Annotated in this window: 55 protein-coding genes and 1 pseudogene (1 of these 56 cut by a window edge); 26 read left to right on the plus strand and 30 right to left on the minus strand. The window is 59.2% G+C overall.

Annotation, left to right across the window (positions count from 1 at the left end):
• Window positions 1–163: 163 nt before the first annotated feature.
• From tauD to HB680_RS30120, 7 genes are all read right to left on the minus strand, one after another.
• Window positions 164–1,006 carry a taurine dioxygenase gene (tauD, locus tag HB680_RS30090; RefSeq protein ID WP_213941933.1) on the minus strand — a complete coding sequence of 281 codons (843 nt, stop codon included), beginning with the start codon at window positions 1,004–1,006 and terminating at the stop codon, window positions 164–166.
• Window positions 1,007–1,179: 173 nt separating this feature from the next.
• On the minus strand, window positions 1,180–2,013 hold the full coding sequence (gene tauC, locus HB680_RS30095) for a taurine ABC transporter permease TauC (protein WP_213941934.1): 834 nt from the start codon (window positions 2,011–2,013) through the stop codon (window positions 1,180–1,182).
• Window positions 2,010–2,804, minus strand: coding sequence for a taurine ABC transporter ATP-binding subunit (gene tauB / locus HB680_RS30100; RefSeq protein ID WP_213941935.1), 795 nt, complete (start codon window positions 2,802–2,804; stop codon window positions 2,010–2,012). Before tauB ends, tauC begins: the two co-directional genes overlap by 4 nt.
• A gap of 15 nt (window positions 2,805–2,819) precedes the next feature.
• Window positions 2,820–3,797 carry a taurine ABC transporter substrate-binding protein gene (gene tauA / locus HB680_RS30105; RefSeq protein ID WP_213941936.1) on the minus strand — a complete coding sequence of 326 codons (978 nt, stop codon included), beginning with the start codon at window positions 3,795–3,797 and terminating at the stop codon, window positions 2,820–2,822.
• Between the two features lie 341 nt (window positions 3,798–4,138).
• Window positions 4,139–5,722, minus strand: a complete 1,584-nt coding sequence (gshA, locus tag HB680_RS30110; RefSeq protein ID WP_213941937.1) for a glutamate--cysteine ligase — start codon at window positions 5,720–5,722, stop codon at window positions 4,139–4,141.
• A gap of 371 nt (window positions 5,723–6,093) precedes the next feature.
• Window positions 6,094–6,477 carry a PaaI family thioesterase gene (locus tag HB680_RS30115; RefSeq protein WP_007949206.1) on the minus strand — a complete coding sequence of 128 codons (384 nt, stop codon included), beginning with the start codon at window positions 6,475–6,477 and terminating at the stop codon, window positions 6,094–6,096.
• Window positions 6,477–8,801, minus strand: a complete 2,325-nt coding sequence (locus HB680_RS30120) for a Tex family protein (RefSeq protein ID WP_213941938.1) — start codon at window positions 8,799–8,801, stop codon at window positions 6,477–6,479. The genes HB680_RS30115 and HB680_RS30120 overlap by 1 nt, the downstream gene beginning before the upstream one ends.
• 361 nt (window positions 8,802–9,162) lie before the next feature.
• Here HB680_RS30120 and ompR point away from each other — a divergent pair, with 361 nt between their 5' ends.
• Window positions 9,163–9,903 carry a two-component system response regulator OmpR gene (ompR, locus tag HB680_RS30125; protein ID WP_054047784.1) on the plus strand — a complete coding sequence of 247 codons (741 nt, stop codon included), beginning with the start codon at window positions 9,163–9,165 and terminating at the stop codon, window positions 9,901–9,903.
• A gap of 102 nt (window positions 9,904–10,005) precedes the next feature.
• Window positions 10,006–11,319: an ATP-binding protein gene (locus HB680_RS30130; protein WP_123515858.1), complete on the plus strand. Its 1,314-nt coding sequence runs from the start codon at window positions 10,006–10,008 to the stop codon at window positions 11,317–11,319.
• A gap of 107 nt (window positions 11,320–11,426) precedes the next feature.
• Here the strand turns inward: HB680_RS30130 and rimK are convergent, their stop codons facing one another.
• The 3 genes from rimK to HB680_RS30145 are packed head-to-tail and all read right to left on the minus strand — an operon-like array spanning window position 11,427 to window position 13,604.
• On the minus strand, window positions 11,427–12,332 hold the full coding sequence (rimK, locus tag HB680_RS30135) for a 30S ribosomal protein S6--L-glutamate ligase (RefSeq protein WP_054047778.1): 906 nt from the start codon (window positions 12,330–12,332) through the stop codon (window positions 11,427–11,429).
• Window positions 12,329–12,790, minus strand: a complete 462-nt coding sequence (locus HB680_RS30140) for an ATP-dependent zinc protease (RefSeq protein ID WP_213941978.1) — start codon at window positions 12,788–12,790, stop codon at window positions 12,329–12,331. The genes rimK and HB680_RS30140 overlap by 4 nt, the downstream gene beginning before the upstream one ends.
• Window positions 12,791–12,824: 34 nt before the next feature.
• Window positions 12,825–13,604: an EAL domain-containing protein gene (locus HB680_RS30145; protein ID WP_213941979.1), complete on the minus strand. Its 780-nt coding sequence runs from the start codon at window positions 13,602–13,604 to the stop codon at window positions 12,825–12,827.
• A gap of 115 nt (window positions 13,605–13,719) precedes the next feature.
• Between HB680_RS30145 and HB680_RS30150 the strand changes: the two genes are divergently transcribed.
• Window positions 13,720–14,127, plus strand: coding sequence for a S4 domain-containing protein (locus HB680_RS30150; RefSeq protein ID WP_213941939.1), 408 nt, complete (start codon window positions 13,720–13,722; stop codon window positions 14,125–14,127).
• A 133-nt stretch (window positions 14,128–14,260) separates the two neighbouring features.
• Here the strand turns inward: HB680_RS30150 and HB680_RS30155 are convergent, their stop codons facing one another.
• Window positions 14,261–15,061 carry a phosphatase PAP2 family protein gene (locus tag HB680_RS30155; RefSeq protein WP_213941940.1) on the minus strand — a complete coding sequence of 267 codons (801 nt, stop codon included), beginning with the start codon at window positions 15,059–15,061 and terminating at the stop codon, window positions 14,261–14,263.
• Window positions 15,062–15,164: 103 nt separating this feature from the next.
• Here HB680_RS30155 and hslO point away from each other — a divergent pair, with 103 nt between their 5' ends.
• Both hslO and HB680_RS30165 read left to right on the plus strand, forming a co-directional pair.
• Complete coding sequence (hslO, locus tag HB680_RS30160; protein ID WP_213941941.1) at window positions 15,165–16,067, plus strand: Hsp33 family molecular chaperone HslO; 903 nt, start codon at window positions 15,165–15,167, stop codon at window positions 16,065–16,067.
• 182 nt (window positions 16,068–16,249) lie between these two features.
• A complete protein-coding gene (locus HB680_RS30165; protein WP_213941942.1) occupies window positions 16,250–17,791 on the plus strand; it encodes a phosphoenolpyruvate carboxykinase in 1,542 nt (513 codons plus the stop codon).
• 71 nt (window positions 17,792–17,862) lie between these two features.
• Here the strand turns inward: HB680_RS30165 and HB680_RS30170 are convergent, their stop codons facing one another.
• The 5 genes from HB680_RS30170 to HB680_RS30190 all read right to left on the minus strand — a co-directional run bounded on the left by HB680_RS30170 (window position 17,863) and on the right by HB680_RS30190 (window position 21,059).
• On the minus strand, window positions 17,863–19,134 hold the full coding sequence (locus HB680_RS30170) for a HipA domain-containing protein (protein ID WP_213941943.1): 1,272 nt from the start codon (window positions 19,132–19,134) through the stop codon (window positions 17,863–17,865).
• Between the two features lie 2 nt (window positions 19,135–19,136).
• Window positions 19,137–19,625 carry a helix-turn-helix domain-containing protein gene (locus tag HB680_RS30175; protein WP_213941944.1) on the minus strand — a complete coding sequence of 163 codons (489 nt, stop codon included), beginning with the start codon at window positions 19,623–19,625 and terminating at the stop codon, window positions 19,137–19,139.
• Window positions 19,626–19,817: 192 nt separating this feature from the next.
• Window positions 19,818–20,171, minus strand: a complete 354-nt coding sequence (locus HB680_RS30180) for a DUF1493 family protein (RefSeq protein WP_213941980.1) — start codon at window positions 20,169–20,171, stop codon at window positions 19,818–19,820.
• Window positions 20,172–20,371: 200 nt separating this feature from the next.
• A complete protein-coding gene (locus HB680_RS30185) occupies window positions 20,372–20,668 on the minus strand; it encodes a hypothetical protein (RefSeq protein WP_213941945.1) in 297 nt (98 codons plus the stop codon).
• Window positions 20,669–20,849: 181 nt separating this feature from the next.
• Window positions 20,850–21,059 (minus strand): hypothetical protein, encoded by a 210-nt coding sequence (locus tag HB680_RS30190; RefSeq protein ID WP_213941946.1) that lies wholly within the window; start codon window positions 21,057–21,059, stop codon window positions 20,850–20,852.
• A 366-nt stretch (window positions 21,060–21,425) separates the two neighbouring features.
• Here HB680_RS30190 and HB680_RS30195 point away from each other — a divergent pair, with 366 nt between their 5' ends.
• Window positions 21,426–21,929, plus strand: a complete 504-nt coding sequence (locus HB680_RS30195; protein WP_213941947.1) for a polysaccharide deacetylase — start codon at window positions 21,426–21,428, stop codon at window positions 21,927–21,929.
• 18 nt (window positions 21,930–21,947) lie between these two features.
• On the opposite strand, the gene HB680_RS30200 is transcribed toward HB680_RS30195, so the two are convergent.
• A complete protein-coding gene (locus tag HB680_RS30200; protein ID WP_213941948.1) occupies window positions 21,948–22,124 on the minus strand; it encodes a hypothetical protein in 177 nt (58 codons plus the stop codon).
• 222 nt (window positions 22,125–22,346) lie between these two features.
• Between HB680_RS30200 and HB680_RS30205 the strand changes: the two genes are divergently transcribed.
• The 3 genes from HB680_RS30205 (at window position 22,347) to HB680_RS30215 (ending at window position 26,317) form a co-directional block, all read left to right on the plus strand.
• On the plus strand, window positions 22,347–24,281 hold the full coding sequence (locus tag HB680_RS30205) for an ATP-dependent DNA helicase RecQ (protein WP_213941949.1): 1,935 nt from the start codon (window positions 22,347–22,349) through the stop codon (window positions 24,279–24,281).
• A gap of 230 nt (window positions 24,282–24,511) precedes the next feature.
• Entirely contained in the window at window positions 24,512–25,738 is a 1,227-nt protein-coding gene (locus tag HB680_RS30210; RefSeq protein WP_213941950.1) for a 3-hydroxyacyl-CoA dehydrogenase, read from the plus strand.
• Between the two features lie 147 nt (window positions 25,739–25,885).
• The gene (locus HB680_RS30215) at window positions 25,886–26,317 is read left to right on the plus strand and encodes a thioesterase family protein (RefSeq protein WP_213941951.1); all 432 of its coding nucleotides are present in this window, start codon (window positions 25,886–25,888) and stop codon (window positions 26,315–26,317) included.
• Window positions 26,318–26,422: 105 nt separating this feature from the next.
• Here the strand turns inward: HB680_RS30215 and HB680_RS30220 are convergent, their stop codons facing one another.
• The 4 genes from HB680_RS30220 to HB680_RS30235 all read right to left on the minus strand — a co-directional run bounded on the left by HB680_RS30220 (window position 26,423) and on the right by HB680_RS30235 (window position 31,402).
• Window positions 26,423–26,911, minus strand: coding sequence for a glycine zipper domain-containing protein (locus HB680_RS30220; RefSeq protein WP_213941952.1), 489 nt, complete (start codon window positions 26,909–26,911; stop codon window positions 26,423–26,425).
• Between the two features lie 326 nt (window positions 26,912–27,237).
• Window positions 27,238–29,586: an FdhF/YdeP family oxidoreductase gene (locus HB680_RS30225; protein ID WP_213941953.1), complete on the minus strand. Its 2,349-nt coding sequence runs from the start codon at window positions 29,584–29,586 to the stop codon at window positions 27,238–27,240.
• Window positions 29,583–30,422 carry a formate dehydrogenase accessory sulfurtransferase FdhD gene (gene fdhD / locus HB680_RS30230; RefSeq protein ID WP_213941954.1) on the minus strand — a complete coding sequence of 280 codons (840 nt, stop codon included), beginning with the start codon at window positions 30,420–30,422 and terminating at the stop codon, window positions 29,583–29,585. Before fdhD ends, HB680_RS30225 begins: the two co-directional genes overlap by 4 nt.
• A gap of 92 nt (window positions 30,423–30,514) precedes the next feature.
• Window positions 30,515–31,402, minus strand: coding sequence for a LysR family transcriptional regulator (locus HB680_RS30235; RefSeq protein WP_213941955.1), 888 nt, complete (start codon window positions 31,400–31,402; stop codon window positions 30,515–30,517).
• 136 nt (window positions 31,403–31,538) lie between these two features.
• Here HB680_RS30235 and lysM point away from each other — a divergent pair, with 136 nt between their 5' ends.
• Window positions 31,539–31,988 (plus strand): peptidoglycan-binding protein LysM, encoded by a 450-nt coding sequence (gene lysM, locus HB680_RS30240; protein WP_054047738.1) that lies wholly within the window; start codon window positions 31,539–31,541, stop codon window positions 31,986–31,988.
• A gap of 111 nt (window positions 31,989–32,099) precedes the next feature.
• On the opposite strand, the gene yrfG is transcribed toward lysM, so the two are convergent.
• Window positions 32,100–32,762 (minus strand): GMP/IMP nucleotidase, encoded by a 663-nt coding sequence (yrfG, locus tag HB680_RS30245; protein WP_213941956.1) that lies wholly within the window; start codon window positions 32,760–32,762, stop codon window positions 32,100–32,102.
• Between the two features lie 90 nt (window positions 32,763–32,852).
• On the opposite strand from yrfG, the gene nudE reads away from it, so the two are divergent.
• Together nudE and cysQ are read left to right on the plus strand one after the other, a co-directional pair.
• Complete coding sequence (nudE, locus tag HB680_RS30250) at window positions 32,853–33,419, plus strand: ADP compounds hydrolase NudE (protein WP_213941957.1); 567 nt, start codon at window positions 32,853–32,855, stop codon at window positions 33,417–33,419.
• A complete protein-coding gene (gene cysQ / locus HB680_RS30255; protein WP_213941958.1) occupies window positions 33,416–34,249 on the plus strand; it encodes a 3'(2'),5'-bisphosphate nucleotidase CysQ in 834 nt (277 codons plus the stop codon). Before nudE ends, cysQ begins: the two co-directional genes overlap by 4 nt.
• Before the next feature lie 100 nt (window positions 34,250–34,349).
• Here the strand turns inward: cysQ and HB680_RS30260 are convergent, their stop codons facing one another.
• The 4 genes from HB680_RS30260 to rfbC form a co-directional block, all read right to left on the minus strand.
• Window positions 34,350–34,805, minus strand: a complete 456-nt coding sequence (locus HB680_RS30260; protein WP_213941959.1) for a YiiD C-terminal domain-containing protein — start codon at window positions 34,803–34,805, stop codon at window positions 34,350–34,352.
• A 39-nt stretch (window positions 34,806–34,844) separates the two neighbouring features.
• Window positions 34,845–36,239, minus strand: coding sequence for a sigma-54 dependent transcriptional regulator (locus tag HB680_RS30265; protein WP_213941960.1), 1,395 nt, complete (start codon window positions 36,237–36,239; stop codon window positions 34,845–34,847).
• Complete coding sequence (locus HB680_RS30270) at window positions 36,236–38,044, minus strand: ATP-binding protein (protein WP_213941961.1); 1,809 nt, start codon at window positions 38,042–38,044, stop codon at window positions 36,236–36,238. Before HB680_RS30270 ends, HB680_RS30265 begins: the two co-directional genes overlap by 4 nt.
• A 106-nt stretch (window positions 38,045–38,150) precedes the next feature.
• Window positions 38,151–38,696, minus strand: a complete 546-nt coding sequence (gene rfbC / locus HB680_RS30275; protein ID WP_213941962.1) for a dTDP-4-dehydrorhamnose 3,5-epimerase — start codon at window positions 38,694–38,696, stop codon at window positions 38,151–38,153.
• Window positions 38,697–38,861: 165 nt separating this feature from the next.
• Here rfbC and HB680_RS30280 point away from each other — a divergent pair, with 165 nt between their 5' ends.
• A complete protein-coding gene (locus HB680_RS30280) occupies window positions 38,862–41,774 on the plus strand; it encodes an aminotransferase (RefSeq protein WP_213941963.1) in 2,913 nt (970 codons plus the stop codon).
• 11 nt (window positions 41,775–41,785) lie between these two features.
• Here the strand turns inward: HB680_RS30280 and HB680_RS33170 are convergent.
• A pseudogene (locus tag HB680_RS33170) lies at window positions 41,786–41,902 on the minus strand (metal ABC transporter ATP-binding protein); the annotation flags it as partial.
• Window positions 41,903–42,013: 111 nt separating this feature from the next.
• Between HB680_RS33170 and aguB the strand changes: the two are divergent.
• The 3 genes from aguB (at window position 42,014) to HB680_RS30295 (ending at window position 44,460) form a co-directional block, all read left to right on the plus strand.
• Complete coding sequence (gene aguB, locus HB680_RS30285) at window positions 42,014–42,892, plus strand: N-carbamoylputrescine amidase (protein ID WP_213941964.1); 879 nt, start codon at window positions 42,014–42,016, stop codon at window positions 42,890–42,892.
• A 4-nt stretch (window positions 42,893–42,896) separates the two neighbouring features.
• Entirely contained in the window at window positions 42,897–44,003 is a 1,107-nt protein-coding gene (aguA, locus tag HB680_RS30290) for an agmatine deiminase (RefSeq protein ID WP_213941965.1), read from the plus strand.
• 244 nt (window positions 44,004–44,247) lie between these two features.
• A complete protein-coding gene (locus HB680_RS30295) occupies window positions 44,248–44,460 on the plus strand; it encodes a hypothetical protein (RefSeq protein WP_213941966.1) in 213 nt (70 codons plus the stop codon).
• Between the two features lie 212 nt (window positions 44,461–44,672).
• Here HB680_RS30295 and HB680_RS30300 read toward each other — a convergent pair whose 3' ends face one another.
• Window positions 44,673–46,769 (minus strand): TonB-dependent siderophore receptor, encoded by a 2,097-nt coding sequence (locus HB680_RS30300; RefSeq protein ID WP_213941967.1) that lies wholly within the window; start codon window positions 46,767–46,769, stop codon window positions 44,673–44,675.
• A gap of 254 nt (window positions 46,770–47,023) precedes the next feature.
• Here HB680_RS30300 and HB680_RS30305 point away from each other — a divergent pair, with 254 nt between their 5' ends.
• The 6 genes from HB680_RS30305 (at window position 47,024) to HB680_RS30330 (ending at window position 51,700) form a co-directional block, all read left to right on the plus strand.
• Window positions 47,024–47,695: a DsbA family protein gene (locus tag HB680_RS30305; RefSeq protein ID WP_213941968.1), complete on the plus strand. Its 672-nt coding sequence runs from the start codon at window positions 47,024–47,026 to the stop codon at window positions 47,693–47,695.
• A gap of 280 nt (window positions 47,696–47,975) precedes the next feature.
• Entirely contained in the window at window positions 47,976–49,262 is a 1,287-nt protein-coding gene (locus tag HB680_RS30310; RefSeq protein ID WP_213941969.1) for an OprD family porin, read from the plus strand.
• A 231-nt stretch (window positions 49,263–49,493) separates the two neighbouring features.
• A complete protein-coding gene (locus HB680_RS30315) occupies window positions 49,494–50,240 on the plus strand; it encodes a 2OG-Fe dioxygenase family protein (protein WP_213941970.1) in 747 nt (248 codons plus the stop codon).
• 13 nt (window positions 50,241–50,253) lie between these two features.
• Window positions 50,254–50,691, plus strand: coding sequence for a GNAT family N-acetyltransferase (locus HB680_RS30320; protein WP_213941981.1), 438 nt, complete (start codon window positions 50,254–50,256; stop codon window positions 50,689–50,691).
• The gene (locus HB680_RS30325; protein WP_213941971.1) at window positions 50,688–51,404 is read left to right on the plus strand and encodes an AzlC family ABC transporter permease; all 717 of its coding nucleotides are present in this window, start codon (window positions 50,688–50,690) and stop codon (window positions 51,402–51,404) included. The genes HB680_RS30320 and HB680_RS30325 overlap by 4 nt, the downstream gene beginning before the upstream one ends.
• The gene (locus HB680_RS30330) at window positions 51,383–51,700 is read left to right on the plus strand and encodes an AzlD domain-containing protein (protein WP_010464672.1); all 318 of its coding nucleotides are present in this window, start codon (window positions 51,383–51,385) and stop codon (window positions 51,698–51,700) included. The genes HB680_RS30325 and HB680_RS30330 overlap by 22 nt, the downstream gene beginning before the upstream one ends.
• Here HB680_RS30330 and HB680_RS30335 read toward each other — a convergent pair.
• The gene (locus HB680_RS30335) at window positions 51,617–52,543 is read right to left on the minus strand and encodes a LysR family transcriptional regulator (RefSeq protein ID WP_213941972.1); all 927 of its coding nucleotides are present in this window, start codon (window positions 52,541–52,543) and stop codon (window positions 51,617–51,619) included. The genes HB680_RS30330 and HB680_RS30335 overlap by 84 nt on opposite strands.
• Window positions 52,544–52,873: 330 nt before the next feature.
• Window positions 52,874–53,392 carry a DUF4231 domain-containing protein gene (locus HB680_RS30340; RefSeq protein ID WP_213941973.1) on the minus strand — a complete coding sequence of 173 codons (519 nt, stop codon included), beginning with the start codon at window positions 53,390–53,392 and terminating at the stop codon, window positions 52,874–52,876.
• A 327-nt stretch (window positions 53,393–53,719) separates the two neighbouring features.
• Between HB680_RS30340 and HB680_RS30345 the strand changes: the two genes are divergently transcribed.
• From HB680_RS30345 to HB680_RS30360, 4 genes are all read left to right on the plus strand, one after another.
• A complete protein-coding gene (locus tag HB680_RS30345) occupies window positions 53,720–54,130 on the plus strand; it encodes an MbcA/ParS/Xre antitoxin family protein (protein WP_213941974.1) in 411 nt (136 codons plus the stop codon).
• Window positions 54,130–54,807, plus strand: a complete 678-nt coding sequence (locus tag HB680_RS30350; RefSeq protein ID WP_213941975.1) for an RES family NAD+ phosphorylase — start codon at window positions 54,130–54,132, stop codon at window positions 54,805–54,807. Before HB680_RS30345 ends, HB680_RS30350 begins: the two co-directional genes overlap by 1 nt.
• A 109-nt stretch (window positions 54,808–54,916) precedes the next feature.
• The gene (locus HB680_RS30355) at window positions 54,917–55,102 is read left to right on the plus strand and encodes a hypothetical protein (RefSeq protein WP_213941976.1); all 186 of its coding nucleotides are present in this window, start codon (window positions 54,917–54,919) and stop codon (window positions 55,100–55,102) included.
• Window positions 55,103–55,104: 2 nt separating this feature from the next.
• Window positions 55,105–56,410, plus strand: the 5' portion of a protein-coding gene (locus tag HB680_RS30360; RefSeq protein ID WP_213941977.1) for a Fic family protein. It continues 308 nt past the right edge of the window; 1,306 of the gene's 1,614 nt are visible here — the first part of the coding sequence; the start codon lies at window positions 55,105–55,107; its stop codon lies off the right edge, out of view.

Genomic DNA, 56,410 nt, shown 5'->3' on the forward strand with positions numbered 1-56,410 from the left:
CCGATCTTCATGCTTTTCAAATCCTGAGTTCGACTCGGTTTTTCAGGTCGATGTAGATCCAAGAACACCTCGGTCAGTCCCCTCTACCCTCTGGGGAGAGGGTTAGGGTGAGGGGTGGGTTCGGAGCCGTGTCACAAATCCAGATCACACCTCTTCCAAAACCTCACCGAAAAAACGGCACATCCCCCAACACCGTAGCCCGCTGCATTACCCGCCGCGCCGGGCGGTAATCGTCTACCGCGTAATGCTGGGTCACGCGGTTATCCCAGAACGCCACGTCATCCTTCTGCCAGCGCCAGCGGATGGTAAATTCCGGCCGTGTTCCGTGGGCGAACAGCAGCTTCAGAATCGCTTCGCTTTCGGTCTCCGACAATTCATTGATCTTCGACGTGAACCCTTCATTGACGAACAACGAACGGCGCCCGCTCACCGGGTGTGTGCGGATTACCGGGTGCGACAGCGGCGGATTCTTGCGCCGGGCTTCTTCCCACTGCGCCAAGGCTTCAGGCGTATTGCCGTAACGTTCCAACGGAAACGAACGGGTGAAATCGTGCGTCGCCGTCAGCCCTTCGAGCAAGGCTTTCATCGGCGCCGACAACGCTTCATACGCCGCAATCCCGCTGGCCCACAACGTGTCGCCGCCAAACTCCGGCAGCAACTTGGCGCTGAGCACGGCGCCCATGGCCGGGGTCGGGAGGAAGGTCACGTCGGTGTGCCAGATCGCGTTGTCGCGCACGTCGGTGACGGCGGTGTCGAGGATCAGCACTTCCGGCTGTTCCGGCACGTTGGGGTAGATCGGGTGAATGTGCAGGTCGCCGAAATTCGCGGCGAAACGCGCTTGTTGCTGTGGCGTGATCGGCTGGTCGCGGAAGAACAAAACCTGGTGCTTGAGCAGCGCCTGTTCGATGGCCTCGCGCTGTTCCTGGTCCAGCGGCTGGCTGATGTCGATGCCGCTGATTTGCGCACCGAGAGCAAAGCTCAGGGGGACGATGGTCAAGTTGCTCATGGTGGTTCTCTTCAATTCTGGGTGTCGTCTATGAATGTTGTGAACAACACCGCACCTGTAGGAGCTGCCGAAGGCTGCGATCTTTTGATCTTTTGAAGGGCAAGATCAAAAGATCGCAGCCTTCGGCAGCTCCTACGGGGGTGATCCAAAAAAGGGGCTCACATTCAAAAGCTTCAGTGTGCCTGGCCGTGCCACGGCACCAGTTTGCGTTGTAGCGCGCGCAGGCCCATTTCCATGGCGAAGGCGATCAGCGCGATCACCAGAATCCCCAGCACCACCACATCGGTGACCAGGAACTGCGCAGCCGACTGCACCATAAAGCCCAAACCGCTGGTGGCGGCGATCAATTCGGCGGCGACCAGTGTCGACCAACCCACGCCCAAACCAATGCGCACGCCGGTCAAAATATCCGGCAGCGCACTCGGCAGAATCACATGCCGAATCAACTGCGCCCGGGTCGCGCCCAGGGACTGCGCGGCGCGCAATTTGGCCGGATCAACCGTGCGCACGCCCGTCGCGGTGGCGATGGCAATCGGGGCGAAGATCGCGAGGTAGATCAGCAGGACTTTCGACAGCTCACCGATGCCGCACCAGATCACGATCAGCGGCAGGTAAGCCAGCGGTGGAATCGGGCGGTAGAACTCGATCAGCGGATCGAGTATCCCGCGCGCGATGCGGTTATGGCCGATGGCAATCCCGACTGGCACGGCGGTCAGCACCGCGAAGCCGAGGCCCAGGCCGATACGTTTGAGGCTCGCGCCCAGGTGCTGCCACAAGGTCGAATCCATGTAGCCCGTAGTCGCCAGCAACCAGCCTTTTTGCAGCACGGCGGATGGTGGCGGCAGGAATAACGGTTCGATCATCCCCGTAGCCGTCACGGCCCACCAGATGAACACCAACGCGAACAGCGTCAGCACACTGATCCAACGCGTACTGAAGCTGCGCCGAAGCGGAATCACCGTCGAACCGGGTTTCGCCGCTACGGCCGGAATTTCATAGCTGCTCATGCGCGCTCCTGCCGCGTGGCGGCGCTGCGTTGGGAGAACACTTTGGCGAGCACGTGTTCGCGGGTTTCAATAAAGCGCGGGTCGGACTTGATCGCCCGTGCCGACTCGCCGGCGGCGTAACGCTGACCGAAGTCCAGGCTCAAACGCTCGACGATTTGCCCAGGGTTCGGCGCCAGCAGAATCAGATCCGTGGCGAGGAACACCGCTTCTTCGATGTCGTGGGTAATCAGGAAGACGGGTTTGGCGGTGCGCTGCCAGACTTGCAGCAACAGCTCCTGCATCTGCTCGCGGGTGAAAGCATCGAGGGCGCCGAAGGGTTCGTCCATCAGCAACACGCGCGGGTCGGCGGCGAGGGCGCGAGCCAGTCCGACACGTTGTTTCTGGCCGCCCGAGAGCTGCCAGATGCGACGGTTTTCAAATCCGGAAAGGTCCACCAGCGCGAGCATTTCCCGGGCGCGGATTTCCCGTTTCTCCCGGGACACGCCGGCCAGTTCAAGGCCGAAACCGACGTTAGCCAGCACGTCCTGCCAGGGCAGCAAGGCGTCGTCCTGGAACACCACGCCACGTTCGGCGCTCGGGCCTTTGACCGGCACGCCGTCAAGGGTGATGCGCCCGGCGCTGGGCTCGACGAAACCGGCAATCAGGTTCAACAGCGAAGTCTTGCCACTGCCGGACGGGCCGAGGGCCACCAGCAATTGCTGGGGCCCCAGGCTCAAGGAAATATCCGTCAGTACCGGTTCCGGGCTGCCGGGGTACTGTGCGCTGATGCGCTCCAGCTGTAGCAAAGCCATCGCAGTTAACTCCGATCAGTTGGTGATGTATTTAGAGCTGACATACGGGGCGTAGTCCGGCAGCACGGCTTCGACTTTGCCTTGTTCCTTCAGGAACACAGCGGTGTCGGTGATGGCTTTGGTGGTCGGTGCGCCAAGGGTGATGACTTGATCAGCCGCCAGCGGGTAAACGTTGCCTTGCAGCAACAATGGAATATCCGTGGCCTTGGCGCCGGAGAGCTTCACCAGTTTGTCGACGTTGCTTTGGTTGGCGAGCCAGGTTTTCGGGTCTTTGCGGTAATCGGCGTAGGCATCCAGGGTCACTTTGGCGAACGCGGTGACGATTTCCGGGTGTTTCTCGGCGAAGTCTTTGCGCACGATCCAGGCATCGAAGGTCGGCGCGCCAAACTTGGCCAGTTCGCCGGAGGTGATCAGCACCTTGCCGTTTTCCTTGGCTACGCCCAGGGCTGGGTCCCAAACGTAAGTGGCGTCGATGTCACCGCGCTTCCACGCAGCGACGATCGCCGGTGGCGCCAGGTTGAGGATGGTGACTTTCGATGGATCGATGTTCCAGTGCTTCAGCGCGGCCAGCAGGCTGTAGTGGCCGGTGGACACGAATGGCACGGCGATTTTCTTGCCGATCAGGTCTTGCGGGGTTTTGATCCCGGAACCGTCGCGGGCGACCAGCGCTTCAGCGGCGCCGATCTGGGTGGCAATGAGAAAGGTTTCAACCGGAACTTTGCGGGTGATTGCAGCGGTCAGCGGGCTGGAGCCGAGGTAGCCGATTTGCACGTCGCCGGACGCGATGGCGGCGATGATGTCGGCCCCGTTGTCGAATTTGCGCCAGTCGATCTTGGCGTTGGTGGCTTTTTCGTACGCGCCGTCGGCTTGAGCGACTTTGGCCGGGTCGACGGTGGTCTGGTAGGCGACGGTCACGTCAGCCGCCTGGGCAAAGAAACTCGCCGCAGCCAAAGACGCGGCCGCCAGTAGGCGAAGAGGGAAATTCAGTTTCATTGGAGAAGCTCCTTGTCAGGCGACCGAGGATCGGCGTGAAAGGAGACTAAATGATATAAGAATCCGAAAATAAATAACTTTTTCGAATGAGCTTATGAGCGGAAAATTCTAAAGGATGGGTGGGAGGGTAGTGGAGAATTTGCCATTGTGTGCAGTCAGGTGGATCGCCCCCTCACCCCAGCCCTCTCCCCACAGGGGAGAGGGGGAAAGGGAGCCGATCTTCGTGATGTTCAAAACCTGAGTTCGACTCGGTTTTTCAGGTCGATGCAGCTCTAAGAACAACTCGGTCAGCCCCCTCTACCCCCTGGGGAGAGGGTTGGGGTGAGGGGTGGATCTTGGAATCAGTTACTGATCGCCAGAATACTCGCCTGATACGACCCGACAAACACATCGAAATCGCCGACTTCGTTCTGCTCCAGCTCCGCCTGTTCAGCCAGCGACGAACGCGCCCGCGCTTCAAACTTCGCCTGGTCTTCAGCACTCAGCGGTTCACTGCGGAAGTACTCGGCATGCACCCGGCTCTGACGCAGGGAGAACTGCGCGAAGCTTTCCTTATGCTCGGCCATCGCCGCCAGCACTTGGGCCGATGGGGTTCGGGACGAATCCTTGACCTTCTCCAGCTGCACGTCCAGCGCCTTGCTATGCGCATCGCCGCCATGGCTTTGATCGAGCAACGCCGCCAGCGGGGCGATCTTTTCCAGCAGTTCGGTGGCCCATTCCTTCATGTCCACCGCTTGCCCGTCGCGCTGCAATTGCAGGCCCGGACGCCGACCTTCCTTGACCACGCTGAGGAAGTTCAAGGTCGCGTTATTGCAGGTGGTGTTGGCCAGCAGCGGACTGTCATTCAGCGCGCAGTACAGCAGGAACGCGTCGAGGAAGCGCGACTCGGTCAGGTCGATGCCCATCGGCAGGAACGGGTTGATGTCCAGGCAACGCACTTCGACGTACTGAATGCCACGGGCCACCAGCGCCTGGATCGGCCGTTCGCCGGTGTAGGTCACGCGTTTCGGGCGGATGTTGGAGTAGTACTCGTTTTCGATCTGCAGGATGTTGGTGTTGAGCTGAACCCACTCACCGTCCTTGTGCGTGCCGACTTCAACGTAAGGCGCGTAAGGCGTGGCCACCGCTTTGCGCAGGCTGTCGGTGTAGCTCGACAGATCGTTGTAGCACGGCGTCAAACCGGCCTGGGCGTTGCTCTGGTAACCGAGGTCGCTCATGCGCAGGCTAGTGGCGTACGGCAGGTACAAAGTCTCTGGATCAAGCTGTTCCAACTGGTGCGAACGACCGCGCAGGAAACCGGCGTCCAGCGCTGGCGATGCACCGAACAGGTACATCAGCAGCCAGCTGTAGCGACGGAAGTTACGGATCAGCGCGATGTAGGCCGACGACTGATAGTCGCGGTCGGTGCCGACAAAGCCTTCAGCCTCTTTGAGCAGCGGCCAGAGCTTTTCCGGCAGGGAAAAGTTGTAGTGAATCCCGGCGATGCACTGCATGGTCTTGCCGTAACGCAGGGCCAGGCCCTTGCGGTAGACGTACTTCAGCTGACCGATGTTGGACGTGCCGTAATAGGCGATCGGGATGTCTTCCTCGGCCGGCAACGGGCACGGCATCGATGGACTCCACAGAAACTCGTTGCCGAGCTTGCTGTAGGCAAAACGGTGAATGCTGTCCAGACTCGCCAGTGTGTCCGCCGGGTCGGGCAGGGCGGGCGTGATGAACTCCAGCAGCGATTCGGAATAATCGGTGGTGATCTGTTCGTTGGTCAGCGCGGAACCCAATTCTTCCGGGTGCGGCGTTTGCGCCAGGCGACCTTCATCGGTCACGCGCAGGCATTCACGTTCGATGCCGTGAAGGCACTGTTCGAGCAGAGAGAGGTTAGCGCGCTCGCCGAGCAGAGCCAGGCGGCGGTTGAGAAGTTCGCTCAAGTTGGATTCCTTCACGCGTCAGTCGCCCCAATATGGGGGTGGGCAAGACGGTCTACAAGGGTGAAGTTAAAACTGGCGTTTTCGCCTGGTTCTTGAGTCATACAGACCTGATACCAGTTGATCATCGCAACCCCCTGTGGGAGCGGGCTTGCTCGCGAAGGCGGCGTGTCAGCCAACATTAACGTCGCCTGACACACCGCCTTCGCGAGCAAGCCCGCTCCCACAGGTGGCGCGCCTCAACTGACTGGCATCAGCCGCACCGACCCACATTCAAATGCCAACTTCACTCCCTGAATCTGGCTGTCGCGCACGCGGAAAAGTTCGACGCCGCAGTCGTAGCGCCGAAATTAACTCAAAATGATGGCATTCATCTACAGGACAGCGAACGTGCCTTGTGCTTTTGCGACCAGTTTGTCGCCCTGCATCACGTCGGCTTCGACCACCAATGTGCGTCGGCCCGGGTGGATCACCCGCGCCGTGCACATTACTTCGCCGTCGGACACCGCGCGAATGTAGTTGATCTTGCACTCGATGGTCGCGCTCTGCTGGTCAAAGCCGTGGGTGCTGGAACAGGCCAGGCCCATGGCAATGTCCACCAGGCTGAACAAAGCCCCGCCGTGCAACTTGCCGCCGCGATTACGCAGCTCTGGCGCAAGCCCCAGGGCGACTTGCGCCACCCCGGTTTCCAGGCTGTGCAAGCGACACCCCAGCAGCTTGAAAAAAGCGCTTTCGGTCAGGCCGGCAGGGATTTCCATCAGCGTTTCTTCAACTGCTTGGCATTGGCGAACAGTGAAGCCATGGCGTTGTTGGCCGGGGCCGCTGCCGTGGTTTCCTTGCGTGGTGCAGTGTTCTGGGATTGGCGCGGGGCCGATCCCGGACGCGCACCACGGGCACCGTCGATTTTCTCGCCCGGCGTGTCGCTCATGCGCATCGACAGGCCGACGCGTTTGCGCGGGATGTCGACTTCCATGACCTTCACCTTGACCACATCACCGGCCTTCACCGCTTCGCGCGGATCCTTGATGAACTTCTCCGAAAGCGCGGAGATGTGCACCAAACCGTCCTGATGCACGCCGATGTCGACGAACGCGCCGAAGTTGGTCACGTTGGTCACCACGCCTTCGAGGATCATCCCCAGTTGCAAGTCCTTGAGGTCTTCGACGCCTTCCTGGAACTCGGCGGTCTTGAACTCGGGACGCGGGTCGCGGCCGGGTTTTTCCAGTTCTTGCAGGATGTCGGTGACCGTTGGCAGACCGAAAGTCTCGTCGGTGTACTTCTTCGGATCCAGACGCTTGAGGAAACTCGCATCACCGATCAGCGAGCGGATATCACGGTCGGTTTCAGCGGCAATGCGCTGCACCAGCGGATAGGCTTCCGGGTGAACGGCGGACGAATCCAGCGGGTTGTCGCCGTTCATCACGCGTAGGAAACCGGCAGCCTGTTCGAAGGTTTTTTCGCCCAGACGTGCGACTTTCTTCAGCGCTACACGGGTTTTGAACGCGCCGTGCTCGTCGCGGTGGCTGACGATATTCTGCGCCAGGGTCGCATTGAGGCCGGAGATGCGCGCCAGCAGCGCCACGGAAGCGGTGTTGACGTCCACGCCCACGGCGTTTACGCAGTCCTCGACCACAGCGTCCAGGCCACGGGCCAGTTTCAGCTGCGACACGTCATGCTGGTACTGGCCGACGCCGATGGATTTCGGATCGATCTTCACCAGTTCGGCCAGCGGATCCTGCAAGCGACGGGCAATCGACACCGCGCCACGGATCGACACGTCGAGGTCCGGGAATTCCTTGGAAGCCAGTTCCGAGGCCGAGTAAACCGATGCGCCGGCCTCGGAGACCATGACTTTGGTCATCTTCATGGCTGGGTATTTTTTGATCAGCTCAGCGGCCAGTTTGTCGGTTTCGCGGCTGGCGGTGCCGTTGCCGATGGCGATCAGGTCCACCGCGTGCTTGGCACACAGGGCGGCGAGGATCGCGATGGTCTGGTCCCATTTGTTGTGCGGCACGTGCGGGTAAACCGTGGCGTGATCCAGCAGCTTGCCGGTGGAATCGACCACGGCGACCTTGCAGCCAGTACGCAGGCCCGGGTCGAGACCCAACGTTGCGCGCGGGCCGGCCGGGGCCGACAGCAGCAAGTCGTGCAGGTTGTGCGCGAATACATTGATCGCTTCGGTTTCCGCGCCATCGCGCAGTTCGCCCAGCAGATCGGTTTCCAGGTGAGTGTAGAGCTTCACTTTCCAGGTCCAGCGCACCACTTCGCCCAGCCATTTGTCGGCGGCGCGGTTCTGGTTCTGAATGCCGAATTGCTGGCCGATCATGCCTTCGCACGGGTGCATGGTGCCTGGCAGCTCATCGCCGACTTTCAGCGCAGAGCTGAGAATGCCTTCGTTGCGGCCACGGAAAATCGCCAGCGCGCGGTGCGATGGCATGCTTTTCAGCGGTTCATCGTGTTCGAAATAGTCGCGGAACTTGGCGCCTTCCTCTTCCTTGCCGGCGATCACGCGGGCACTGAGTGTGGCTTCCTGCTTGAGGTAGCTGCGCAGTTTGTCCAGCAGGCCGGCGTCTTCGGCGAAGCGTTCCATCAGGATGTACTTGGCGCCTTCGAGGGCAGCCTTCACATCCGCCACGCCTTTTTCGGCGTCGACAAAGCGTGCGGCTTCGGCGTCCGGGGTCAGGCTCGGGTCGTTGAACAGGCCGTCGGCCAAGTCGCCGAGGCCGGCTTCCAGGGCGATCTGGCCCTTGGTGCGGCGCTTCTGCTTGTACGGCAGGTACAAATCTTCGAGGCGGGTCTTGGTGTCGGCGAGCTTAATGTCGCGTTCGAGTTGCGGGGTCAGCTTGCCTTGTTCTTGAATGCTGGCAAGGATGCTGATGCGCCGTTCGTCGAGTTCTCGCAGGTAGCGCAGACGCTCTTCCAGATGCCGCAACTGGATGTCATCGAGGCTGCCGGTCACTTCTTTCCGGTAGCGGGCGATGAAGGGAACGGTAGAGCCCTCATCGAGTAGCGCGACGGCCGCTTCGACCTGTTGTGGGCGTACACCGAGTTCCTCGGCGATGCGGCTGTTGATGCTGTCCATAAAACCACCTGACAAATTGTGAAAGCAGGCTCGCAGGCGCAGGGATAAAGGCTCGGCGAGACTGGTTGAGCGGCCTGGCCTGCGCCGCTACCTGGGTCAACAGGCATCCCGTTGACCCGTGAAATCGAACAATTACTGCGCACGCCTTAAAAATAAAAAGCGGCCTACTACAGTAACGATCAGACGTTGCCTGACACAAAACGCCGCGCATTATAACCAGCGTTCTGTGATTCGGGGGCATTGCGCTCTGTAGGCAAAAAGGCCGGTTTTCTGGCGGTGAAGGAAAAATCTGCTAACAATGCACACGGTGCGTATAACGGCAGCTACGCCATAATGCGCGCCGAGCTAAAAGGAGCATCTAATGAGCAGCACTGCAAACAATGCTGAAGGCGAAAAAATTCTTATTGTTGATGACGATCCAGGGCTGAGCAGCCTGCTGGAACGCTTTTTCGTCAGCAAGGGCTACCGTGCCCGCGCCGTACCGAACACCGAACAGATGGACCGCCTGCTGGCGCGTGAAGTGTTCAACCTGGTCGTCCTCGACCTGATGCTGCCCGGCGAAGACGGTTTGACCGCCTGCCGCCGTCTGCGCGGCGCGAACAATCAGATTCCGATCATCATGCTCACCGCCAAGGGCGATGAGCTGAGCCGCATCAAGGGCCTGGAACTGGGCGCCGACGATTACCTGGCCAAACCGTTCAACCCGGACGAGCTGATGGCCCGGGTCAAAGCCGTTCTGCGTCGTCAGGCCGCGCCAGTGCCGGGCGCACCGGGCAGCGAAGACGAAAGCGTGACCTTCGGTGACTACGAACTGTCCCTGGCCACCCGCGAACTCAAGCGCGGCGATGAAGTGCACATGCTCACCACCGGTGAGTTTGCGGTGCTCAAGGCCCTGGTCATGAACGCCCGTCAGCCGCTGACCCGCGACAAGCTGATGAACCTGGCCCGTGGCCGTGAGTGGGATGCCCTGGAGCGTTCCATTGACGTGCAGATCTCCCGCCTGCGTCGGATGATCGAACCCGATCCGTCCAAGCCACGCTACATCCAGACCGTTTGGGGTGTGGGTTACGTGTTCGTTCCGGACGGCGCCGCCACCAAGTGATCGGCGATTTGTAGGAGCGGGTTTGCGGACGAAGTTGTCCGCAGACTCGCGATCCGCAATATGCGAGCATCGCTCGCTCCTGCAAGTGTGTAGCGGTTATCCATGAAAACCCCCGTTTGGTTCCCCCAGAGTTTTTTCTCCCGCACCCTGTGGCTGGTGCTGATCGTCGTCCTGTTCTCCAAGGCGCTGACCCTGGTTTATCTGTTGATGAACGAAGACGTGCTGGTGGACCGCCAATACAGCCACGGCGTCGCCCTGACGCTGCGGGCCTATTGGGCCGCCGATGAAGAAAACCGCACGAAAATCGCCGACGCGGCGACCTTGATCCGGGTGGTCGGCGCCGGTGTGCCGGAAGGCGAACAACACTGGCCATACAGCGAGATCTACCAGCGGCAGATGCAGGCGGAGCTGGGCGCCGACACTGAAGTTCGATTACGCATGCACTCGCCGCCGGCGCTGTGGGTCCGGGCGCCGAGCCTGGGCGATGGCTGGCTGAAAGTGCCGCTGTACCCGCATCCATTGCGTGGCCAGAAAATCTGGAACGTACTCGGCTGGTTCCTCGCCATCGGCTTGCTGTCCACTGCGTCGGCGTGGATCTTCGTCAGCCAGCTCAATCAACCTTTGAAGCGTTTGGTCTATGCCGCGCGGCAACTTGGCCAGGGCCGCAGCGTGCGCCTGCCGATCAGCGACACGCCGAGCGAAATGGCCGAGGTTTACCGAGCCTTCAACCAGATGGCCGAAGACGTCGAACAGGCCGGTCGCGAGCGTGAGTTGATGCTGGCCGGGGTGTCCCACGATTTGCGCACGCCGTTGACCCGGTTGCGGCTGTCTCTGGAGTTGATGGGCGACCATAGCGACCTGTCGGACGACATGGTGCGCGACATCGAAGACATGGACGCGATTCTCGACCAGTTCCTGGCGTTCATTCGCGACGGTCGCGACGAGTCGGTGGAAGAGGTGGACTTGAGCGACCTGGTGCGCGAAGTCGCCGCGCCGTACAACCAGAACGAAGAAAAAGTGCGCTTGCGCCTGGAACCGATCCAGCCGTTCCCGTTGCGTCGGGTGTCGATGAAACGCTTGCTGAACAACTTGATCGGCAACGCTTTGCACCATGCGGGCAACGGGGTTGAGGTCGCGGCGTATGTGTCCGGCGATACCAGCGCGCCCTACGTGGTGCTGAGCGTCATGGACCGTGGGGCGGGGATTGATCCGTCGGAACTTGAAGCGATCTTCAACCCGTTTACCCGTGGCGATCGGGCGCGGGGCGGGAAGGGCACCGGGTTGGGGTTGGCGATCGTGAAGCGGATTGCTTCGATGCATGGCGGGAATGTTGAGTTGCGTAATCGGTCCGGCGGCGGGCTGGAGGCGCGGGTGCGGTTGCCGTTGGGGTTGATGTTGCCGCGGGATGCGGTCTGACGACAGCTGCGAGTGGCAAGCTGCAAGCCCCAAGTGAAAAGCAAGTCCAGCGTTAAGCTGCCGTCGCTTTTCCCTTGCAGCTTAAAGCTTGCCGCTTAAAGCTGCTTCTATCCCTTACCTTTGGTCCGCGTCATGTTCGGCCCACCATTTTTCTCAAGATGCTCAATGATGATCCCCGCCACGTTCTTCCCGGTGGTGGTCTCAATCCCTTCCAGCCCCGGCGACGAATTCACTTCCATCACCAGCGGCCCGTGATTGGAGCGCAGGATATCCACACCCGCTACCGCCAAACCCATCACCTTCGCCGCACGCAACGCGGTCATGCGTTCTTCCGGCGTAATCTTGATCAGGCTTGCGCTGCCGCCGCGATGCAGGTTGGAGCGGAACTCCCCAGGCTTGGCCTGGCGTTTCATTGCCGCGATCACCTTGTCGCCGACCACGAAGCAGCGAATGTCCGCACCGCCGGCTTCCTTGATGTATTCCTGGACCATGATGTTCTGCTTCAGGCCCATGAACGCTTCGATCACCGACTCCGCCGCCGTCGCGGTTTCACACAGCACCACGCCGATGCCCTGGGTGCCTTCCAGCACCTTGATCACCAGCGGTGCGCCGTTGACCATGTCGATCAGGTCGGGAATGTCGTCCGGCGAGTGGGCAAACCCGGTGACCGGCAAACCGATTCCCCGGCGCGACAGCAATTGCAATGAGCGCAATTTGTCCCGCGAACGGGCGATGGCCACCGACTCGTTCAGCGGGAACACCCCCATCATTTCAAACTGGCGCAACACCGCGCAGCCGTAAAACGTTACCGAGGCACCGATCCGCGGGATCACCGCGTCGAAACCTTCCAGCGGTTTGCCGCGGTAGTGGATCTGCGGCTTGTGGCTGGCAATGTTCATGTAGGCGCGCAAGGTGTCGATCACCACCATTTCATGGCCACGCTCGATACCGGCTTCGACCAGACGACGGGTGGAATACAGACGCGGGTTCCGCGACAGCACAGCGATCTTCATGCAACACCTGTGGAGGAGGTAGATACCGGGAACACCGGCTTGTCTTGTACATATTTGATTCCCGGATTGACCACCAACTGGCCGTCGATCAGGGCTTTGGAACCGAGTAACAGGCGATAACGCATGGACTTGCGGCAGGCGAGGGTGAATTCGACCCGCCAGACCCGATCACCAAGGGCCAAGGTAGTGCTGACCACATAGCGCATCTGCGCGTGGCCGTTGGAGCTTTTGATGGTTTTCATCGTCACCAGCGGCGCCTCGCAGCGCCGATGGCGCAACTGCACCACCGTGCCCAGGTGCGCGGTGAAGCGTACCCATTCCTGCCCGTCGCGCTCGAAGGTTTCGATGTCGGTAGCGTGCAGGCTGGAGGTGCTGGCGCCGGTGTCGATTTTTGCCCGAAGGCCAGCGACTCCCAAATCCGGGAGCGCCACCCACTCGAGCAGACCGACAACGGTCAAATGGTCAAATGTCTTCAATAGGAAAAACCGGCGATTAACGTGTCCAGGCCTCAGGTGATACCGGAGGCAACGCTTTGAATGCAGGTTTGGCGAACCAGTAACCCTGCATCAGAAAAATTCCACAGTCCGCCAGGAAGTCCCGTTCACCGGCGCTCTCAATGCCTTCGGCAATGACTGTAACGTTCAACTCCGCACACATTGTGACAACCCCCCGAACGATAGCCTGACGAACACGGTCGCGATCGATATCGCGGATCAGCGCCATGTCGAGTTTGATCAGGTCCGGTTGGAAATCAGCCAGCAGATTGAGCCCCGAATAACCGGCACCGAAATCGTCGATGGCGGTCTTGAAGCCGAATTCGCGGTATTCACGCAGAATATTGGTCAAATGGCGATAGTTATCTACGTGCTCGCTTTCCAGGGTTTCGAAAATTAGCCGGTCGATCGGGAAATTATGTTTTTTTGCAGCCTCCAGGGTGCTGCGAATGCACAGCTCTGGACGATAGACGGCGTTGGGCATGAAGTTGATCGACAAGTGTGTCTGCATATTAAGATTCGCCGCACCTTCGATGGCGCGGGTCCGGCAGAGCTGGTCGAAGCGGTAACGGTTCTCTTCTGTAACCTGATCTAACACGGACAGCGCACCTTCACCGGCCGCCCCGCGCACCAACGCTTCGTGGGCAAAAGTCGATTGGTCGCGCAGGTCGACGATCGGTTGGTAGGCAAAAGAAAAATCGAAGCCCAGCGGCTCGCTTTGTTGGCAGCCCTGGCAACCGACTTTGGGCGAGGTCAATGAAGAGGAAAATATAGTCACTCGATCACTCCATGCCGGTGAACCGGCCACGATCACAGTCTATCTGCAGGGCCGAGTTCTTGCGCCCGACAGAAACGGTAGTACAGTTCGACTACTGGCTGAACGAGGAATTCATATGGCACAAAAACAGGAAGAGGACGACAAGGTCCGTCTCGATAAATGGTTGTGGGCCGCGCGTTTTTATAAAACACGTGCCCTGGCCAAATCGGCGATCGAGAGTGGCAAGGTGCACTGTCGGGGCGAGCGTTGTAAACCGGGCAAGGAACCGCGCATCGGCGACGAGTTTCAGATCCGCGTAGGGTTCGAGGAAAAGACCATCGTGGTCCAGGCGCTGTCGATCGTGCGCCGTGGCGCGCCAGAGGCTCAGGCGTTGTATGCCGAGACCGAAGCAAGCGTCGCCAAGCGCGAAGCGGCCGCGGCGATGCGCAAGGCCGGGTCGCTGGGCGTGAGCACCGATGGCAAGCCGAGCAAGAAACAGCGGCGGGATTTGTTTAAGTTTCGCGGAAGCAGTAACGACGAGTGAGTCAGTTGCTCATGTATTGTCTGAACTGACGCCTTCGCGAGCAAGCCCGCTCCCACAGGGGACACGCATTCCAATGTGGGAGCGGGCTTGCTCGCGAACGAGTGCGTAGCACTCGGCCATACGCCACGGTGTATCAGGCGCTACGCACCACACTCAGCCGCGAAACCACCGGCAATTTCCCCAACAACCCAAACACCGGCGCCGTCACTTTCAGGAAAAATTCCGAAACGTGATACGCAAACGGCGTGTAATACCCCCAGCCCAACGCCCACACCGCCAGCAGCACACCGCCGATGTAATCGTCCTGGCCCCAATGCGCGCCTGCTACCAGTCGCGGCATCATGAACAGCAGCGCCAGGCCCCAGATCGTCAGCGTCTGCCCGGTGCCGCGACTGAACACCGTCATGAACATCGCCCAGATCAGCAACACCGACGCATGGTCACCGGGGAAGCTTTGGGTCGAGCGGTCCTTCAATTCCCACGTTTGCTCAAGCCCGGGGAAGTAGTCGCTCATGCGGACTGCGTTCTTGATCATCATCGACGGACTGCTGTGCTGCCAGTCCATGTGATCGGCGAGTTTCGAGAACAGCATACGGATAAACAGCAGCAACAGCAGGATCGCCAGGAAGCCGAAAAACGCCCGGCGCACAGCGATGGCCTCAAACACCCAGTCGCCCTTGATCAGCAGTGTCAGCAGAATCACCCCGACCACCGCATCAAATGGACGCAGACTTGCAATTGCCCAGATGTGGAGCCATATCGGGTTGCTGGCCAATGGAGCATTGAGCAGGTGAAACAGCCACTCGTCGAAAATCACGCATAACATCTGACCCGTAGGCCATAACCAGAATGCCAACAGCGCCAAAGGCACAAAATTGCACAAAACCAGCCGGCGCAGGTTCCACCTTGCTTGGAACAAACCCGGATTGTTCATAAAATGCCTCCAATGGCTGAACAGCGCGCACCAAAGCGGTGCTGCAAAGGCGTAATTGTCACAACTTGTAACTAAATTGTCATCACTTCAGATACCCAGACCTATGACCGATCTACCGGATTCCGACTTCACCCAACGCTTCATCTTCGATGACAGCGACACCCGCGGCGAGCTGGTGGCGTTGGAACGTAGCTATGCCGAAGTGCTGGCCAAACACCCCTACCCAGAGCCGGTCGCGCAACTGCTGGGCGAACTGATGGCGGCGGCCTCGCTGCTGGTGGGTACCCTTAAATTCGATGGACTGCTGATCCTGCAAGCGCGGTCCGATGGACCGATCCCGCTGCTGATGATCGAGTGCTCCAGCGAGCGCGAAATCCGTGGCCTGGCCCGTTATGAAGCCGACCGGATCGCTCCCGACGCGACCCTCGCCGACCTCATGCCCAACGGCGTGCTGGCGCTGACTGTCGACCCGACCCATGGCCAGCGTTATCAAGGCATCGTCGACCTCGACGGCGAAACCTTGTCCGAGTGCTTCACCAACTATTTCGTCATGTCCCAGCAGGTCGGCACCCGTTTCTGGCTGTACGCCGATGGCCGTCGTGCCCGTGGCCTGTTGCTGCAACAATTGCCGGCGGACCGTTTGAAAGACGAAGAAGAACGCGCCGCCAGCTGGCAGCACATCACCGCGCTGGGCAGCACCCTGACCGCAGATGAATTACTGAGCCTGGATAACGAAACCGTGCTGCATCGCCTCTACCACGAAGAGCAGGTTCGGCTGTTCGATGTGCAGAAACTGCGTTTCCGTTGCAGTTGCTCACGCGAACGTTCTGCCAATGCGCTGGTCAGCTTGGGTCTGGAAGATGCCCAGTCGCTGGTGATCGAACATGGTGGAAATATCGAGATCGACTGCCAGTTCTGCAACCAGCGCTACCTGTTTGATGCTGCGGATATCACTCAATTGTTCGCTGGCGCGGGTGTCGATACCCCGTCAGATACCCGGCACTAAAACGGTTCAGCGCAGGTAAATTCACTGGTTAGCGCCGGAATAACGCCGTTACGACGGGAGGGCCCTACTATTTTTGGGCGTTTCTGGCATAATCCGGCCCACTTTTTGTCGCGGTAGTAGTGCACGACTTTCTACTACAAAACGTTTGGAGCACACTCGGCCACTGGCCGACGGGGAATCTCATGACGCAAGCCAATAACGCCGTGTACACCGATCTGAGTGTTGATGATCTGGTAAAAGAAGCCTTGAATCGCGGTGAAGGCGAGCTTGCCGATACCGGCGCGCTGGTGGTTCGCACCGGTCACCGCACCGGCCGCTCGCCAGTTGATCGTTTCATCGTTGACGAGCCATCCACTTCGGCTTCCATCGCCTGGGGCCCGATCAACCGCAAGTTCCCGGCCGACAAGTTCGATGCCCTGTGGGCTCGCGTTGAAGCGTTCAACAACGCGCAAGAGCATTTCGTTTCCCACGTGCATGTAGGTGCTGCTGAAGATCACTACCTGGCCGTGAAGATGACCACCCAGACTGCCTGGCAGAACCTGTTCGGTCGTTGCCTGTTCATCAACCCGGCGCAGTACAACCCGGCCGGTCGTGACGAGTGGCAAGTGCTCAACGTAGCCAACTTCGAATGCGTGCCTGAGCGTGACGGCACCAACTCCGACGGTTGCGTGATCCTCAACTTCGCACAGAAGAAAGTGCTGATCGCCGGCATGCGTTACGCCGGTGAAATGAAAAAAGCCATGTTCTCCGTGCAAAACTTCCTGCTGCCGGCCTCCGACGTGCTGCCAATGCACTGCGCCGCCAACATCGGCGAAGCAGGCGACGTGACCCTGTTCTTCGGTCTGTCCGGCACCGGTAAAACCACCCTGTCCGCCGACGAAAGCCGTTACCTGATCGGCGACGACGAACACGGTTGGGGCGAAGGCGTTGTCTTCAATATCGAAGGCGGCTGCTACGCCAAGTGCATCGACCTGTCCGAGAAGAACGAGCCGGTCATCTGGAAAGCCATCAAGCACGGCGCCGTACTGGAAAACGTCGTCATCGACGACGCCAAGCACGCCGACTACGCCGATGTCAGCCTGACCCAGAACAGCCGCGCCGCCTACCCGCTGGAACACGTTGCCAAGCGCTCCGAGAAGAACCTCGGTGGTGAGCCAAACGCCGTGATCTTCCTGACCTGTGACCTGACCGGCGTCCTGCCGCCAGTGTCCATCCTCAGCGAAGAACAAGCGGCCTACCACTTCCTGTCCGGCTACACCGCACTGGTGGGCTCGACCGAAATGGGTTCCGGCAGCGGCATCAAATCCACCTTCTCCACCTGCTTCGGCGCACCGTTCTTCCCGCGTCCGGCTGGCGAATACGCAGAACTGCTGATCAAACGCATCCGCGGCTTCGGCTCTAAGGTCTACCTGGTTAACACCGGTTGGACCGGCGGCGGCTACGGCGTCGGCAAACGCTTCAACATCCCGACCACCCGTGGCGTGATTGCAGCGATCCAGAGCGGTGCGTTGATTGGGGCTGAAACTGAGCACCTGGACACCATCAACCTGGACGTGCCGTTGGCTGTGCCGGGTGTTGAGACTGGTTTGTTGAACCCGCGTAATACTTGGGCTGACAAGGCTGCCTACGACGAGGCTGCTAAAGCGTTGGCTGGGTTGTTTGTTGAGAACTTCAAGAAGTTTGAAGTGAGTGATGCGATTAAGGCTGCTGGGCCTAAGCTGTAAGGGCTTTGGTTTAGCAGTAATGAAAAAGCCGTCCTTTTAGGGCGGCTTTTTTGTGGGCGAAAGAAACGCGGTCAATTAGCAGAAAGGCGAAACGCCGGAGCCATATTGTCCTGCTCACGCTTCGACAACCCCACCGCGCTGGCCACTTTTGGCCACTGGCTCACCACTTCTTGGAAACGCTCAATAATTTCTTCTGCATCGTCATTGCTGACCCGAAAAATTTCAGCGACTTCGCGAGCGAGTTCGAGATCTAACGCATTGTCGGCTTCGGTAATGTTGAGTTTCAACCCATCGGCATGTGCGACCGGATTCATGTCGTAGGCATCAGACAAGCGCCATCCACGACCAGGATCAAGAAGAAAGCCATGGTTACGCATATGGTCGTCGGTATTGGAGACCAGAATGTTGAACACGATCCGCGACCACAACTCGCGAAGATCTTCGTCGGGCTCTGAGCCGTGCTGCACGAGCACTTCCGCCAATTCAAGGTAGCTGGCGCCTACCGATGCATCGTCTCCGTCTACGCGGTCGGTCATGGTCATGGCTGAGGCGAAGTGCAGTCGGCGGCCGGTTGCAGTGCGGTCGAAGCGTTTAACTAGGAAGCAGTGATGGTCGCTCGCATAACGTTGCGCCATCCCCATGGCCACTCGCAGACCACATTGCTCCGCCAGGGCATTCACCACGAATTCCCACCCGCCGACGTCATAGTCGTCGCGAGTGCTCGGGAACTTGGCGATCCACAGATGACCGTTCTTGTCAGCAACGCTGGCCTTGGGTCTGGCGCCACCCAGTGAGCCGCCGGGTGCGATCAACATTCTCAGCCACTCGCGCCCATCGAGTGAGGTGTTGTCTGGATCGTTTTCCAACGCGCGACTTGCCTGTTCCAGCTCACGTAACTTGATAAAGGGCGGCGCTGCCAATCCATCTCGATCGTCCAGAAAACTACCTTCATCATTCAACTTGTAGCGAATAGCCCCCACTCGATAGAGGTCATGAACGCCTAGCAGGTAATCCGACTCGTAGAGCTTCGTGCCCATTGGGGCGAGTCCATCGCGAATGTCTCGTTCCAGTCGGCGCTTCATCAGCAATTGACCCCAGCGATCCGGGCTTGAGTCGGCAAAAACGCCGAAGCGGGTCTGGTGCTGCCCAGGGAATTGTCGTCCTTCGAAGAGTCCGATGCGGGGATCCAGCGTCGTGAGGTTCAGCTCGGGATCGGCCAAAGCTACAAGGTCGTATTCAAACTCGAACACGCTGTTAGAGCGAGCCTTACGGGCATGGAGAAATCCAAGACGCCTTGGTCCGTTCAGGGTTTCCCAATCGGCATACACCGCGATCAGAGTCATTTTTAATCCGTCTCAGGCTTGGTTTTTTTCGTGGTAAACAACTTGGAAAACGAGTGGGTGTTCAACGGGAAATCAACTTCAATATCCGAATCGGAAATGGGGCTTTCCGATGCTTCCTCCGTCCTGTCGCGAATCGGTGACGACGCCTTCGTGGAGGTCACATTGCGTACTCGTTGGCGTTTACTGGCTGCTGCGTTCGCCTGTGGCGTTAATCGCGCGTCTTGCAACTGGCGTCCCAGCTCATCGGTTGCTGCGAGCTTGCTCAAGTCTTTCTCCAAACCCAGAACCTGCATCACGGACATATAGGCGCCCATCGTCACGCCTGAACCGCCGGACTCCAGAGAGCGAAGCGTAGTCAGCGACATGCCTGCCCTTTCGGCGACTTGCTTTGCGGTCAGCCTGCGGCGCAGTCGAGCGAGTTTCAGGCGTTCGCCAAACTCCGCGAGCAGTCTGGATGCGGATGGCATGAGCGGCGCTGTTTTCTTAGCCATGTGCCATTATTCCTTCACTTTTAGGCTTTAACTGCCAGAATAATAGCACTTATGTGGTGGCCTGTAGGTCCTTGCAAGACTCTGTTTTCCGGTATCACTAAAATCGACGGGCCGAAACCCAGTTTTTATAAACGCCATTATTCCGTCTGAATTCACAGTAAACAGCCAGAATAATGCTACTTACGCATTCCGCTAGATGCCTTCCAGCGTTTGCGTATCCCACCGTTGCACCTTGACCGCTTGGTAAAGCATGCCAATGGTCAGCGGGACTTTATCGCCGCGTCCCTTTGCTCTGCGCTTGAGATGCACATCGAACCCTTCTGGCTGAAAGTAGCGATAGGCGTCGTAGTCGATGAAGTCGATCCCGAACTGTTCTTCCAGAGCTTCCATCAGGTTTCGAGCGTCGGCGCCGTCGCAGACGAGGTCGAAGTTGATCGAGGTGGTGAGGCTGATGGTTTTGCGTTCGGGTAGGCCGAGTTCTTCGTGTAGCAACTGCATGAGCAGGTGCATAGCGTGGTCGTCGGGGAAGTTGGGGGCGAGGTTCATGATGCGTCTTCTGTTAGGGGCATTTTGATGAGACGGATTAAGGCTGGGAACGAAGCGCTCGCGGGAAGGTTTACTCTCACTGCGTAGGATTTCGTTCATCTGATGCACGCTTTCCATTAGCTCATCGAAAAACTTGCTCATGGTTATTCTCAGGTTTTGATAGTTCCTACGCTCTGCGTAGGAACGATCTTTGCCGGGTGTCAGGTGGGTGCTTTCCAGCCCATCATGCGTTGTTGGGCGACTTTCAGAAGGTCGCAGCCGTCCTGGCTGAGCAGGTAGAGCGCGTGGGTGATGTGGGGGATGTCTTCGACGTCGCCGTGTTTGAAGCAGGTGCAGTGCAGGGTTTTCAGGAGGTCGCTGGAGGCTCGGATTCGCTGGAGGGCTGCTTCGAGGATGTCCTGGGGATCGGCCTCTGTGTCGATGATCAGGGGCGGGGAGTCGGTGAGGTTGGTTTGGAGTGGGCGGTAGCGTTCGACAAGTGGATTTAATGTGGTCACTGAGCGACACCTCTATCTAAAAGGAAATTCTGAATTGTGAGCCTCTTTTCTTTCGAGTGACCAAGCCCGAGCCGCTGATTTGGCAGCGACAACCCGACTATAGATTTGAGTCTCAGGCCAGCGATAGGCGACAAGGTGTCTTTGGTTGTAGGAACGGGATGAAGCTTTGATAAGACGTTGCTTACAGCTTTTCCCCCCGCCGCAACTTCTCCCGTTTGATTGCAAATAGGCGTCTGGCTTCTTCGTCCGAAATGCTGGGGCGTGGGTCGTTGAGGCTGGCTTGTACTTGTGCTCTGAACCATGCGTCGTAGGCTTCTTTATTGAGCTGTTGTTGAGTTTCGGACATTTTTGTTCTCATCAGGAACACCGCGTTATCGTTCTTCGCGGGCAAGCCTCGCTCCTACAGGGGGCGGGGTTCGGACAGTAGAAACCGGGGACATCCTTTACGTTTCAAACCGGAGGCATCCTTTACAGGTATGAAGTCCCGGTAGGCCGAGACACTGTTTCAGCCGCGCCAAAGACTATAAAAGGGCATCACTGGGCGGGGCAATATGGCGATGATGGACAGGATTCGTAGGGTTTTACCCGTGTTTTCGGACCCGTCCTACGGGTTCCCCGAGGTTTTTTACCGCAAAACCCTTACGGGTCAAATTTCCTACGGGTCTGTCAGGCATTACGCGGCAAACCTCTGTATGGTGCGCGCCAGACTCAGTAGGGCGTTTCCAAACGTCTGACCCACGCTTAAAGGGAATTAGGTATGCAATGGCTACGTATGGCCTCGGTTTTATTGCTGTGGGCCGGTGTTTGTCGTTTGGCGGGCGCTGCTGACGCGAGTGGCTCGATGGTGTTGGCGAATATGGACCGCACCGGTTGGCCGGATGCGCTCACCACTCAGGCCGAAGTCGATACCGCGTCCCGCGCCGAAGTGCTGATGATCGGCAAGGCGCTGCTGGACAGCGAAGCGCTGGACGAGCCCGGCCTGAAACAACGTCTGGGCGTGCAGGCTGTGAAGCTCAAGTCGGTGCGACAAGTGCGTGACGGGTTGTGGGATCGGTTGCTGACCACCTACGTCAATGCCAGCCAGAACTGTGAGGGCCAACCCTTCTGTCCGCGTGTACGTAGCGTTGCTGATTTGCGTCAGTTGGCGGCGGCGTTCACCGGTGAAATAAGCCCGGCCTATGCCGCGTGGGCGAGCAAGAGCCGGGTATTTCAGGAACAGATGCTGAATGAACAACTGCGGGTGGCTGTGGCTGTGCCCTAGCCACTTACTCCGCTGTCGTCAGGAGGTTCGCCAGGCTTGTTGCGCCGAACACTCCAGGGTGTCGCAAGTCGCCAGCAGCGGCGGCTCTCCCGGAAGGCCATCGCAGCCGCTTAGCAGCAGGGAGGTCAGGAGCAGGGCAAGCGCAAAAATCGATTTTTGAAACATGATCATTCCTTGTTCAAATGCCGCGCCCATCCGGCGTCCTGCCGGGATGTGAAGTGCGCGGACGCAAAACCTTACCGTCAGATCGAGCCGCTTCGCGAGCAGCAAAGTGTTTCGTTTGTTTCATCCTGTGGCAAAGCCCCGGCGGGCGATGGCTGTATCATCCCGTATCGTTTTGGTCCCCGACCTTTTCTCGACTCGCTGCAATCGCCGGCTAGGCTTTTGGCATCGCAGCAGTCAACGGAGTGACAGCTTATGTACAACACCCTGGAACAGGTTTTCGGTTATCCACAGTTTCGGCCCGGCCAGGAGGCAGCGGTCAGCGCGGTGTTGGCCGGGCGCTCGGCGGCGGCGATTTTCCCTACCGGCTCGGGCAAGTCCCTTTGCTATCAATTACCGGCACTGTTGCTGCCGCACCTGACGTTGGTGGTGTCGCCGCTGCTAGCGCTGATGCAGGATCAGTTGGCGTTCCTGCAACGCCACGGCATCTCGGCGGGCAGTATCGATTCCGCGCAAAGCCGCGACGACGCCAGTGACGTGATGGCCCGGGCCAAGTCGGGCGAGTTGAAGATTCTGATGATTTCCGTGGAGCGCCTGAAGAACGAGCGCTTTCGCAATTTCTTGCAGCAAGTGCCGATCTCGCTGCTGGTGGTGGACGAGGCGCACTGTATCTCGGAGTGGGGCCACAACTTCCGTCCCGATTACCTCAAGCTCCCGGATTACCAGCGCCAGTTCAACATCCCCCAAGCCTTGCTGCTGACCGCCACCGCAACGCCAAAAGTGATTGCGGACATGGAGGCGAAATTCGCCATCGCTCCCGAAGATGTGGTGACCACTGGTTTCTATCGACCCAACCTCAACCTGCTGGTGGAACCGGTGCGCGGCCAAGACAAGCGCCGACGGCTCGTCGAGTGGATGAGCCAGCGTCCCGGCCAGCCGAGCATCGTCTACGTGACCTTGCAGAAAACCGCCGAGCACATTGCCGAGCACTTGGGTCGCAATGGCATCCAGGCCGAGGCCTATCACGCCGGTTTGCCCCATGAACAACGGGAAGGCATTCAGAAGAGTTTCATGGGCGGCCAGTCCAATTGCATTGTCGCGACCATCGCTTTCGGCATGGGCATCGATAAGAGCGATATCCGCAACGTGGTGCATTTCGACCTGCCCAAATCCATCGAAAACTACAGCCAGGAAATCGGCCGCGCCGGGCGTGACGGGCAGCCTTCCGACTGTCTGGTCCTGGCGAATCGCGACAGCCTCAACGTGCTGGAAAACTTCGTCTACGGCGACACGCCAGAACTGGACGGCATCCGTTGCGTGCTCGACGAGCTGCAAGGCGCCGCACCTGAAGGACAGTGGGAGTTTCTACTGGGACCGTTGGCGGACCAGAGCAACATTCGTCAGCTACCGCTCAAGACTTTGTTGGTGCAATTGGAGCTGCGCGCAATCATCGCCCCGCGTTACGCCTATTACGCGGAATACCGCTTCAAATATTTGCAGGAGCCCGAGGCTTTACTCGCGCGTTTCGAGGGTGAGCGCAAGGATTTCGTCGCGGCGATTATCCAGACCTCCGCACGTGCGCGGACTTGGGCGACGGTGAATTTCGATGCGTTGTATGAGCAGCATTCGGCCGAGCGCAACCGGGTGGTCAAGGCCCTGGATTACTTCCAGGAAAAGGGCTGGGTCGAGCTAGAAAGCAAGCAAATGACTGAGGTCTACAGCCTGCTGCAAACCGGTTTTGATGCCCGGGCGTTGAGCGAAGAGCTGCACGCCTACTTCACTCGACATGAACAAACCGAGATTGCGCGGATTCACGCCATGCTCGATCTGTTCGCCACTGACCACTGCCTGGGTTGTCGCCTGGCCGAATATTTCGGCGACGAAAATGCGCCTCGGCAGTGCGGGCATTGTTCGGTGTGTCACGGGGATGTGGCGCGACTGCCCGCACCGCCGGAGCTGCCAGCGCTTGTGGATAAAAACTTTGAGGCGTTGTGTGGTGATTTTATCCACAGGCATGAGCAGCACACCGGGCATGTGCCGGCGGCGGAACGGGTGACGCGGTTCCTGTGCGGGATCAGTGTGCCGTTGTTTACCAAGCTCAAGGCGCGGGCGATTCCGGGGTTTGGGGTGCTTGAGGATTATCCATATGCCGAGGTGCGGGGGTGGGCGCAAGCACATCTGCCAGGCTGAACGCTGTTCCCTTGTGGGAGCGGGCTTGCTCGCGAAGGCGGTGTGACAGTCAGCGATGATGTCGACTGACACTCCGCTTTCGCGAGCAAGCCCGCTCCCACAGGGATTTGCGGCGATTTGGCGGGCGCATCCATCCCCTGAATGTCCCCCATCACAGGAATAAATTTCAAAAACCCGTGGCGGCTGACTATGGTGAAGGCTGTCTTTGGATCGCCAACAAGAGAACAACAATGAGCCAGACGCCGTTCAATATTCAGCGCGCCGCCGTGATCGGCGCGGGCACCATGGGCCGTGGGATTGTCATGTGCCTGGCCAACGCCGGGGTGCCGGTGCAATGGGTCGATAACAACCCGCAGATGCTTGAGCAGGCGTTGGCTGCCGTTGCCGACACGTACGCCCACAACGTACGCCAGGGCCGGATCGATCAGGCCGAGGCAGACGCTCGCCTGGCGCGAGTGACCAGCGCCGCCGATTACTCGGCGATTCGCGATGTTGATCTGGTAATCGAAGCGGTCTACGAAAACCTCGAACTGAAGCAGAAAATCTTCCGCGAACTCGACGGCCTGCTCAAACCCGAAGCGATTCTGGCCAGCAACACCTCGGCACTGGACATCGACGCGATTGCCGCCGCCACTCGCCGGCCAAAACAGGTCCTGGGCCTGCACTTCTTCAGCCCGGCGCACATCATGAAACTGTTGGAAGTCGTCCGCGGCGCGCAAACCGCTGCGGCGGTGCTCGAGGCTGCGCAGGTGTTGGGCCAACGCATGGGCAAGGTCAGCGTGGTGGCGGGCAACTGCCACGGGTTTATCGGTAACCGCATGCTCAATACCTACGTGCTTGAGGCGCGCAAGATGCTGCTTGAAGGGGCTTTTCCGTATCAGGTGGATGCCACGCTGCAAGGGTTCGGTTTCGCCATGGGGCCGTTTCGTATGTATGACGTGGTCGGTATCGACCTGGGATGGCGGGCCCGCGAATTGGCGGGTAACGGTCAGGATGCGCCGGAGATCCAGATCGAAAATCGGCTGTGCGAACTGGGGCGCTTCGGCCAAAAGAGCGGCGACGGTTACTACCACTACGAGCCGGGCAGTCGACAGGCTGAGCACGATGTAGAGGTCGATGCGCTGGTGCTGGAGGTCAGCGAGGGTTTGGGCTTCCAGCGGCGTGAGATCAGCCCTGAGGAGATTCTGGAGCGCAGCTTGCTGGCACTGGTCAACGAAGGGGCGAAAATCCTTGAGGAAGGCATTGCCGGGTCGGCTCATGACATTGATCTGGTTTACCTCAATGGCTATGGCTTCCCGGCGGACAAGGGCGGGCCGATGGCGTGGGCGGATCAGCAGGGGTTGGCGGATATCCATCAGCGGTTGCTGGCGCTGGAGACCCGGCAAGGAGATCAGTGGAAGCCGGCGCGGTTGATTGGGGAGTTGGCGGCGGTCGGGAAGGGGTTTGCCGATGAGTGATTGATGTGGCGTCTGTGAGGACGCCTTCGCGAGCAAGCCCGCTCCCACAGGAGATCGCATTCCTTCTGTGGGAGCGAGCCTGCTCGCGAAGAACGATAACGCGGTTTTCGCCTTAGACTGACCATCAAATCCCAGGAACCGACACCCATGTCCAACCCGATGCCCCTACGCACCGACTACCCGCACTTCCAACCCATCACCACTCGCTGGCACGACAACGATGCCTACGGTCACGTCAACAACGTCACCTATTACAGCTTTTTCGACACGGCGGTGAACACCTACCTGATCGAAGTCGGCGGGCTGGATATCCATGACGGTGAAGTTGTGGGTTTTGTGGTGAGTTCGGCGTGCGATTACTTTGCGTCCGTCGCTTTCCCGGATCGCATCGAGATCGGCCTGCGGGTCGGCAAGTTAGGCAACAGCTCGGTGCAGTACGAACTGGCGGTGTTCAAGCAAGGGGACGATGAGGCCTGTGCGGCCGGGCGCTTCGTGCATGTGTTTGTGGATCGGGCGTCGAATGAGCCGGTGGCGATTCCCGCCGGGTTGCGCGGGGCACTGGAGCGGTTGGTGGTTTGAAACGAAAAGATCGCAGCCTTCGGCAGCTCCTACAGGGATTTGTGTTCACCTGTAGGAGCTGCCGAAGGCTGCGATCTTTTGATCTGCTTGCCGGGTAATCAGCAATCAGCGATGGCGATAGTATTTGTGATGCTTGCGATGGCCGTAGGCATGACCACGACCCGGATGGCCGTCACGATAGTAGCGACGATCATCACGGCCGCCGCGATAGGAACGACGATCGTCATCCTCATCGCTCTTGTTGCCCATGTAGTTACCCAGTGCACCACCGGCGCCGCCACCTGCTGCGGAGCCGATCAAGCTGCCGGTGCCGCCGCCCAGGCTGCGACCGACCACGTTACCGCCCGCTGCGCCCAACGCACCGCCAATGGCGGCTTCGCCACGGCTGCGTTTGTCTGCGCCGACGGCACTACCACCCGCGCCGCCCAGGGCCGCGCCGATGGTGGAACCTGTGTTGCCGCCTAGTGACTGACCGACGACCGAGCCCAAAACCCCGCCCAATGCGCCGCCCACACCTGCTTCGGTGGTGCCTCCGGCAGAAGCAAAGCCACTGGCCAGGCTAAGGGACAACAAGAGAATCGAGGAGAACTTCATAGAGGAACCTCAAGGGGATGACGGCGCGATCCTGAGGCTGTGTCCTGATTGTGACAATCGAAATCCGACGAGTAACACGACTTGTACACAATTCTATAAGTTACTGTTTTTTGGGCGGAACTTAAGGCTTTTTTGCCGGTCTTTAGCTACTTCGGATAGGCCGTTTCTTTGCAGAAACGGCCTTTTTTGTGGGTGATTGGAAAGTATTAGCTTCGAGAGATTCATTGCATGATCCACCGCTTTCGCGAGCAAGCCCGCTCCCACATTGAAATACATTCCAATGTGGGAGCGGGCTTGCTCGCGAAGAGGCCGGACCTGCTGCCGCGTTACGCCGACTTCGCGAAAATCAACCCGGTCTCGCTGGCCATTTCCAACCGGATCGCCACAAACTTCGATGTCGGCGTATGGCTGCCGTCCCCGGTGCTTTCCAGCGGCACCAGCGGGTTCACTTCCGGGTAATACGCCGCCGCCTGCCCGGCAGGAATATCAAACGCCAGCAGCGTAAAGCCTTTCACTCGACGCTCACGGCCATCATCCCAAATCGAAACGATGTCAGCCTTTTGCCCTGGCTTGAAGCCCAAACGAATGATGTCCGCCTCGTTGACGAACAACACATCCCGCTGACCTTTCACCCCGCGATAACGGTCATCCAGACCATAAATCGTGGTGTTGTACTGATCGTGGGAACGCATCGATTGCATGATCAGGTCCGGCAATACACCTGTGGCGCGGGTGCGTTCGTGCACCAGGTCTTTGGGCAGGACGTTCGGACGGAAATTGGCCCGGCCCGACGGCGTGTTCCACTTGCGTGAACCGGCGCTGTTGCCGAGGTAGAACCCGCCCGGGTGCTTGACCCGCACATTGAAGTCGCGGAAGCCCGGAATGGTATCGGCGATCAGGTCGCGGATGCGGTCGTAATCGGCTACCAGCCAGTTCCAGTCCACCGGTTTGCTGCCCAGGGTCGCGGCGGCGATGCCGGCGATGATCGCCGGCTCCGAACGCATCTGGGTCGACAGTGCCTGCAACTGGCCGTTGGAGGCGTGGACCATGCTGAACGAGTCTTCAACGGTCACCGCTTGCGGGCCTTCCGTCTGGATGTCGATGTCGGTGCGGCCCAGGCACGGCAGGATCAGCGCATCTTTACCATGAGCCAAATGGCTGCGGTTGAGCTTGGTGCTGATCTGCACGGTCAGGTCGCAATTGCTCAAGGCCTGGAAAGTGCGCGGACTGTCCGGGGTGGCTTGGGCGAAGTTGCCGCCCAGGCCGATGAAGACTTTGGCGCGGCCTTCGGCCATGGCGTGAATCGCCTCGACCACGTTGTGGCCGTTTTCGCGCGGCACCTTGAACTGGAAGCGGCGTTCCAGGGAATCGAGAAACGCGACTGGCGGACGCTCGTTGATGCCCATCGTGCGGTCGCCCTGCACGTTACTGTGGCCGCGCACCGGGCACAGACCGGCGCCGGGCCGGCCGATGTTGCCGCGCAGCAGCATCAGGTTGGCGATTTCTTGGATGGTCGCCACCGAATGCCGATGCTGGGTGATGCCCATCGCCCAGCACATGATCACGTTCTTGCCTTTGGCGTACATGCGCGCCGCTTGCTCGATTTCCACCAGCGGCAAGCCGGATTGCTCGACGATCTGCTCCCACGAGGTGTCGTCGACGATGCCCAGGTATTCCAGCACATTGACGCTGTGTTCATTGAGGAAGTCGTGGTCGAACACCGCCGGCTCGCCGGCCTTTTGCGCATCGCGCTCCCATTGCAGCAGGAACTTGGCCATGCCGCGCATGATTGCCATGTCGCCGCCCAAGGCCGGACGGAAGTACGCGGTGTTAGTCGGCTTGTCGCCGTTGGTGAGCATTTCGATCGGGTGTTGCGGGTGCTGGAAACGTTCCAGCCCACGTTCTTTCAGCGGGTTGATGCACACCACTTGCGCACCGCGCTTCACTGCTTCACGCAGGGGTTCGAGCATCCGTGGGTGGTTGGTGCCAGGGTTCTGGCCCCAGACAAAAATCGCATCGGCGTGTTCGAAGTCGTCGAAGGTCACCGTGCCTTTGCCGACGCCGACGCTTTGCGACAACGCCACGCCGCTGGCTTCGTGGCACATGTTCGAGCAATCGGGGAAGTTGTTGGTGCCGTAGGTGCGCACGAACAATTGATACAGGTACGCCGCTTCGTTGCTGGCGCGGCCCGAGGTGTAGAACTCGGCCTGGTTCGGGCTCGACAAACCTTGCAAATGTTTGGCGATCAAGGCGAACGCCGCTTCCCAACTGATCGGCTTGTAGCGATCGGTTTCAGCGTCGTAGCACACCGGCTCGGTCAAACGGCCCTGATATTCGAGCCAATAATCACTTTGCTCCAGCAATGCACTGACGCTGTGCTTGGCGAAAAACGCGGCATCGACACGCCGTTTGGTCGCTTCCCAGTTCACCGCTTTGGCGCCGTTCTCGCAGAACGCCACCATGCCGGCTTCCTTGGAATCGCCCCAAGCACAACCGGGACAGTCGAACCCGCCGTTCTTGTTGGTCTTGAGCATCATGCGCAGGTTTTTCAGCGCGTTGTCGCTGGTCAACCAGGCCCGGGCAACGCTGGCCAGCGCGCCCCAACCACCGGCCGGACCTTTGTAGGGCTTGTAACGCGGAACGGGTGTCTGGTCGGCTTGATTGTGTTGACTCACGCTTGATTCTCCAACGCAGGGCTGTAGACCCGCGGCGCACTTTTTTGCGGCAGGTGGATGAGATTGAGGTTATGGCGACGGGCCCATTGCACGGCAAGGCCCGTGGGCGACGACAGGCTGACGAGGGTCTGGATGCCTGCGCGCAATACTTTCTGGATCAATTCGAGGCTGCAACGGCTGGTGACAATCGCCAGGCCGCCGGCCGTCGGGATGTTCTGGCGGATCAACCCGCCGATCAACTTGTCGAGAGCGTTGTGTCGGCCGATGTCTTCGCGGCCCAGCAGCAACTCACCCTGACTGTTCATGAACACCGCCGCATGCACGGCGCCGCAATGCTGGCCCAGCGGCTGGAACGCGCCGATACGCTGGCGCAAACCGTCGAGCCATTCGGCGGGTGGTAACGGAGCGCCGGGCAACACTTTGAGGTCGGGCAACGCCTGCTCGACGGCTTCCACGCCGCAGAGCCCGCAACCGCTGGTGCCGGCCAGTTGCCGACGTTGCTGCTTGAGGTTCCAGAACGCGCGGTTGGCGATGGTCACTTGCGCGTATTGCGCCGAACCTTCGCCGGTCAGTTGCAAGTCATAGATGTCGGTAGCGTCTTCGATGATGCCACTGCCGAGGCTGAAGCCGACGATGAAGTCTTCAAGGTCTGTCGGGGTGACCAGCATCACAGCCTGGCTGATGCCGTTGTAGGCGATCGCCAACGCGACTTCCTCGGCGAGCGCGGTGCTGGCCGATTCGGTGTACTGAAGGTCACTGTAACTGTAGGTCTGGCTGGCGGCGGGCGCGGGCGTTTCAAGTGCGGGCGCCGCGCTGGTAGGGCGCTTGGCGTTCATGGCATCACCGACGGTTTGATCAGCTCTAAGCCTATGCGCGTCAACTTGTCGCGTCTAATCGCTATTACTGATCTGCCGATAGATGACGTCGATCAAGACTCCGTCTGCGATTTCTGATAGATCGCGAAACAGGCCTCCGCCAACGCTGAGCGCGGGGCGCTGCGACGCATGATCAACCCAAGCCGGCTAAGGGTTTGCGCGTTTTCGATGGGGTGCAGGCGCAAATGATCGGTGAGATTTTCCAGGCCACCGTCCAGCGGCATCACCGCGCAGCAGAATCCGCCGTGCACCGCTTGTAACAATTGATGGACCGCATCCGTTTGCAGCAATGGCTGGGGCGTCAGCCCGCGACTGTGGAAGTTGTGGTCGATGGACTGGCGAAAGTGCATGCCGCTGGTGAGCATGCCCAGGGGCAGTTCGATCAGCGATTCCCAACTCAGCGGCGCCTCGGTGAACGTGTGAAAACGCTGGTCGTAGAGAAGGCCCATGCGGGTTTCGCTGAAGGTCAGGGAGTCGAAGCGCTCACCGTCCAGACGTTCCAGATAGGAGACGCCGAGGTCCAGGCGATTGTTGGCCAGTTGTTCGAGGATCTGCTCGGAGCTCAGGGCCGACAGTTCGAAGCGCAGGTTCGGGTGTTCGGCGTGCAAGCGCTGCATCAAGGGCAGCGGATCGAAACTCGACAGCGGCACCACGCCCAGGCGCAACGTACCCACCAGATTGCCGCGACAGGCCGCGGCTTCGGCCTGCAAGCCGTCATAAGCCGCCAGCACCGTGCGCGCCCAGGCCAACACCCGCTCGCCCGGCGCGGTGAAGCCTTCAAAACGCTGTCCGCGATTGACCAGTGGCAACTCGAGTTCTTCTTCGAGGCTGCGCAGGCGCATGGACAGGGTCGGCTGGGTAATGTGACAGCGCGCGGCGGCTTGGCCGAAGTGCCGGGTTTCGTCGAGGGCGATGAGGAATTTGAGCTGCTTGATGTCCATCTTCGCTCCAGGGCGTGGGCAGGGTTGGCGATTCTAGCGCTTGCGCGGTGTGGGGTCATTGGTCGGCTGGGAACCGGGCTTCGGGAGTCTGGTCTAGTCTTTTGCGTCTGGACCCTTATCCCATGGAGAGAACACGATGAGCCTTTTCAGCTTTTTAAAAGATGCCGGAGAAAAAATCCTCGATGCGCTGACGCCGGACAAGGCCGAAGCCAATAGCGAGGCGCTGACCAAGCATGTGAAGGATGCACTGACGGGCATCGACACTTCCAAGATTCAAGTGAAGGTCGAAGGCGAGAAAATCATTGCCACGGGCGAAGCCGCCAGTCAGGAAGAGAAAGAAAAAATCCTGTTGGCCCTCGGTAACGTGGCCGGTATCAGCGGCGTGGACGACCAGATCACCGTGACCGGGCCGGTAGCCACGCCAGCGAAGTTTGTCACGGTCGAGAAGGGCGACACGCTCAGCGCGATTTCCAAGCGTGTGTATGGCGACGCCAACAAGTACAACAAAATCTTCGAGGCCAATAAGCCGATGCTCAAGGATCCGAACAAGATCTATCCAGGGCAGTCGTTGCGGATTCCTGAGTAACCTTGAGATCGCTTTCGCGGGCAAGCCTCGCTCCTACAGGTTTTATATGTGCCGCGAAATTGGCGCATAACCTGTAGGAGCAAGGCTTGCCCGCGAAGCAGACGACTCGGTCTAGAGCCCCGCAATCAGTTCGCGATAATCCCCAACCGCCGCAAACTCCGCCGTGTCCTTCGGCCCTTTGCGACTGTCCGGCTCGCTCACCGCCAACAGATGCGCCACGCCAAAATTTCGCGCACTGCGCAGGATCGGCAAGGTGTCGTCGATAAACAGACTGCGCGCCGGGTCAAAACCGATATCCGCCTGCAACGCATCCCAGAACTGCGGGTTCTCCTTGGCAAACCCGTAATCGTGGGAGCTGATCAACCGTTCGAAATACGGCGCCAGTTCGATCCGTTCCAGCTTCAGTGACAGCGAATCGCGGTGGGCATTGGTGATCAACACCACACGCTTGCCGGCCTGTTTGATTGCCGCCAGAAACGTATCCGCATCCGGGCGCAGGGCGATCAGGTGTGCGGTTTCCAGTTTCAGTTCGCGCACCGGAATCTTCAGCTCGGCGCTCCAGAAGTCCAGGCAGTACCACTGCAATTGGCCAGCGTTGCGCTCGAACAGCGGCTGTAATTCCATCTCGGCCATGGCCCGGCTCACCCCATGCAACTCGGCATACCGCTGGGGCAGGTGTTCCATCCAGAAATGGTTGTCGTAGTGCAGGTCCAGCAGCGTGCCGTCCATATCCAGCAGAACGGTGTCGATGTCGCGCCAGGGCAGCAGGGACATAAAAAACTTCTCCAGCGGTAAAAAAGATATCCGAGGTAAACAATCAGGATAGGCCGGGTATAGTAACGCGTTCACGCCAAGGAGCTTTTCATGCGCCAGAAACCCACCGTACTCGCCCGCGAGATTGTCGCCACCAGCCGTTTATTCTGCGTCGAAGAGCTGCAACTGCGCTTTTCCAATGGCGTGGAGCGCACTTATGAACGTCTGGTCGGCAAAGGCGTCGGGTATGGCGCGGTGATGATCGTGGCGATGCTCGATGCGGACCACGCGGTGCTGGTTGAAGAATATTGCGGTGGCACCGAAGCCTATGAACTGTCCTTGCCCAAAGGCTTGATCGAGCCCGGCGAAGACGTGCTGGCAGCAGCCGAGCGGGAGCTCAAGGAAGAAGCCGGGTATGGCGCGCGGCAGTTGGAGCATCTGACTGAGCTATCATTGTCGCCCGGTTACATGAGCCAGAAGATCCAGGTGGTTTTGGCCACTGATTTGTACGAAGAAAGCCTTGAAGGTGACGAGCCCGAGCCGATGCGGGTGGACAAGGTCAACCTGCGCGAACTCTCGGCCCTGGCCCAGAACCCGCAATTCACTGAGGGCCGCGCCTTGGCGGCGTTGTATCTGGCCCGTGACTTACTGACCCAACGTGGGGTGTTTTTGCCATGAAGTTGAATTTTCCCCATCCGTTGATGGCGCCAGTGGTTGAACTGGCATTGAAGGCCGGCGAAGCGATCCTGCCGTTCTGGCGCACCGGCACCGCGGTGACCGCCAAATCCGATGATTCACCGGTCACTGCGGCGGACCTGGCCGCCCACCATGTGATTCTGGCCGGGCTGACGGCGCTGGACCCGAGCATCCCGGTGCTGTCCGAAGAAGACGCCAACATTCCCCAGAGCGTGCGCGCCGGATGGCAGCGTTGGTGGCTGGTGGACCCGTTGGACGGGACCAAGGAATTTATCTCCGGCAGTGAAGAATTTACCGTCAACATCGCGTTGATCGAACAGGGCCGCGTGGTGTTTGGCGTGGTGTCGATGCCGACCAATGGCCGCTTCTACGTTGGTGGTGCCGGGTTGGGCGCATGGCGTGGCGATCAAGGCGCAACGCCGCTGCCGATTCAGGTGCGTGACGTACCGGCGGCGGGTGAGGCGTTTACGGTGGTTGCCAGCCGTCGGCATTCGAGTCCTGAGCAGGAGCGGTTGTTGGCGGGGTTGAGCGAAAGCCTGGGTGAGTTGCAGTTGGCCAATTTCGGCAGTTCGTTGAAGTTTTGCATGTTGGCGGAAGGGGCGGCGGATTGTTATCCACGCCTGGCGCCGACCTCCCAGTGGGACACGGCGGCAGCGCAAGGTGTGCTGGAAGGGGCGGGTGGTGAGGTGCTGGATTTGAGCGGCGCGCCGTTTTGTTATCCGGCGCGGGAATCGCTGCTGAATGAGTTCTTTTTGGCGTTGCCGGCGAAGGCAGCGTGGCGCGAGAAGTTGTTGGCGTTGGCTCGGGCCTGAAAGATCAAAAGATCGCAGCCTCGTTTCATTCGACAGCTCCTACAGAGATATACGCACCCTGTAGGAGCTGTCGAGTTAAACGAGGCTGCGATCTTTTACCTTAACGGTGCAGGACGTACTGCCCCGTAAACGTCACCGCATCGTCCTCACTCCCCACATTCACAACCCGCGAATGCAGCGCCAGCCGCGCCCGGCCATAGCGTTGATACATCGCCAGAAACTTCTTCCAGACCGCCGCACTCGGTGCCTGGCAAATCGCGATGGCATCGCTGGTCACCGGCAGCGGATAGTTGATCTGCCCTTCGTGAATCACGATGTGCCCGTCTTCAATGCCCTCTTCGCGCAAGCGCAAATGCAGCCAGCCCCAACCGGCCAGAACGGCGCCGCAATACAGGCTGCCGCCGAACATGGTGCTTTTGTGATTGACGTTGGGGTCCAGCGGCAAATGCAGGCGCAATTGTTGGTCGTGCCAGTCGAGTACTTTGACGCCCATCTCCCGCGTCAGGGGAATGTCGTGATGAAGAACGGATTCCAGGTGACGACTGTCGCGGCTCATTCACGGCCTCTTGTTTGAAGATGATGGTTTGACGGTAGCTCAATCGAGCTCGTCAGTATGGCTGTGGGCGCCGCTGCCGGCGAAGTTCAGCCCATGCTTGCGCAGTTTGTCGTGCAAGGTCTTGCGCGGAATGCCCAAGGCCTCGGCGAGGCTGCGCACCGAGCTGTGCGAGCGCGCCAGTTCGGCAGCAATCAGGGATTTTTCGAAGTTTTCCACCTGCTCGCTCAGACCACCGCTGATCACTTCCACCGTGGTGCTGACGCCGCCGTCCGGTGCGCTATTGTCCAGGGCCAGTTCCAGGCCCAAGGCAAAGCGTTCGGCGGCGTTTTGCAGTTCGCGCACGTTGCCCGGCCAGGAGTGACGCAGCAGCAAGGCCCGTTGCCCCGGTTGCAGTTCGTGGGGCGGCAAGCCGTGGCGGGCGCTGGCTTCGTCGGCGAAATGCTGGAACAGCATCAACGCATCTTCGCCACGTTCGCGCAGCGGTGGAATGCGCAGCGGCGCGACGTTCAGGCGGTAATACAAGTCGGCCCGGAAACGGCCCTGGTCGGCGGCCTGGCGCAAGTCTTCCTTGGTGGCAGCGATCACGCGGATGTCCAGCGGGATCAACTGATTGCCGCCGAGGCGCTCGACCACCCGTTCCTGCAACATGCGCAGCAATTTGACCTGCACATCCAGGCTCATGCTTTCGATTTCGTCGAGGAACAGCGTGCCGCCGTTGGCGAATTCGAACTTGCCGATGCGGCGTTTTTGCGCGCCGGTAAACGCGCCGGGCTCGTGACCGAACAGCTCGCTTTCCACCACCGACTCGGCCAAAGCCCCGGCGTTGATTGCCACGAACGGACCGTTGCGACGACTCGACAAGTCGTGCAGCGCCCGCGCCACCACTTCTTTGCCGGCACCGGTTTCGCCGAGGATCAGCACGTCGGCCTTGGTCGCCGCCAGGGCACCGATTTGCTCGCGCAGGCGCAACATCGGCGCTGATTGCCCGACCAGTCGGGTGCTCAATTCATTGCGATCGCTCAGGGCCAGACGCAGGCTGCGGTTGTCCAGCACCAAGCGGCGCAGCGCAAGGGCGCGGCGCACGCTGTCGAGCAGGGCGTCGCTGGCGAAGGGCTTTTCGAGGAAGTCATAAGCCCCGGCGCGCATTGCCTGCACTGCCAGCGGCACATCGCCGTGGCCGGTGATCAGCAGCACCGGCAGTTCCGGGTCCTGGGCGTGCAGTTCGGTCAGCAGTTCGAGACCGTCCATGCCCGGCATGCGGATGTCGCTGACCACCACGCCCGGCCAGTCGCGTTCCAGTTGCCCGACCACGCCTTTGGCTTCGGACAGCGGCAGGATTTTCAGGCCAGCCAGGTCCAGGGTCTGGCTCAGGGCCTGACGCAAATGGGGATCATCGTCGATCAACACGACCTGGATGCGGTTATCGATGGTCATGCACTTCGGTCCTCGGACGGTTGCAGGCTCACACCCGGCGCGCCGGCGCGTAGCTTCAGAGTAATCAGGGCGCCGCCCTCCTTGTGGTTGGCGAACGACAGTTCACCGCCGAAGGCGCGCATCAGCGTGTCGCAAATCGCTAGCCCCAACCCAAGGCCCTGAGTGCGGGTCTTGGTGGTGTAGAAGGGCTCGCCGGCGCGACCCAGCGCTTCCAGGCAAAACCCGGGGCCGTTGTCGCGAATGTACAGGTTGACGCCCTCGCTGGTGGATTGGGCACTCAACCAGAGTTTACGCGGCGGACCTTTTTCGGTCAGGGCGTCGAGCGCGTTGGCCAGCAGGTTGCCGAGCACCTGGCGCAAACGGGTTTCCCCGGCTTCGACCCACAGGGTGGCGGCCGGGAGGTCACGGATCAGCTCGACTTCCATGCCCCGCCGACGTTTGGCCAACAGCGCCAGCGCATCGTCCAGCGCCGGTTGAAGCGCGACGCTTTCCGGGGCGTGGCGGTCGCGACGGGCGAAAGCGCGCAGATGCGCGATGATCGAGGCCATGCGCCCGGTCAGTTCGCTGATCAGCTTGAGGTTGCCCCGGGCATCGTCGGTGCGTTGGTGATCGAGCAGCACTTCGGCATTTTCCGCGTAGCTGCGGATCGCCGCCAGCGGCTGATTGAGTTCATGGCTGATGCTTGCGGACATTGTCCCCAGTGCCGAGAGCTTGCCGGCCTGCACCAGATCATCCTGGGCGCGCACCAATTCCTGCTGGGCCTGTTCGCGCTCCAGCACTTCCTGCTTCAGGCGTCGGTTGAGGCCTTCGAGGTCGCTGGTGCGTTCGGCCACACGGCCTTCGAGCTCGCGGCGGGCCTTGGCTTCAAACGCGATTCGGTCAAGGTAATGGCGGCGGCGCTGCATCATCAAGCCCAGCAACAACATCAACACCAGCAGCGTCGCGCCACCGATGGCCACGACCGTGCGCACCGGGCGGTCAATCAAGGTGCGTGGCGCAAGGATGCTGACGTTCCAGCCGGTTTCCGCAATCGACTGAGTCTGGGTCAGCCACTCGTTGGGGTTGAGCCTCAGCGGCTTGGGATCGCGGGTCGGGTAGGGTTGGATCGCGCTGATTGCCTTGTTCTCTTCGTCATTCAAGGCGCGGGTCGAGCGAAAACGCCACTCGGGCCGTGACGTGAGAATGACCACGCCGTTGTGGTCGGTCAGCAGCAGTTGTTCCGGGGTTTTGCCCCAGAGGCTTTCGGTGTGATCGAGGTCGACCTTGACCACCAGCACACCGATGACTTTTTCGCCTTCACGCACGGCGGCGGCGAAGAAGTAACCGCGTTTGGCCGATGTGGTGCCCAGCCCGAAAAAGCGACCGAGACGTCCGGCCATGGCTTCGCTGAAGTACGGCCGGAAGGAAAAATTACGCCCGACGAAACTGTCGTGTTTATCCCAATTGGACGCCGCCAGGGTTTTGCCGCTGGTGTCCATCAGGTACATGACTTCGGCGCCGGTCTGGGCGCTGATGTTTTTCAGCAGGCGGTTGGCGTTGCCCTGGGTGACGCCGTCGTCAGGCGCACCGAGCACGGCGCGCAGGGCGGGCAGGTCGCCGAGGATCTGCGGCAGCACTTCGTAGCGGTGCAGGGTGCCCAGCAGGTTGGCGACATACAGGTCGAGGGTCTGACGATTCTGCCCGGCCAGTTCGCTGCGGTAATAGCGCTCGGCCAGATGCTGCAACGGCCACAGCAACGGCGCCAGGCACAAGGCAAGCAGAGCGAGACTGCGCCAGCGAGGTCTGCGGGGGAGGGTCGGAGTCATAAGCATCGAGCGCCTGGGGGGACAGGCGCATTATGCCTAGGGTTGCGGGCGCAGTCTGCGCACCTTGGGTCAGACGCGCCGTTGTGGCGAAGATTCAGACAACACTTCAGGAAAAGACGTCAGCGTCCTTGAAGAACGCGGCGACCTGATCCTTGCCGGACAACTGCGGCGCTTCGTCCAGTTGCCAGTCGATGGCCAGGTCCGGGTCATCCCAGCGAATGGCGCGCTCGGCGGACGGCGTGTAGTAGTCGGTGGTTTTGTAGAGGAATTCGGCGAACTCGCTCAGCACCACGAAGCCGTGGGCGAAACCTTCCGGGATCCACAGTTGCCGATGGTTGTCGGCGGACAGGCGTACCGCCACCCATTTGCCGAAGTGTGGCGAGCTGCGGCGAATATCCACTGCCACGTCGAGTACTTCGCCAGCGGTGACGCGAACCAGTTTGCCCTGGGTGTTTTCCAGTTGGTAATGCAGGCCGCGCAGTACGCCTTTTTGCGAGCGGGAATGGTTGTCCTGAACGAACTGTGTGTTCAGGCCGGTTGCTTCTTCGAAAGCCTTGGCGTTGAAGCTTTCATAAAAGAAGCCGCGCTCGTCACCAAATACCTTGGGCTCGATGATCAAAACACCGGGCAGGTCGGTGGTGACTACATTCATGGGGTTCTCCAGCAATAGGCGTCGATGGGCGACATTCTTGCGCAAAGTGCCGGCTGGTGCGAGTGCTGCGATTGTCTTTTGATTGGCGCCGATCAGGTTGGGGGGTTGCGAAACGCTCCGGGCAGTGGCGATATAAGCGCCTAATAAAATCTCAGGGGTCGTTGTATGCCGCTCGCCACGTTGATTCACCGCGCCAGTTTGCCCAGCCCGCAAGTGTCTGCGGAGCAAGCACTAGAGCTGTTGCAGGCACATTACGGGTTGAGCGGGTCGTTGCAGTCCCTGGGTAGCCAGCAGGACCTCAATTTCCGCGTCGACAGTGATCGCGGGCGTTTCGTCCTGAAAATCTGCCGGGGCGATTACTCGGCGCTGGAGTTGCAGGCCCAGCACGCCGGGCTCAAGCATTTGGCCGAACATTCCGACGTGCCGGTGCCGCGAGTGATCGCTGCCAACAACGGTGAAGACCTGCTGTCCCTGGAAGTCGGCGGTCAGGCCGTGCATGTGCGCCTGCTGGATTACATCGAAGGCCAGTCGCTGACTCACCTTGATCATTTGCCGGGTGCGGTGGTCGCCGGTTTCGGCCGGCTCTGCGGTGAAATGGACCTGGCCCTGGCCGGTTTCGACCATGCCGGGCTTGAACGCACGCTGCAATGGGACGCCCGCCACGCCAACGCATTGATCACCCATCTGCTGCCCGTCATCCAGGATGAGCAACAACGCGCATTGATTGCCGACGCCGCCGGACACGCCGAACGCCACTTGTTGCCGTTGGTGGCGAAGCTGCCGGTGCAGGCGATTCACATGGACATCACCGACGACAACGTGGTCTGGCGCCGGGATTCGCAGCGCCAGTGGCAGTTGCAAGGCGTGATCGATTTCGGTGATCTGATTCGGACCTGGCGCATTACCGATCTGTCGGTGACCTGCGCGGCGTTGCTGCACCACGCCGATGGCGACCCGTTCTATATCCTGCCGGCGGTTCAGGCTTACCACGCGATCAATCCGTTGCAGCCTGAAGAACTGCAGGCGCTGTGGCCGTTGATCGTAGCCCGCGCGGCGGTGTTGGTGCTCAGTGGCGAGCAGCAGGTCAGCATTGATCCTGGCAATGAGTACAGTCGCGACAACCTGACCCACGAGTGGGAAATCTTCCGCGTGGCCACCTCGGTGCCGTTGGAATTGATGGAAGCGGCGATTCTGACCGCCGTTGGCCACGCCCTGCCCAGTATCGGCAGTGAAGGTTTCGCGCCGTTGCTGCCGAGCCTGGTCGGTCGGGAATTTGCCTTGATCGATCTGGGCGTGCTCAGCCCGCATTTCGAGGCGGGGAACTGGGAGCAGGAAGGAATCGATCAGCGTCTTCTGACAGAAGCCGCCGCGGCCCATGGTCTGGCGGCCAGTCGATATGGCCAATACCGGTTGTCCCGCACTCGGCCGGACAGCGCCTCTGAACCGGACACCTGCCCTTTGCACGTGGAGTTGCGCGTGCCTGTTGGTACGGCGGTCGAATCCCCGTTTGCCGGAGTCGTCCACCAACCGTTGGCGGGCGTGTTGCAACTGGACGGTCCGCAACTGAGCGTGCGCCTGTGGGGCGTGGCCCCGTCGCTGCACACCGGTGCGGCGCTGGTCAAAGGCCAGGTGCTGGGCTCGGTCAGCGGACCGCTGATCGTGCAGTTGTGCCGGGGGGCTTCTTTCAATGCGCCGCTGTTTTGCACGCCGTCGCGGGCATTGGCCTGGCAAGCGTTGTGTCCGTCACCGGCGGCACTGCTGGGGCTGGCCTGTGACGCTGAAGAAGAACTCGATTCGCAGACCTTGCTCGCGCGGCGCGACTCCAGTTTCGCCCGCACCCAAAAACACTATTACGTTGATCCGCCGCGCATCGAACGCGGCTGGCGCAATCACCTGATCGACATGCAGGGCCGTTCCTACCTCGACATGCTCAACAACGTCGCGGTGCTCGGCCACGGTCACCCGCGCATGGCCGCCGTCGCCAGCCGCCAGTGGTCGCTGCTCAATACCAACTCACGGTTTAACTACGCGGCGGTGGCCGAGTTCTCCGAGCGTTTGTTGAAGCTGGCGCCGAATTCCATGGACCGCGTCTTCCTGGTCAACAGTGGCAGTGAGGCCAATGATCTGGCGATTCGCCTGGCGTGGGCCTACAGCGGCGGGCGCGACATGCTCAGCGTACTCGAGGCGTATCACGGCTGGACGGTGGGCGCGGACGCGGTGTCGACGTCGATTGCCGACAATCCCAAGGCCTTGAGCAGCCGCCCGGACTGGGTGCACCCGGTGACCGCGCCGAACACCTATCGCGGCGAATTCCGTGGTCCGGACAGCGCGCCGGACTACGTGCGCAGCGTTGAACACAACCTGGCGAAAATCGCCGGGCAGAATCGACAGTTGGCTGGGTTCATCTGTGAACCGGTGTATGGCAATGCGGGTGGGATCTCGTTGCCGCCGGGGTATTTGCAGCAGGTGTATGGGTTGGTCCGCGCTCGTGGCGGCGTGTGCATCGCCGACGAAGTGCAGGTCGGATACGGACGCATGGGCCACTTCTTCTGGGGCTTTGAAGAGCAGGGCGTGGTGCCGGACATCATCACCATGGCCAAGGGCATGGGCAACGGCCAGCCATTGGGCGCGGTGATCACCCGCCGGGAAATTGCCGAAGCGCTGGAGGCCGAGGGGTATTTCTTCTCGTCGGCGGGCGGCAGTCCGGTGAGTTGCCAGATCGGCATGGCGGTGCTGGATGTGATGGAAGAAGAAAAGCTCTGGGAAAACGCGCAGATCGTCGGCGGCTATTTCAAGGAACGGCTTGAAGCGCTGATCGATATTCACCCTCTGGTGGGCGCGGTGCATGGTTCCGGTTTCTACCTGGGCGTCGAGCTGATCCGCAACCGCGAAACCCTGGAGCCGGCGACCGAAGAAACCACGGCGCTGTGTGATCGCCTGCGCGAACTGGGGATTTTCATGCAGCCGACGGGGGACTTCCTGAACGTCCTCAAGATCAAACCGCCGATGGTGACTTCGCGCCAGAGTGTGGATTTCTTTGTGGATATGCTCTCGAAAGTGCTCGCAGAAGACCTGTAAACACCCATCCCCTGTGGGAGCGGGCTTGCTCGCGAAAGCGGTCGTTCATTCAACTTGGATGTCGACTGATCCGACGCTTTCGCGAGCAAGCCCGCTCCCACAGGGACTGTGTATAGTTCGATTGTTATCGGCTTTTTCTCGGTAAATTTAGACGGAAGGCATTTTTTAAACTTCTAAAGCCGATATTTATCGGCTATAAAGTCGCCATGCCTACCAATAAAAAGACCTGGAGATGATTCATGAGCCGTATCGTTACCGTCGCCGCCACCCAGATGGCTTGTTCCTGGGACCTCGAAGCCAATATCGAGACTGCCGAGAAACTGGTCCGTGAGGCCGCGGCCAAAGGTGCGCAGATCATCCTGATCCAGGAATTGTTCGAGGCGCCGTACTTCTGCCAGAAGCCGAACCCGCACTACCTGCAACTGGCCACGACCGTTGAAGACAACGTCGCCATCAAGCACTTCCAGAAAGTCGCCAAGGAGCTGCAAGTAGTGCTGCCGATCAGCTTCTACGAACTGGCCGGCCGCGCGCGTTTCAACAGCATCGCAATTATCGATGCCGACGGTTCCAACCTCGGGATTTATCGGAAAAGCCACATCCCGGACGGCCCTGGCTACCACGAAAAGTATTACTTCAACCCGGGCGATACCGGTTTCAAAGTCTGGAACACGCGCTACGCAAAAATCGGCGTGGGCATCTGCTGGGACCAGTGGTTCCCGGAATGCGCCCGCAGCATGGCGTTGCTCGGTGCGGAAATCCTGTTCTATCCGACCGCCATCGGTAGCGAGCCGCACGATAAAACCATCTCGTCTCGCGACCATTGGCAACGCGTGCAACAAGGCCATGCCGGCGCCAACCTGATGCCGCTGATCGCCAGTAACCGCATCGGCAACGAAGAGCAGGACGGCTACGACATTACCTTCTACGGTTCATCATTCATCGCCAACCCGTTCGGCGAGAAGGTCCAGGAACTCAACCAGACCGAAGAAGGCGTGCTGGTTCAAAGCTTCGACCTCGACGAACTGGAGCACATCCGCAGCGCATGGGGCTCGTTCCGTGATCGTCGCCCGAACCTATACAATGCGCTCAAAACCCTCGACGGTTCCCTGGAGTCCTGACCGCATGACCACTTTAAACAGCACCCCACGCGCCGACGGCTTCTACATGCCTGCCGAGTGGGCGCCACAAACCCAGACCTGGATGATCTGGCCCGAGCGCCCGGACAACTGGCGCCTGGGCGGCAAACCCGCGCAAGCCGCGCACGTCGCTGTGGCCAAGGCCATCGCCCGTTTTGAACCGGTGACCGTGGCGGTTTCCGCCGGCCAATATGAAAACGCCCGCGCCCGACTCGACGTGCCGAATATCCGCGTGGTCGAGATGTCCAGCGATGACGCCTGGGTTCGCGACACCGGCCCGACCTTCGTCATCAATAACAGTGGCGAAGTCCGTGGCGTGAACTGGGATTTCAACTCCTGGGGCGGTTTTGATGGTGGTCTGTATTCGCCCTGGAATCGCGATTCCCAGGTTGGCGGCAAGATTCTCGAGATCGAGCGCAGCCAACGCTACCGCACTGAGGGCTTCGTGCTCGAAGGCGGGTCGATTCACGTCGATGGCGAAGGCACGCTGATTACCACCGAAGAATGCCTGCTCAACCGCAATCGCAATCCACACCTGAACCGTGCAGACATCGAAGCGGTGCTCAGCGCGAATCTGGCTGTGGATAAAATCATCTGGCTGCCGGACGGTTTGTTCAACGACGAAACCGACGGGCATGTGGATAACTTCTGCTGCTACGTGCGTCCGGGCGAAGTATTGCTGGCCTGGACCGATGACCCGCTGGACCCGAACTACCCGCGCTGCCAGGCGGCGATGAAAGTGCTGGAAAGCAGCACCGACGCCAAAGGTCGCCCATTCACGGTGCACAAGATGCCGATTCCGGGGCCGTTGTATGCGACCGAGGAAGAGTGCGCGGGTGTCGATCCGGTGGACGGCACTCAGGAACGCAATCCTACCGTTCGTCTGGCCGGTTCCTACGTGAACTTCCTGATCGTCAACGGCGGCATTATCGCGCCGAGCTTCGACGATCCGCTGGACGGCCCGGCCAAAGAGATTTTGCAGAGCCTGTTCCCGCAACATGAAGTAGTGATGGTGCCGGGCCGCGAACTGTTACTGGGCGGCGGTAACATCCACTGTCTTACCCAACAGCAGCCCGCGCCGCACAACGAGTGAGTGGGGTTGTAACAGCTTGAGTTGATTGCATAATCAGCCTCGCAAACGTTTCCCCGTTTCGCCTTACAGAAAGCCCGCAGCCCGTCAGGACCGCGGGCTTTTTTGTATCCACTCATCGACAGGTTGGAAACATTGGCACAGCTCTTGTATCTGTCATGAGGCAAAACAGGGAGGGGAGAACTGCGATGTTCTGTCATAAACCTTGGATAAGTTAGCCGCTCACAAACCGGGAGAGAGCGCCGAAATGAACGCCGAAGTTAACGTAGTGAGCGAGCGGACATTGCATCCCCTGGCAGTCAATGGCGAATCGCTCCAGATCCTTGCGCACTGGTTGAAATCCAATGGAACGCGTCAGATCAGGGAACCTGATCCGCGCCGGATGATGATCGAGCGCTACCCCGCTGGTTTGTTCAGCGAGGCGGAACTGGACGCGTTGTGGGATGTGATGGAAGGATAAAAAGAAGAACAAAGGATTGATGAAAGCGCTGCCGGGAGGGCGGCGCTTTTTTATGGGAGAAGGTTTTCGCGACCACTGAAGATCAAAATGTGGGAGCGGGCTTGCTCGCGAAGACGGTGTGTCAGTCAACGGATATGTTGAAGCTGAAGGCCCCTTCGCGAGCAAGCCCGCTCCCACAGGATTGATGTGGACCCAACAACCGTGGCCAGTGTTTAGAAGCTGTAGGTCCCGGTCACCACCAGGCTGCGCGGCGCACCCGGCTGGATCTGATACTGGCTGGTGGCCGACGCGTAATAGGTCTTGTCGCTGATGTTGTTCAACGCCGCGCGCAAATCCCAATCCTTCTGCCGGAACCCGGCCAAGGCATCCCAACGCCCATAACCTGGCAGGACGGTGGTGTTGAGGTTATCGGCATAACGCTCGCCCACCAGGGTCAGACCGGTTTCTGCGTACCAGCCCATCTCGGGCTTCCAGGTCAGGAACAGACTGCCGTTGTGCTTGGCCACGTTGCTGATGCGTTTGCCTTCAAAACCGTTGTTGTCCTTGACGACGGTCGCGTCCTGCACACCCACGCCACCGCGCACATACCAGTTGCCACCGAGCTTGCCGGTGCCGGTCAGCTCGATGCCACGGGAGCGTTGCTCGCCGGTGAGCAAGGTAATGGTCGGGTTGAGCGGATCGCTGGTGCGGCGGTTGTAGAGTTCCAGTTCGTAGATCGCCAGGGTGGTGCTCAAGCGATCGTCGAGCCAGTCGCTCTTCACGCCGATTTCCTTCTGCTTGGTCAGCTCCGGGCTCAAGTCGTTGCTATTGCCGGCCACGCCCGGCGTGATGCCGATCAAGCCGCCGCCCACCGGGGAAAACGTCTTGGTCCAGGAGGCGTAGAAGGAATGATTCTGCAGCGGTGTCCAGACGATGCCTACGCGAGGGCTGGTGCTGTGGCTGTCGCGATCTTCGGAAATGTCCCGCAGCTTTTTGGTCGACTCGATGTCGAAGGTGTCGTAACGCAACCCGGCCAGCAGTTGCCATTGATCGTTCAGGCGCAGTTGGTCTTGCACGTACACCGCGCGGCTTTCGACTTCGGTGTGGTTGTCGCTGGACACCTGCATGCGCCCGGTGTGGCGCAAATCGCGGTTCGGGTTGTACAGGTCCAGTGCGGGTACGGGAGAGCTGCCGGCCCCTGAGGTGGCGGCGTTGTACAACTTCGGATCGCGGCGCTGGCTGCCGATCTCGATACCGGTCAGCAAGCGATGCTCAAGGCCGAAAGTGTCGAAACCACCTTCCAGTTCGACGTTGTTGAACACGTTGCGGGTGGTCAGGTCTTGTTGCCAGTGCTGGCGAGTGACCTTTTGTGTCGCCGGGGTGTAGCCCGTCAGGTAGGTGTTATCGAAATCGCTGTCGAGTTTGAACACGCCCAAGGTATGGCGCAGTTGCCAGTTATCGCTCAGTTCATAACTGAGTTTCGAGCGTAGGGATTGCGACTTGTCGTCGATGAAATCGTGATCGTTGCCGTAGGTCGTATCCCGTCCGACATCTGCCGGACGTCCGTTTACACCGGGAACGCCGCGATCCGGCGTACGGTTGTAGCGGCTGTATTCGTACTGCACCAGCCAGTTCAGGTCCGGCGTCAGTTGCCAGCTCATGGACGGCGCGAACAGTTGGCGGTTGCCGCTGACGCCGTCGCGGAAGCTGTTCTCATCCATGTTGCCCATGTTCAGGCGCAGGCTGATGTTCTCACTCGGGTCGGTGCTGAGGTCGGCATAAAGGCTGCGCAAATCTTCACTGCCGCCCTGGGCCTCAATGGTCGAGCGCCGACCGAATTCCGGCAGCTTGCTGACGCGGTTGACGATCCCGCCCTGGCTGCCACGGCCATACAACACGGCGGCCGGGCCCTTGAGCACTTCGATGCGTTCGATGTTGTGCAAGTCGCGCACGTATTGGCTGTCGTCACGGATGCCGTCGAGGTAGAAATCGTTGCTGGCGTCGAAACCACGGATGCGCAGGCTGTCGAATCGGGTGTCGGCGCCGCTGCTGACGTTGGGAATGCCGCTGAGTGCGGTGCCCAGGTCGTTGGTGCCGTAATCCACGACGTTAGCGGTTTTTATCGAATCGATGGCTTGCGGCACATAGCGCACTGGCGTGGCGGTGCGCGTGGCGGTGCTGGTTGCTTTCACCCGTGGGTCGTCGGCTTCAGCCGTTTCGGCGCTGATGGATGTTTCGGGTAAAACGGTGGTCGCGGCACCGGCGAAACCGGCAGACAACAAAGCAGAAAAGCTAAGGGTAACGGGCGTTAAGCGGAACGGGGCAGGCATCTGAAGCGCATCCGAAAGGGGGAAGGAATTCGAGGGTGCGAATGGTAATGCTTGCTATTTACTTCCGTTAATTATTCCTGAGAAGTTCCTCTGATTGATTGTTTCAACTTGTGTCGAGGTTGATACCGTCACGCGGTAAAGGAATTCGACCGATTCATGAAACAGACTGAACGCCATTCCGGCGTTTTTCCGAAACGGTCTGAGGGCTAGGCTGCCGGCATCGATTTTTCCTACATTTTCGCCGGAGCTTTCCTATGAACCTTCACTACATTTACGACCCGTTGTGCGGCTGGTGCTACGGCGCCAAACCGTTGGTGAAAGCGGCTCAGGCCGTATTGCCAGTGATCGTCCACGGTGGCGGCATGATGAGCGGAGCCAACCGCCAGACCGTTTCGCCACACCTGCGCAACTACGTGATGCCCCACGACCGGCGAATCGCCGAGTACACCGGCCAGCCGTTTGGTGAGGCGTATTTCGAAGGATTGCTGCGCGATGAAACGGCGGTCTTCGATTCCACTCCACCCATCGCTGCCGTGCTGGCCGCCGAACAGATGGCTGGCCGTGGACTGGAGTTGTTGGGGCGTTTGCAGGCAGCTCACTATGTGGAGGGACGACGCATCGCCGACGAAGCGGTGTTGTGTGAACTCGCGAGCGGTCTCGGTCTTGAACTTCAAGCCTTCCAGAGGGCTTTCGAGCAAGCAGATACCGACGGTCACATCAAGCAAAGCCGCGCACTTCTGGCCAGTGTTGGCGGCCAGGGTTTCCCGACGTTCGTTCTGGAACAGAACGGCCAATTCACGTTGATCGACATCGGCCCGTGGCTGGGCAAGCCAGAAGTCTTCGCGGCCTGGCTGAGGCAATCGCTGCCAGCCCAAGCTTCTTCATCCGGGTTTCAAGCCTGTGGCCTCGACGGCTGCGCCGACTGAATTCGCCTGGGATCGTGCAACGGGCACTCACAAACAAGCCATTTCTTAGAAGATTTTCGCCTAATCTCAGACGATTCATGAAATTGACACATGCTTGAGGGCGCGGATAGGATTCACGCCAACGCCTGTGGCCAACCGCCACGACCCACAAAATAATAAAAGGCCCGCCGCGATTTATCGTGGGCGGGCCTTTTTGTTTCAGGGTGAAAAAAGAGCGCAACAGCGCCATTTCAGCCGTTCGGCACAGCGCGTATCAACCAGTAATAAGGAAAAGAACAAAATGTTGAATAAGCGAATCAGCCTGATCGCTCTGGGGATGTTGAGCGCTACACAGGTCATGGCTAACGACCAGGCCGAATCCAAGGGATTTGTTGAAGACAGCAGCCTCAAAGTGCTGCTGCGCAACGCCTACATCAATCGTGACTACAAAGACGGCAACGCCGACAAATCCGAGTGGGGCCAAGCGGCCATCGGTACGTTCTCGTCCGGTTTCACCCAAGGCACCGTCGGTGTGGGTGTAAATGCTTTAGGTCTGTACGCACTCAATCTGGAGCGCAGTGAAGACCGGAGCGGTGCCCAAGGTATCGACTTCTTCAAGAAGGGTGACAGCGGCAACCCGGCCAACGACCTGTCCAAGGGCGGCGCAGCCGTCAAATTCCGCCTGTCCAGCACCACGCTGACCTACGGCGACCAGATGCCGGAATTGCCGGTGCTGAACTACGACAACTCGCGCCTGCTGCCAGAAAGCTACACCGGCACATTGATCACCTCCAAAGAGATCAAAGGTCTGGTGCTGAATGCCGGTCGCTTCACCGCCGAATCGCGCAAAAGCGCTGAAGGCCGTGACAGTGGCGGCTTGAAGTCGATCAACGTATTGGGCGGTAGCTATCAGTTCACCGAACAGTTCAAAGCTGCGGTCTACGCGTCCGACGTCGAGGACGTGCTGAAGAAGCAATACGTGAACGCCAACTACGTGTTCCCGATCGACAAGGATCAGTCCCTGACCCTGGACTTCAACGGCTACCGCACCAAACTGGACAATTCCTACGTCCGCGAAAACGGTATCACCGGCGACGACAACAAAATCTGGAGCCTGGCAGCGACCTTCGCCACCGGCCCGCACTCGTTCACCCTCGCTCATCAGCGCAGCACCGGCGACAGCAACCTGGGCTACGCCTACGGCGGCTATCAGCGCGATCAAAACCGTGTCGGCGATGGCGGCAACACCATCTACCTGGCCAACTCCTACTGGTCCGACTTCAATGCTGAAGACGAACGCAGCTGGCAGCTGGGCTACGGCCTGGACTTCAGCACCTTCGGCGTTCCGGGTCTGAGCTATAACTTCGCCTACGTGCGCGGTGACAACATCACCACGTCCACCAGCGAGGGCGGCACCGAGCGCGAGATCTTCAACCAGTTCAAGTACGTCGTGCAAAGTGGCCCGGCCAAAGACCTGAGCGTGAAGTTGCGCAGCTCGATCCTGCGTGTGTCGCAGAAATCCAGCGAGTACAACGTCAGCGGTAATGAAGTGCGTGTGTTCGTGGATTACCCGATCAATATCTTCTGATGATCGCGTGAGTTGCTAAACGCTCTAAAAAAATCCCGACTGGCTCGGGGTTTTTTTTTGCTGTTTTAGGGTGAAAACGTTCTAAAAGCGCTTTTTTTGGCATAAAAACGTCGATTCAAGCGATCTTTTTATGGCGCTTCAAGCAACGCTTGAGATGCCTGAAATTCTTTCTCATGGGACGGAAATCCTGCACCTAATAGATTAGGCCGCTCAATGCAGCGGAGACTAGTAATGATCGTTTTAAACAGAGAAGTTGGCGAATCGCTACGGCGCGACAAATTTGTCAACGTCCAGGGTGGTGACTTCAATCTCTACGGTCATTTCGCCGACTTCGTCCGACTGACCAGAAGTTGGGAAAACATGGAGCCGGACAGCTACTACGGCCAGGCCGAATCCGGTATGCGTTTCCGTCGCTACAGTGACTTCGAATACAACCCGGTGACCCGCGAGTTGAAGCAGCTGGAACACCGTGCCTATGTGCAGTCCAAGGCCAACAACAGCTACGTCGGCGGAATGGTTCGCCACTTCCAGGACTTCTCCGATGAAGTGATTAATTCGCCGGTGATGCGCAGCCTCATCGACATCGACTTTGAGGTGTACAAAAACGTCCTGCCGCCGGAGTTGCACGATGAAATCTGGCAATGCCAGATCCATCAGATCCGCATCGAGATCAAGCCGGGCAAACAACTGGAAATTACCCCTGAAGGCATCCATTGCGATGGTTATCCGTTCAGCGGTGTGCACTTCTGGGGGCGCAACAATGTGGAGGGCGCCGAGAGTCGTCTCTATAGCGCTCATGAAGAGCAATTGGCGTCGACGACGTATCAGGAAATCCTCGACACCACCTTCTTCCTCGATCGCGATATGCGCCACTACGTGACCCCTGCGCGCAATGTCCACTCCCACGACATGGCGTACCGGCAAATCCTGGCGATTTCTTTCTCGCGGCCCGGGACCGCTTTCGACATTGTTCGCTGAACAGCTCGACCTCATGGACAGCGCCTCGGCATCGGTGATGCTGTGGCGGGCCAATGCCAAGGATGCGCTGCGCCTGGAGCGCTTTTTCCGGCAGTTCGACGAAGTGTCGTTCTGCGAATGGCAGGACGCCAAATGCCTGCGTGGTGTGTTGGTGCAGAAGACCACCACCGCGTACCTGGCGCTCGACCTCAGTGGCGAAGTGGTCGGCGCGGTGCTGGGCGGCATGCTCGGCAGTCGCGGCACCATCAACCATTTGGCCGTGAGCCCGCAATATCGCGCCCAAGGCGTGGGCCAGCGTTTGGTGGAAGCGGCCTCGGCGGACATGAAGCGCGTCGGTGTGCTGCGGATGTTCCTGTTCGTCGACGATGCTAACCTTGCCGGCAAGCGATTTTGGACTGCCCAGGGTTTTTGCGAGCCGCGTGGCGAAACGACCTTTGAGAGGGACCTATGAATGAGACGTCCAGCAGCCAGCCGCTGATGGTCGAGCCGCAGCCTTCGCGCACCTTTGCAGAAGCCAGCCCGGTGGTGGCCGGTTACTTCACGGTGTCGTTTGTGTTTGGTTTGATGGCCGTCAACGCCGGGTTGCCCGTGTGGTTGCCGGTTGCGATGTGCCTGTTCGTGTATGCCGGAGCTTCGCAGTTCGCCGCGTTGGCGCTGATCTCCAGCGGCGCTTCGCTGACCACGATTATCCTCACCACGTTTTTGATCAACGCGCGGCACATGCTGATGTCGGTCTATATGGCCAAGGCGTTGCGGGCGTTGGGGCTCAGTCGTTTTGAACGTTGGTGTTATGCCGGCGGACTGACCGATGAATCGTTCGCTTTCCACAGCGTGAAACTGGGCAGCGGCGCGCCGGTCAACGTGCGTTACCTGATCGGCTTCAACCTGTTCTGTCACACCTCGTGGGTGATCGGCGGTTTGCTCGGGGCGATTTGCGCGCAGTACGCTTCGCACTTGATCAAATATCAACTCGACTACGCCCTGACCGCGATGATGCTCTACGTGCTGGTGTCGCTGTGCAACACCCGCAACAAGCTGATCGCCGCTGCGGCCGCCGTCGCCTGCATGGGCGCCTTGAGCCTGGTCGGCAGCTCGCCGTTCAACGTGTTTATCGCCACATTCGTGGGTTGCGGGGTGGGTGTATGCCTGACCAAACGTTCCTGATCCTGGTCGTCGTGCTGATGATGGCCGTGACTTTCCTGCCGCGCGCGCTGCCGTTGCAGGTGAACACCGACCATTGGCCGCCCTTCGTCGCGCGGGCACTGGAATACCTGCCAGTGGCGATCGTCGCTGCGATCAGCCTCACGCCCTTGTTGATCAAGGACCAGCATGTGCAGCTCGATCGCCCGGAATTCTATGCCGCGATTCCGACGTTGTTATGTGCGTATTTCAGCAAAAACCTCTTTCTCAGTGTGGCGGTTGGGACGGCTGCGTACATTGCGCTCGGCTCGTTCATGTAGGCGCAGATCGACCACGTCGCTCAGTGCCTGGCCGGACAACTCAGGGTTATTGACCGCCAGCTGCACTTCGAGGAAATCCTCGAAATCCGGGAAAATGGTCAAGCCGTTACGCTGGGCGGCTTCGCGGGACACCATGCCGATGCCGTCCATTTGCGGGATCAGCGACAAGGTCAGGGTTTCGCTGCAGGAGTAAATCGTCCGTTGGCCGGTTTCGTAATTGCCCAGCCCCGCGTCGAGAAAGCGCAAGAAGCTGTGGGAATACGGACAATCGTCCGCCGGACGAACCTGAAGCTTGTCGCCCAGCATCACCAGTGGATCGTTCTCCTGGCCGCAGTGCGCACCGACCACCTGAACGTGTACGTCCGGCAGCAAAATACTGGGTAACCCCGGTTTTTGGGGCCCGATCAACACGGCCAGGTCGAAATCTTCATTCTTCAGCTTGCTGAGGTTTTCCATCGACTCGGCGTAGGAGAATTCCAGTTGATGATCTGGAAACACCTCAAACAGGCGCCCGATCATTCGCCGATTGAAGTCCTCCGACAGCGTGGTATTCAGCGCCACCTTCAGCGTGCGCTGACCGGGCACCTTTAACGCAGCGACTTTCTCTTCCATCTGCCGCGTGGCGACCAGGACCTTGTCGATATAAGGCGTGAGCTGCGTGCCCTGCGCCGTCAGGGTCAAGCCCTTGTTGGAACGTCGAAACAGGCGAAAACCAAACTGCTCTTCGACCTTGTTCAACTGCGCGGCCAACGCCTGCACCGTCAAACAGGAATGCTCTGCCGCCGCCGACAACGAGCCAGTCTGCACAATGCGCATGAGGTTGCGTAAGGTTCTGCTATCCATGGGGTAATGCCCTCTAAAGTGGGCTGGCAATTGTTGTGTACTTAGCGGCCGATCCTGCGCCTATGCCGGCTATATTCCTGCACCTGAGCATAGTTGTCGCGGGTTTAGTAGCGAATTGATTCCGCAGCCGATGGCTGGAGGCTTACACAGGATCGGGGTTTTTTGTGATAGGAGAGTGATTGGGGTCAAAAAAGGTGCTTGGGGCGGGGGCTGATCAGGCTATTTTTCCGGGCGGTACCGGTAGTCACCGTGGTGATCAAGAGCGCAGGCTAATGCGGCCTCATGGGCCGCATCGAAGACAGTGTCGCGGAGCAAAGGGAAACGAGACGGTTATCGAGCGCCACAACAGCTTGCGCCCGGACTGGCGGAGATATCGGTGAGCGGCGCATTCCCTGATACGTATTCCCATTCGATTCTTAGTACTTTCAGCCTTTCCTGAATATCTTCTTCTTTTAACACCGTACTTTTTGCCTTCAGGTACTCCATTTTCCTTCTCAGCTTTCCATAATGACTTGCTGTGGCGCGGTGTTGTTCGGCTCTCTCCGAAAATCTTGAGAATGAAACAATGCCTGACAACACGGCGGATATAACGCTCAAAGCGACCAGCGACCACTTGAACCAATCCTTTGCGTCGGCAAGCACTAATGCCGTAACAATGACAGTGCTAATTATTAGTGCGATACCCGTATAAGCTGACTTGTTATAGAGACGCTCTGACATGGTGTAGTGCCCACGCTGGGCGCTGACCAGTCTTTGAAGCCAATCGTTGATGATTTCACTGAAGTCCGTGCGATTTGTGCAGGTCGATGTCTCGGGAGTATCTATAGGGTCAGCTGTTTTTACGCACATACAACAATATCCATATAGTGTGGGGGAACCAGATTAGTTGATGAATAGAAAATGTGCCACTAAATGGCCATATATTGCTGTTTTTTCGAATATGGAACAAGAGGGCAGTGAGGTTTGATGTTTTGGTATTACGGGAAGGCATTGCGCCGATGGCCGGTTTCGTCGCGCTATAAATTGCGTTTAATCCTGAGCTGAATCAAGCGGTGGCACCAAGTCCTGCCTTTGAAATCGCGGTATTTCGTCGTACGCTTGCGAATAAAAATCACACAATAATTCATATCCGTACTAATCTGATTTCAAGACATCGCTACCCATAGGAGGCCCGTCATGCCTGCCTCATCCCCAGCCCAAACCCCGCAGCAACAGCTCGACTCGCCCGAAGCCGGCCGGGTCGCGCTCAAGTTCTTCTTCAACCTCATGGAACGTTGGGGCTGCAGCGCCGAGCAACAACGCACCTTGCTGGGCAAAGTCGGCAACACCACGTTCTACAAGTACAAACACCTACCGCCCAACATTCGTTTGCCCCACGACACCCTGGAGCGTATTTCCTACCTGATGGGCATCCACAAAGCGCTAAGTATCATCTTCAGCAATAGCCGCGAGCGCGCTTACACATGGGTCAGCAGCCCGAACACCGCTGCGCCGTTCAATGGCCAAACGGCTTTGGATTACATGCTCGTGGGTCGCGTGGTGGACATCGCCGATGTGCGCCGCTACCTCGACGGAGTGCGCGGTTGATGGCGCCGGAACTGGCTGATGCGCAGTGGCCGCGGGCCTATCGGATCGTTAACAGCTGCTTTCCGCCGATCTCGTTGTTTGAAGACGTGCTTGATCCGGAAGACTTGCCGACCGCTTATGCGCTTGAAGCGCTGACCAATGATCGGTTGATGGAAGAGGCCGGCGTGCTTTCCCGTGTGCGACCTGAAGATCGAATCTCCGGGCCTGGCTCTACGCCGGTCATGGCTGCGTTTACTCACATCGGCAAAACCAGTCGCTTTACGGATGGCACGTTTGGCGTCTACTACGCGGCCAGTAGCCAAGCGGCAGCGATTGCCGAAACGAGTTATCACCAGGAACGTTTCCTCGCTGCGACCAATGAGCCGGACCTTGAATTGACCATGCGCACTTACGTCAACAAAGTCGTCAAACCGCTGCACGACATTCGGCAGAACTATCCGCATCTTCATGATCCGGACCCGACTGCCTATGGCCCCTCTCAGGCCTTTGCCCGGCAATTGCGCGAAACGCTGTCGTGGGGATTGCTCTACAGCAGTGTTCGCTTGCCTGGGCATGAATGTGTTGCCGCGTTTCGACCGCCAGCGGTGTCGATTCCGAAGCAGGGGAAGCATATTCGGTATGTTTGGAGTGCGAGCAGTCGGCGGATTTCGTTTGTGTTTGAGGTGAGTGAGGTTTGAGCGGGAAGGCTCAAATTGTTAGAACTTGAGTCTGGATTGGCCGGTTGCTAATCGTTTTTATGCAAAATGTCGGTTTTGTAATCGTTTTTGAGCATCTGAAATCGTTTTTATGTGGTTGATTGAGCTTTTGGAACTCAAAAAACCGTTAGCGAATTCAATTCAAGCTGTCCTTAATAATCGTTTTTATGCACTTATGCCGAAAAATAATCGTTTTTATGCAGAGAAAATTGATTTTGAGCGTTACTCTCCATTTGTAAGGCTTTTTAATTTGGCCGAGCTTTTCAAAGGAGTGTGACCGTGAGCGAGTTTCCCGCAGACCCTATCGGTGCAGCCTGGCTAGCGACGACATTCGCAGTCTTGCCGATGGCGAGGCTGCCAGTGTTAAGTCAGGTCGGTAGTCGGCGGTTCACTCAGGTTGAGGATGGGTTTCGTCTTGAGACTTACCCGGAAAATATGCGCCCGGATCCGGACCTCGCCTCCCATCTGCAATTTCACCTGCGGCATGAAGTCTTAAACCTTGAGTTTCTGACCCGACTGTTTACGAAGCTCGGCCCTTCATCGGTGCAGGGTTGGTTGGATGCCGAGCCTACGGGTCAATATGCGCGCAAGGCAGCTTTCTTGTTCGAGTGGCTCACTGGTCAGCAGTTGCAAGTGCCAGATCGAATAGGTGGTAACTACGTCGATGTTATCAACGCCGATCTGATGGTAGCCGCTTCACCTGAAGAAGCGGTGAAAGTCCCGCGTTGGCGAGTGAATGACAACCTTCCAGGCACGAGCTACTTTTGCCCAACCGTCGTCAAGACAGAGGCCGTCAAATCAGCCGCCAACCTCGATGTTCCGCAGCTCTTTGGTCAGCTGACCGCAGAGTTTGGCGAAGCGCTTCTGCTCCGTGCGGCGGCGTGGATGACGCTCAGGGAAAGCAAAGCGAGCTTCGCCATTGAAGGGGAGGCGGATAGTTCGACTCGTATCCAGCGTTTCGCCGATGTCATGGCAAGACGCACCGGCCAGGGCGAACTGCCACTCACCGACGCAACACTGGCGGAGATGCAAAAAGAAATCTTGGGAGACGTCACAACACTGACACGCCTGGGAATTCGCCAGTCCCCCGTTTTTGTTGGCGAGACGGTGCGCTATCAGGAAATTGTCCACTACGTCGCTCCGCCCGAGGTTGACCTGGAGCGAATGCTGGAAGGTATTCGCGTATTTCTGAATCGCACAAAGGGGCAATCGCCAGTCATGCGTAGCGCCGTAACTGCGTTCGCTTTTGTCTATATCCATCCGTTGGCCGACGGCAACGGCCGGGTCCATCGCTTTCTGATCAACGATATTTTGCGTCGTGATGGCGCCATTCCAGACACGGTGATTCTTCCGATTTCAGCCGTTATCACCGACGACTCTGCGGAGAGGCGCCTGTATGACAGCGTGCTGGATCAGGTTTCAAAACCGCTGATGCAGGGCGTACGAGACCAGGTCGCGTTTGCCAGTACTCGTACGCAGTATCCGGACGGCGTGGTCTCAAATATTGAATTCACCGGCCAGGATCAGGCCCGTCCCGTGTGGCGTTACCCGAACCTGGGGCCGCATGTGGTTTTCATGTCCAACG

The sequence above is a fragment of the Pseudomonas sp. dw_612 genome (genome assembly GCF_018449725.1).
Lineage (GTDB): Bacteria > Pseudomonadota > Gammaproteobacteria > Pseudomonadales > Pseudomonadaceae > Aquipseudomonas.

Coding starts and splice junctions, on each gene's coding strand:
- tauD (WP_213941933.1), bottom strand. CDS start 1,006: ATGAGCAACTTGACCATCGTCCCCCTGAGCTTTGCTCTCGGTGCGCAA.
- tauC (WP_213941934.1), bottom strand. CDS start 2,013: ATGAGCAGCTATGAAATTCCGGCCGTAGCGGCGAAACCCGGTTCGACG.
- tauB (WP_213941935.1), bottom strand. CDS start 2,804: ATGGCTTTGCTACAGCTGGAGCGCATCAGCGCACAGTACCCCGGCAGC.
- tauA (WP_213941936.1), bottom strand. CDS start 3,797: ATGAAACTGAATTTCCCTCTTCGCCTACTGGCGGCCGCGTCTTTGGCT.
- HB680_RS30115 (WP_007949206.1), bottom strand. CDS start 6,477: ATGGAAATCCCTGCCGGCCTGACCGAAAGCGCTTTTTTCAAGCTGCTG.
- HB680_RS30120 (WP_213941938.1), bottom strand. CDS start 8,801: ATGGACAGCATCAACAGCCGCATCGCCGAGGAACTCGGTGTACGCCCA.
- ompR (WP_054047784.1), top strand. CDS start 9,163: ATGAGCAGCACTGCAAACAATGCTGAAGGCGAAAAAATTCTTATTGTT.
- HB680_RS30130 (WP_123515858.1), top strand. CDS start 10,006: ATGAAAACCCCCGTTTGGTTCCCCCAGAGTTTTTTCTCCCGCACCCTG.
- rimK (WP_054047778.1), bottom strand. CDS start 12,332: ATGAAGATCGCTGTGCTGTCGCGGAACCCGCGTCTGTATTCCACCCGT.
- HB680_RS30150 (WP_213941939.1), top strand. CDS start 13,720: ATGGCACAAAAACAGGAAGAGGACGACAAGGTCCGTCTCGATAAATGG.
- HB680_RS30155 (WP_213941940.1), bottom strand. CDS start 15,061: ATGAACAATCCGGGTTTGTTCCAAGCAAGGTGGAACCTGCGCCGGCTG.
- hslO (WP_213941941.1), top strand. CDS start 15,165: ATGACCGATCTACCGGATTCCGACTTCACCCAACGCTTCATCTTCGAT.
- HB680_RS30165 (WP_213941942.1), top strand. CDS start 16,250: ATGACGCAAGCCAATAACGCCGTGTACACCGATCTGAGTGTTGATGAT.
- HB680_RS30170 (WP_213941943.1), bottom strand. CDS start 19,134: ATGACTCTGATCGCGGTGTATGCCGATTGGGAAACCCTGAACGGACCA.
- HB680_RS30175 (WP_213941944.1), bottom strand. CDS start 19,625: ATGGCTAAGAAAACAGCGCCGCTCATGCCATCCGCATCCAGACTGCTC.
- HB680_RS30180 (WP_213941980.1), bottom strand. CDS start 20,171: ATGAACCTCGCCCCCAACTTCCCCGACGACCACGCTATGCACCTGCTC.
- HB680_RS30195 (WP_213941947.1), top strand. CDS start 21,426: ATGCAATGGCTACGTATGGCCTCGGTTTTATTGCTGTGGGCCGGTGTT.
- HB680_RS30200 (WP_213941948.1), bottom strand. CDS start 22,124: ATGGGCGCGGCATTTGAACAAGGAATGATCATGTTTCAAAAATCGATT.
- HB680_RS30205 (WP_213941949.1), top strand. CDS start 22,347: ATGTACAACACCCTGGAACAGGTTTTCGGTTATCCACAGTTTCGGCCC.
- HB680_RS30210 (WP_213941950.1), top strand. CDS start 24,512: ATGAGCCAGACGCCGTTCAATATTCAGCGCGCCGCCGTGATCGGCGCG.
- HB680_RS30215 (WP_213941951.1), top strand. CDS start 25,886: ATGTCCAACCCGATGCCCCTACGCACCGACTACCCGCACTTCCAACCC.
- HB680_RS30220 (WP_213941952.1), bottom strand. CDS start 26,911: ATGAAGTTCTCCTCGATTCTCTTGTTGTCCCTTAGCCTGGCCAGTGGC.
- fdhD (WP_213941954.1), bottom strand. CDS start 30,422: ATGAACGCCAAGCGCCCTACCAGCGCGGCGCCCGCACTTGAAACGCCC.
- HB680_RS30235 (WP_213941955.1), bottom strand. CDS start 31,402: ATGGACATCAAGCAGCTCAAATTCCTCATCGCCCTCGACGAAACCCGG.
- lysM (WP_054047738.1), top strand. CDS start 31,539: ATGAGCCTTTTCAGCTTTTTAAAAGATGCCGGAGAAAAAATCCTCGAT.
- yrfG (WP_213941956.1), bottom strand. CDS start 32,762: ATGTCCCTGCTGCCCTGGCGCGACATCGACACCGTTCTGCTGGATATG.
- nudE (WP_213941957.1), top strand. CDS start 32,853: ATGCGCCAGAAACCCACCGTACTCGCCCGCGAGATTGTCGCCACCAGC.
- cysQ (WP_213941958.1), top strand. CDS start 33,416: ATGAAGTTGAATTTTCCCCATCCGTTGATGGCGCCAGTGGTTGAACTG.
- HB680_RS30260 (WP_213941959.1), bottom strand. CDS start 34,805: ATGAGCCGCGACAGTCGTCACCTGGAATCCGTTCTTCATCACGACATT.
- HB680_RS30265 (WP_213941960.1), bottom strand. CDS start 36,239: ATGACCATCGATAACCGCATCCAGGTCGTGTTGATCGACGATGATCCC.
- HB680_RS30270 (WP_213941961.1), bottom strand. CDS start 38,044: ATGACTCCGACCCTCCCCCGCAGACCTCGCTGGCGCAGTCTCGCTCTG.
- rfbC (WP_213941962.1), bottom strand. CDS start 38,696: ATGAATGTAGTCACCACCGACCTGCCCGGTGTTTTGATCATCGAGCCC.
- HB680_RS30280 (WP_213941963.1), top strand. CDS start 38,862: ATGCCGCTCGCCACGTTGATTCACCGCGCCAGTTTGCCCAGCCCGCAA.
- aguB (WP_213941964.1), top strand. CDS start 42,014: ATGAGCCGTATCGTTACCGTCGCCGCCACCCAGATGGCTTGTTCCTGG.
- aguA (WP_213941965.1), top strand. CDS start 42,897: ATGACCACTTTAAACAGCACCCCACGCGCCGACGGCTTCTACATGCCT.
- HB680_RS30295 (WP_213941966.1), top strand. CDS start 44,248: ATGAACGCCGAAGTTAACGTAGTGAGCGAGCGGACATTGCATCCCCTG.
- HB680_RS30300 (WP_213941967.1), bottom strand. CDS start 46,769: ATGCCTGCCCCGTTCCGCTTAACGCCCGTTACCCTTAGCTTTTCTGCT.
- HB680_RS30305 (WP_213941968.1), top strand. CDS start 47,024: ATGAACCTTCACTACATTTACGACCCGTTGTGCGGCTGGTGCTACGGC.
- HB680_RS30310 (WP_213941969.1), top strand. CDS start 47,976: ATGTTGAATAAGCGAATCAGCCTGATCGCTCTGGGGATGTTGAGCGCT.
- HB680_RS30315 (WP_213941970.1), top strand. CDS start 49,494: ATGATCGTTTTAAACAGAGAAGTTGGCGAATCGCTACGGCGCGACAAA.
- HB680_RS30320 (WP_213941981.1), top strand. CDS start 50,254: ATGGACAGCGCCTCGGCATCGGTGATGCTGTGGCGGGCCAATGCCAAG.
- HB680_RS30325 (WP_213941971.1), top strand. CDS start 50,688: ATGAATGAGACGTCCAGCAGCCAGCCGCTGATGGTCGAGCCGCAGCCT.
- HB680_RS30330 (WP_010464672.1), top strand. CDS start 51,383: ATGCCTGACCAAACGTTCCTGATCCTGGTCGTCGTGCTGATGATGGCC.
- HB680_RS30335 (WP_213941972.1), bottom strand. CDS start 52,543: ATGGATAGCAGAACCTTACGCAACCTCATGCGCATTGTGCAGACTGGC.
- HB680_RS30340 (WP_213941973.1), bottom strand. CDS start 53,392: ATGTGCGTAAAAACAGCTGACCCTATAGATACTCCCGAGACATCGACC.
- HB680_RS30345 (WP_213941974.1), top strand. CDS start 53,720: ATGCCTGCCTCATCCCCAGCCCAAACCCCGCAGCAACAGCTCGACTCG.
- HB680_RS30350 (WP_213941975.1), top strand. CDS start 54,130: ATGGCGCCGGAACTGGCTGATGCGCAGTGGCCGCGGGCCTATCGGATC.
- HB680_RS30355 (WP_213941976.1), top strand. CDS start 54,917: ATGTGGTTGATTGAGCTTTTGGAACTCAAAAAACCGTTAGCGAATTCA.